Raw genomic sequence first — 57,671 nt, 5'->3', positions numbered from 1 at the left:
GGCTATACAATCGTCCCGGTCGGATTTTAACTTTAGCGCGTATACTTGCTCTATCAAAAAGGGCTTGAAAGTTTTTTGGCGCAATAAGTACCTGATAGAGTTTCTGCCTCATTACACCAAATAAAACCGAAAAATTTAAACGATACTCAGCAATTTGATCTGGATTCCAAGGCCCTTGTGCATCACACATATGAAGCGACAATATATTACACATGACTAAGTTTGCCCAAAATTCTTGTAATACAGCCTCTAAATTTACGCCAGAAAAATTCTCTAACTCTGCACCTATTTTGAGTCGTTTATAGCACTCCTCTATATGCCACCTTAATACATAAGCTTTGCTGATATCTTCCAAAGTAAATTTTTCTCGATCAAAAAGTGAAGTAACCAATACCTCTGTTTCTCCGTTGGCTAATGTCAGCACTATTACTCTTACTTTCTGTCCTTTCATTTTATTTTTTAGCTTTTCATTTTCTAATATAAAATCGAAATCTAATTCTCCAGATGCAATTCGTTCCCATAGCTTGCTATAATTTCTTTTTTGCAAGCGAAAAATAAAATCTACTTCCAAATCATAATGCTGCTGAATGAATTTTACTGAAGACGATCATAGATAAATAATAATTTCTTTTGATTTAATGAACGCATTTGAGTGATAACTTCGGGTAATTGCTCTTCCGCCAACGTTTGTTCACCTATATTCCAAGCCGCAAGACGAGCACTACAAATCAGCGAAGTACACAAATCAACAAACAAATTGCCAATGGTGGCATTATACCTGTTGTTCCATTTGGTTTAAAACGGCCAAACTCGGATACAATTTCTTCAGAGCTCGGTAATCGAATACCAGAACCATCTGCTGCAATAAGCCTATAGCCTCTCCAACTCAGGCTCATCTTGATAGGCTGTTTGGATGCTTAAATTCTTTAAAACCTGTATGACAAATCTTATATCTTGCTTTAGAAAAAGCTTGCTTTGAGGGTACATGTCAATGGCTCCATAAGTTCACATTCTATTCCCAAACTTTTTTTAACTAACTTTAAAATCATAGAAAATACTGTCGAAAAAGGAAGTTTTCTTGTTCGTGTAAAACTCAACACAATGGATTCTCTGAAAAGCTTTCGAGTATATTATATTTTTAATTTGTAGAATAAGATTTTCTCCTTTTTGTTTGGTAGAAGTCATAGTTTTAAATCCTCCTGATTAAGTTTTATCGCTATGACTCCCCCACCAGAACCGTGCTTGCAGCTTTCCCGCACACGGCTCCACAATGTAGTATTCACAGCATTTCCTATTTTGTATATAATGAGTAGCATATTCTTGGTTTTGGTAATGGATTAACTTGTAGATAGTGTATAAATTGCTTTGAATTCATACTCTTCTTCTGACTACGTCGGTTTATCCATTTATACGCTAGCTTGATTACCCGCCAGAAGAATTTATTCAACCACCGGTAATTTCCGCTAACTCCGAAGTAGTTATAGTGTCCTGTTAGTTTTGCTTTAAGTATTGACCACCAATCTTTAAGGCTTACTATTACCCACAAATAAAAACATAGTATTGTATTTACTCAAATAATTTAATTTTATTAACCTGAAAGCTTATTAGATTAAAATTATTAAACTAAGAGTTATAATTTTAGCAACTAAAAGCTGTAAATTGCACCATATAAACAGTTATTTCAAGCAAAAGTTATGCCATTAAGAGCTATGCAACAAACATTTATATTTGTGGGTAATAGTAAGTCTTTAAGGTGAACTTTATTTCGGATCTTTTTCACCCATTCTTTGATTTCTTTAAGTTTTCTAGATAGATTTTCTTTCGAGGTTTTATGACCTACCATTACTCTACCTTTACGACTCCTTGTACCATAATGGGTGAATCCTAGAAAGTTGAAACTTTCCGTTTTTCGTTTCTCCCTTATTCCTTGTTGCCACTCCTTTTTGCCAAACTTTACTATTCTTGTTTTGTCTTCAGATATTTCCAGTCCAAATTTTCCTAGCCTTTGTTTCAGTGACTCTAAGAGTTCTCTAGCATCTTTTTCTCTTTCGCAGCAAATCAGGTGATCGTCTGCATACCTAACTAGCTCCATATAACCTTTAGATCTTAGCTTGAATTTCTTTTCAAACCACAAATCCAGCACATAATGCAACTATATATTAGCTAGTATAGGACTTACTATTCCCCCCTGAGGTGTGCCTAGTTCAGTTGCTTCATAATGTCCTGCTTCGACTACTCCTGCCTTAAGAAATCGTTTTACTAACCACAGTATGTTTGGGTCTGTTATCCGTTCTCTCAAGCATCTCATTAGCCATTTGTGCTGGACATTATCAAAGAATTTCTTGATATCAACTTCTACTACATAGTTAGTTGGTCTGTACATAACTGCTTTATTTAGTGCATTTACCGCTTGATGACAGCTTCTACCAGGACGAAAACCATATGAGTTATCCAGAAAGTTAGCTTCATAAATATTTTCTAATATCTTCTTCAGCATTATCTGGACTAACTTATCTTCTGTAGACGGTACTCCAAGCCCGCGTTTCTCTTTGCTTCCAGCTTTTGGTATATATACTCTTTTCACTGGTTGCGGTTGATATCGCTTTCTTTTCATACTATCCACCAGAGTGTTGAGCTTCTCTTCAAGATTTTCTCCATAAGCTTCTACTGTCACCTGGTCTATACCGCATGCTTTGTTATGCTTTAGCTCTTTATAACATTCAGCAAGATTCTCTGCGTTTATCAGATGAATTAACGATTAAATTTCAATCGTTTATCTTGCCTGGCTCTTACTGCTATCTGATTTAGTTTTCTTTGCACGTTATTCCAACCTCCGTTGTATTGGCATAGCAATTCCTAAACCAGTCACTATATTGCTGACCGCTTCCCCTTGTATGTGGCTTTCCCACACTCTGAGTACTATCAATCAGTCCGACTTCCTTTATATCTTCCGTCAGTACTCGCCTTTGTTGACTTGTTCCAACGTACCTTAATAGGAATACAAAGGATCTCCCAAGTTTACGTAAACTCCATCTCAACACGTGATACGGCCTCAGATCCCGATAGAGTGAGTGATAACTTGCCCTATTGTTACCCTTCTTGCTGTCTTCCACTATATGCAACGTGTCGACCTCTATGACATCGAGAATTTCGGGACTCAATACCTTCACTTTCGTTGTACCCTGTGTTGTCCATTCCACTAGCTTTACTACGCTCGTTACCTTACGCAGCATAGTGGTTTGTTCCAGCCTGCTGGCTAGGCTTTGCCTGGGTTGGATTTTCACCAACTGGACTTTACGCACTTTGCTTGGCGCACGCATGTTTCACCTAAAAAGGACACATTTTAGACTTCTTTGTTGAAATAAAACAGAAACAAAAGTGCTGTTTATTGCATTCTTTGGATAATTTAATGATAAAAAATTTAGAGAGAAATTTTATACACTATCGCTGATATTTTTCCTTAAGTTGACGCCATTGTAAGTTCAGGACCTGAGATGCTTATGAAATTCATATTTGATTCACCTGCAATTGCACGAGCGATAAGTGTTTTACCATTTCCAGGAGGGCCATATAATATGTAACCTCTTAGTGAATTAATACTTTTATTTCCAAACAGCTTGCGCATTTCTTCTGTCATTTGGTCACAGCAAATCATCTGCAACCGTTGTCTTAAGGAGTCATCAATTATAGCATCAGCAAATGTTATTCTTTTATCATCTGAATTAGCTAATTCTATTGATATAGGCAGCTCTACTTCCTTTAGTTTGCTGAATACTTGATCATATACAAACCAAACAATAAAAAGGAGAACGACAAGTAACACACAAGGCATAGCTTCACTAACATAATGTGCAGCTAACTCATACCCTTTACTAAGCAACATCGTATGCATATAGGCAAACAAAAAAGCGATAGAGATAATAGTTGCCACGCATAGTAAACAGATTGAAATTCTTTTTAGTAATTCTGAAATTTCAATTTTTTTCATCTTAATACCTTATACCAATTTTAAACTAAGAATAATTTTATCTAGCTTACCTATTTTAGCTTGATTAGAGCGTTCAGAAAAATTATCAAGTACGTACTTTAATTTATTAAATACTAAAAACAATATATCACCATATCGTCACATACATCTTTAAAGTTTACCAAATTCATTTTCAAAAAACAAGATTTTATTATTAACCCGAATTCTGGATTAGATTTTAGGTAAATTATTGAAAGTCTTGAATTTTACTAAATTAGTAACTAGTCTTAAAATGCTTACTGCTTTATCGTAAATGCTAAAACAATAAGCTATTGATATTCTTGTTTTTTTTAATCTCCAATCCAGAATTCGGGTTAAAAACGCTAACTTGTATCTTCAAGAAGTAAGACATAATAGCTCTAAAATGTCTTGCAAGGAAAGGTAAAGCTGAACGCTAACTTATGCCAGAAAAATACCGTCTTGTTTGCCTTTTTGAGTAGTATCATCTTATTTTTCCTGTAAATTTTGTTTATAACGCCTAAGATTTACGATATTTTAATCCCGGTAGAATATCTTATAAAATCAGATTATATGTTATACCTATGGAAATAGATAACTTTCAGCAATATTACAACCAAGAAGAAATGAAGACAGTAACATTAGCTCAAATTTATAAAGACTTGGTAATAAAGATATTCGATATAGCCACAAGCAAAATGTAAGCTACTATTAATGGTATTATGGAAATAGCACCAACGATACCACCTACTATACCTACTACCAGAGGTGACGGAGTAGTAAGGCTTAATATAATAAGTGGGAGAGATATAATTGATAGTATTATAGAAATTACACCTACTGTTTTCAGAAGAGATAGAAATCCTTTTGAATCTAAGTGTTCTTTTTCCCTTAAATAATATAAAGAAAATGCTTATACACATTATAGCACAAAGTATTACTGCTGCTATTTTTATTATAGCTGCTGCTATAAGTGCTGCTAAATAAGCTATATTCATTGCAATTATCACACACCATAATAAAAAAGTCAACTCCATATGTTTAGGTTGTAAAATCCCAAAAAGCAGCCAGAATAGAATAAGCAAACATTTACGAATTGAATTTAGTGCAAACAAGGGTGTTGATATCAACCATACTCTGCAGAATCGCAATATGGTATGACTACATGCTTTTTATTGATTTGATTAACATAATCAGCAGAGAGTTTTGTTTTGCAAAAGATGTCTACAGTAACATACTGCAATTATTTGGAATTGTAGGGCTAGGTGCAATTGTAAGGCCACTTGGTGCATTCATATTTGGTCACGTTGGTGACAGGTATGGAAGGAGGATAGCATTAATAATTACTATCTTGCTAATATCGATACCATCAAGTCTCATTGCATTTATTCCAAGTCACAATCAAGTAGGTATAATTTCTACTATATTGCTTCTTGCAATCCATATAACACAAGGAATTGCACTTGGTGGTGAACAAGGAAGTTCTGTTTATCTTATAGAGCATTTATCCAGTAGGAAAGAGAACTTAGGGATGTATTTTGGAATGATGGGTTTTGGTCGCTCCATTGGCGTCTTGCTTTCTGCGGTGATAGTGATTATCTGCAAAAAAACTACTGATTTTTGTACCTGGGGTTGGAGATTGCCATTTATTTTCTCAGCTATTTTAGGATTAATTAGCGCGTATAGCATATACACATTGGGAGAAACTCCAGCATATGAAAAAAATCGAAAACAAAGAAATTTACCTGATTTGCCAATAATAGAGCTTATAAAACGCCACAAGAGAGCTCTTATACTTGCTATTTTAATATCTGTACCTGTTAATGTTGCTGTTGGATTTACCATATTTCTTCGAACTCTCGCAAAGGAAATAGCATCAGTGGATGTTTATGTAACAACATATATCAACGAAATTGTATTGATTATAACCAGTGTATTAATGCCGATATCTTCAATAGCGTTTGGAATGTTGGCTGATAAAGTTGGAAAAGAGCGCACTGCAATCTTATTTATAGCAATTACAATGGCACTGTGTTGTCCTGCGTTATCTATTTCATATTACTACAAAAATTATCTTGTGATTGCGTTGAGCGTAATGATTCTCTCTATAATAGAAAGAGGTATAGTTCCCATAGGAATAGTTGCATCTGAACTCTTTCCTACCAATGTTAGATTTAGTGGTGTGAGCTTATCACGCAATATCTCTTATGCGTTACATGGAGGATTTACTCCTATGGTTTGTATTTGGTTGACTGTAACATTTCCTCAAACAAACCTTGCTGCTGGGCTTTATATAGTCTTCTGCTTGTTGGTCAGTGTGGTAGCAATATTGCAAATAAAACCGCAAGATAAGAAATTTGATTGGTCTTAGTTTTCTCTTAAGTGTGTATTCTCCTAAGTTGAAAACTTACTTTTACCCACAAATGTAAAAAGTGAGTAAGCTAAATAATTTAGGATCAAAATGATAGAAACAAGTACAAGCGTGCAATATACAGATGGCTTAGGGGATAAATGGCTGGAAAGAGAGTTAAAACACATTAATTTGGGAGATAAAAGGCTTAATAAAAGGCTTATAAAAACAAGTTATTGCATAGAGGGTAAGGCATCTGGTTCAATTAATCAAAGCTGTAGTGGGTGGAAAGAAGCTAAGGGTGCATATAGATTATTTAGCAATGAAAAGCTTGAAGATAAGGAAATTTATTCTTCCCATTATAAAGAAACTAAGGAAAGAATAAAAGGAAACCAGTTGGTCTTTTCAGTTCAAGATACAAGTTATTTGGATTTTGACTCTCATATAAAGACCAAGAGACTAGGCAGTATTTCTAAAGCTTATACAAAGCATAAAATGGGTTTACTGTTGCATAGTGCCTTAATAGTCAGCAGAGACGGATTACCTTTAGGTCTATCTTCCCAACAATGTTGGGCGCGTTCTATTAGGGAAGAAGAAACGGCACAAGAAAAAGCAAACAGAAAATACCGTACCTCCATAGAAGAAAAAGAAAGTTATAAGTGGATAACAGCTCTTAAAGAAACTATAAACAACCTTCCTCCAAATGTACAACTTGTTACCCTTGGTGATAGGGAAGCAGACATCTTCAAATTTTTATGGGTGGCTGAGACGTTAGGTAGTTTTTATGTAATCCGCAATCGAGCTAATAGAAGATTTATCTGTACTGAAGTCGGAAAAACAGATTTGCAAACACGCATCACTCAACTGCCAGTAAAAAAGAAAATTTCTCTAGAAGTTACTAAAGGTGGAAACCAGAGATCAAGGAAAGCTAATATTGAAGTTAAGTATATGAAAGGCTATATACCTATCAGATCTTCTTCCATTTATGGGTCAAAAGATACAATACATAAAATAAGTGATAAAATCCCTGTATATGTGGTAAGTGCAAAAGAAACAAATCCTCCTGATGGATTGGAAGCTATCGACTGGACTCTACTAACTAATGTACCGATTAATAATACTTTAGATGCCATAGAAAAGATAAATTGGTATAAGCTAAGGTGGAAAATTGAAGAGTATTTTAGGATTTTAAAATCAGGATGTAAGATAGAAAGCTCCCGCTTAGCTACAAAAGAAAGATTACAGAAGTTAATTGCTATAAAAAGTATAATCGCGTTTAAAATTTTATATTTGACAAAAGTGGCTTTATCAAATCCCATGGAAATTTGTACTAAAATTTTAAGCAACGAAGAGTGGAAGGTCCTTTACATGCGTGAGTATCGGGTAGCAACATTACCCGAAGAACCTCCAAACATAAAACAAGCTATTATTTGGTTAGGAAAATTGGGTGATTTATGAATAGAAAAAGTGATAATTTACCAGGGTCTATGACTCTATGGCGGGGCTATGAAAACCTTAAGGAGAGCATTGTTATGCTTCACATCATAACCTCTCAAAATTGTGGGTAAAAGTAAGACTACAGCTTTGATTAATTGAACCAGATGCCTTACCCTCTATGCAATAACTTGTTTTTATAAGCCTTTTATCTCCCAAATTAATGTGTTTTAACTCTCTTTCCAGCCATTTATCCCCTAAGCCATCTGTATATTGCACGCTTGTACTTGTTTCTATCATTTTGATCCTAAATTATTTAGCTTACTCACTTTTTACATTTGTGGGTAAAAGTAAGGGTATTGTGTAGCAGATTATCCAATCTGGTGCTTCTCTGCCATTTTCCCACTTAGCAAATCTCATCTTTTCCTTGAGATAATATCTCCTATAAGCTTCCACAGCACTGCTGCATTTATACTGATCCGGCAGTGCTTGTATAAAAGCTTGCATATCAGTTGATCGAAAAATGAGTAAATCCTTATTACTATCACACCAATTTATTATTTCCTCTGATTTATGCTTCCTTTTGTATCGCCAAGTGTACTCTTTACATAATTCTCTTCCGTACTCTATCAACCAACAAAAGTTCCCTTTCGATTGCCTAGCCCATAAAGAACAAGGATGATTGCTGTGAGTGAGTTTATATGGAACTGCTATATTCTGATCTGTGGTACTGACAAAAGGATTTGGCGCTTTTAATGCTATTGAAAAAACATTACTTAATAATTGAGCAGTTTCTAATGGCATTTTTACTATATGCTTATCACATAACATTTGCGCCGCAATTGCTGGGTTTTCATCTAGTACAAAGATGTTCATCACACCCAAAGATAGAATTAGCTTAAGTCTTTAACTTCGTTAACTGTAAGACCAGTAGTTTGAGCTATAATATCAATAGAAACACCTGCTTTTAGTAGATTCTTTGCGACCTCAATTTTCTCTGCTTTTCTGCCTTTTTCATGTCCGATAAGGATGCCTTTTTCAGTAGCATCATCAAGTTTTTGAGCGAGGATGCCTTCTTCTTTCCGCAAATCCATTATCCTTTCTTCGTACGCTATCAGATCTTTCTCATTCCAGCGAAACTTGTCTAACTCATCGTATGCTAGCTTTATTATTGGCGATTTTTCTGCAATATCTTTTAGGTCTTCATCTGTAGTATCTTCTGCATACTGTTGTCTAAGTGAAGAAGGTCGCCCTTCCTCACTCGACTGCAAAACCGTACGTGAGACTTTGCGCCTCATACGGCTTCTCTCTAATTTGGTGCTTTTCATGCACACCTCCTGTGTAATTCATCGTGACAATGTCCATGTAACAAAGATAAGTTTGTGATCATATTGTTTCGTCTATTCCGGTCTTTGTGATGTATTTCTATTGTATCATCACTTTTAAACCATAGTCTACAATTATCGCATTTACTTTGTTGCAACCTCAATAATTTTATTACTCCTAGTGGCTTATCTGGTATTTTTCTCAGACGTTTACCCCAATATACCCAATCACCATCATATGGGGATCTGGTTTTTTGCACTTTGATATGTCGTTTAATAACATGATCGCTGTGTATAGTAAGACGTACCTTGTTACTTGTCATAAAGCGCCAGTTTTCGTTATTATACTTCTTAAAGTACTTTCTTTTTATCCAGCATCTCCCTTTGTTTGGGTGCCTAAAAACTGCCCACTTCCAGAGTTTTCTATGCATAATATTATCCAATGAGCTAAAGATTTTACATGAAACTACCGAGGAGTAATATTGACTCCATCCTCTGTTTATTGGATTGAGATCCTTTATCACACGTTCTTGTGGTGCTCCACGCATTTCTCTGAGTTTATGTTTAATAGCTAGTGTATGCTGTTTTATAGAATTACGACTTGGTTTGATTAATAACTTGTAACCTTTCTTACTTTCTTTTATTGGATATTGTCTTATTGAAAATCCAAGAAAATCAAATCCTGGTTTTGTTTCGTCAATGGTTCTTAATGTATGAGAAACTCTTGTTTTAGAGGGCTTTAATTTTAGTCCAATGGTTTCTAACCATTCTTCAACTAAAATTTTTGCTTTAAGAATAATCTCTTCGTTTTCATGTATGATGACAAAATCATCACAGTAGAAAATTACACTAATAGACTTTTGCGCGTTTCTATGCGATATCCTACCATATTTTCTTTTCATGCATTGAAAGAGTTCGTTTGTTAATGCTTTTTTGACATGTTGCTCTAATCCGTGTAATGCAACACAAGCTAGCAACGGTGAGATCGTCCCTCCTTGAATTGTACCACGTTTTGTGGATTGAAGCTTTCCATCTTCCATAACACCAGCTCCTAACCATCCTTTTATGATTTTCTTTAATGTTGGTGTGGTATTGAGCTTTTCAAGCAATTTATTATGGTTAATATTGTCAAAGCATCCAGAAATATCAGCATCTAATACATATGCTGTTTTCTGTTTTAGCACATCAAATATGGCTTCAATTGCATCATGACATGATCTACCAGGTCTAAAACCATAAGTGTTTGGCTCAAGTTTTGCCTCCCATTCTGGTTCTAAAGCCATTTTTACAAGTGTTTGTTTTGCTCGACACGATATAGTGGGTATACCAAGTGGGCGATGCTCCGATGGCTTACCAGATTTTGGAATCCAGACACGTCTTGATGGCTTTGCTTTTTCTTTTATATCTAAAGAATATGATAGTTGTAATCTTTCTTTTTGATTAAGGTTAGCTTTTCCATCAATACCTGCAGTCTTCTTCCCCCTATTGTCCTGTGTTACTTTCTTAACAGCGAGTGTTTTTGCACTTGTTGATTTGAGTAATAATCTCTGAAGATTATGCATCTTTTTGATATCATTACATTTAGAAGCTTGGTAAATTCGTTTTTGTAGCTTAAATGAAGATTTCTTTAGCTTGCGCCAAGGAATTCCATTCCATTCATACCTAACTTTTTGCTGGTCCATAACATATTCACTACTATTCACCACTTTACCTTCCAAATTAAAGTGTTTACGTCTGCATATCCCAGATATTACTTTGGGCATTAGCTTCTTAAACAATCCTTCCACATAGTAGCTTGTGGCTGGCTACTTACTTATATTTTAATGAATATAAGAGCTTCTATGTGGTTACTCTGTTCCATGGCTTCGTTTCACGTTAAACTTAGATTCCTACTATTTGCCGGAAGCTTGGAACATCAATAACTAAAGTCTTCAATCTTTAGTTCCCTTTTTGCTTCGTACCATTTTGGTCTATGCGTAGTTCAATCTCTTTTCGCATATTATGCTTTGACGACAATTCAAACATAGGTTTCTCTCGTAATCATATCTAACTCTGTTTGCAGGGATTCACCACGAGATTTAGTGTTACCTGCTTTTATCTCATGCTTGCATCCCAGAGGTTGCCACTCTTTGAAATGTGAGATATACATTATCCCTGATGTCTGGGAAGATGGAATTTAACCACCACAAAACCATGACCTTCCAGGTCGCACTGAAGACGAGCAGCTATGATTTTAATCTTACTATTACCCACAAATAAAAACATAGTATTGTATTTACTCAAATAATTTAATTTTATTAACCTGAAAGCTTATTAGATTAAAATTATTAAACTAAGAGTTATAATTTTAGCAACTAAAAGCTGTAAATTGCACCATATAAACAGTTATTTCAAGCAAAAGTTATGCCATTAAGAGCTATGCAACAAACATTTATATTTGTGGGTAATAGTAAGGATTTTAATCCATGGCTTATATTCTTTTTAAGGTCACTACAAAAGCAAAAATTTCATCTTGAACAAAAGGTGTCACATGAAAAAGTGTTAAATCTCTATTTACCACTACTTTCTGCTAAAGTATTAGCACTACTCAGCAAACATGGACGTCTTACAATTAAGGATTTGGAAAATATTACTAAAGCAAACTGCAATACCTTAAAGAAGCACGTATCTAATCTCGTAAAGAGTAATCACATCACTCAGCATGGAAAAGGCAAAGCAACCTGGTATGTAATATAGAGCTCAATAGGATATGTATTCATTTTGAATTGTTAAATTATTCAGCTATAGAATATAGATCACAGCTGTACAAACATTGTAGTTTGAGCCCACTAGATCCCAGTGCCCTATTCTTGTCATCCCAGTGCCTTCTCCTGTCATCCCAGTGCCCAGACACTGGGATGGCTTTGTTGCATCACACTTTATGAGATGGTGATTTATGGTAAATTCATGTAACTATCTCAAATTTAGCCATACCAATATCAGTGAATTTATTAAGCAAATAGCATTTGATTAGCAGTTCTTTTTCTCGATTTATCTCAGATTTATTCCTAAAACTAAATCCGAATATTTGCTTTAATCTTGAGAAAAACCCTTCAATATAAGATCTTTTCCCATAATTTACTTCTTTTTTCCATTCTTTCATGCCATCTTCACCGTATAATTTTATTAACCTAATAGCAGCATTCCTGTCAGACATATAATCTATTTCTGGATGTTCTGCCGCATTGTTTATTGGTGGAATTTTTGTCTTTATATCATATTTGTTACACAACTTATAAAACTTGTGCCTATCACATGCTCTATCTGCATATAGTGCTTTTATGGCATGCTGAAAATCAACTTCTTTTAGCAAATCACAAGCTCCATAGTGATCAGAGTAGACACCGTTACTGTATTTTACAGCTATGGCTTTTTTGTTGTTTATATTCAACATTACGTGCAATTTTCTCGTTTGCTCATAGCCACGATATTTTCTGTCAGTGCTATTTTCCTTGCTGTGACCAGGAGTGTTGTTGTATATACTAATTCCTGTACTGTCTATAGCAATTTCGATATCTTCCATATTATTTTTATCAATTCTGCAATCATTTATCTTAATATTAAGTTTCTTAAACCTTCTTGATGCTTGTGAATAGCTGATAACTGCCAAATCTCTTCCTATTTGTTGCAAATACCCTTTTATAAACCCGACTGTTTGTCTTAAACCAATTCTAAAGAAACTGACGATTATATGCACCAAAATCACAACTTTATCACTATAAATATAGTTGCCGCCCTGCATTTTTGGACAATTCTCGTACCAATTTTCTATGGCGTCATTGATATAACAAAAAATGCTTCCTCTTTCTTGGAGAAATTTGTTATATTCATGGCAGTTACTGACTCTCATTTTTTGTGGCATATTTTTTCTTCAACAGTTAAATGGCTATTTATAATGAATTTTGTCAGTAACTGCCAGTTCTTTTCACTTGAGCGATGCAACAAAGCCCACTGGGATCCAGGAATTTTATTAAGTTGGTAAGCATAAAAGTAGCCGTTTTATGTTAAAATACAACGTTTTAATGATTAAAAAAAGGCTGGATTCCAGTGTCAAGCACTGGAATGACACCATTTGCTGTGCAATTTACCTTCAAAAATGAATGTTCGTATAGCTGTGCGCCCGGCACTGCCCTACATTATTGGTAATTATATTATAAGGTGCAAAAGTTGTATAATTCATTTGACTTAAAACGGCTCATTGTATAAAATTGTGGCTAATATATGAATAAAGGTTAACATGGCAGTTAAAATAAGGTTGGCGAGGTTTGGCGCAAAGAAACGCCCTTTTTATAGGATAGTTGTAGCTGATTCACGAGCACCAAGAGATGGGCGTTTTATTGAGAAAATAGGACAATATGATCCAATGTTACCAAAAGACAATAAAAATCGTGTTGTGGTGAAAGCTGATAGATTAAAACATTGGCTAAGTGTAGGCGCGCAGGCAACTGAAAGAGTACTGTGGTTTATCAAAAAAGGCATAGTAACTTTAGAAACAGAACCAAAGAAAACAGAAAAGAAGAAAGTAGAGAACGAGAAAGCACAAGGGCAAGAAGCATAAGTCTTTTAAAATGCTAATAACAAACAGCGATAAATTAGACGATATTGTATCTTCTGATTTGTCAGCTATGAATGACTTTGTCTTCAAAAATGTCAATGATGAAGATGCTAAGCTTGCTACTGATATTATATCTCATCTTGTTAGGTCAGGTGGAAAAAAAATAAGGCCTAAACTAGTTTTTATTATATGTAAAATGCTAAACTATTCTGGGAAGAATAGGATCAACGTTGCTGCATCGGTAGAGTTTATACACAATGCTACTTTACTTCATGATGATGTGCTCGATGAAAGTGAGGCACGCCATGGAGTTAAAACAGCGAATAAGATTTGGGGGAATAAATCAAGCATTTTAGTTGGTGATCTATTGTTGACTCTAGCATTTAGATGGCTTATAGAGTGTGGAAATTTAAATATTCTCTCTATTTTATCTAAAGCATCGCATTTACTTGTGAAGGGTGAAATAAAGCAGATGACAGCACGCTTTGACCCCCACACAGTCAGGGAAAATTATTTTGATATCATTGGAGAAAAGACAGCATCTTTATTTTCTGCATGCTGTGAAGCTGCATCAACAGTATCTGGTGCAACAAATGACGAAACAGAGAGGCTAAAGAATTTTGGTTTTAATTTTGGTATGGCATTTCAAATAGTTGATGATATGCTCGATTATACTGCTAATCAAGGCACTTCTGGAAAACAAGTCGGAAAAGACTTTTTCGAAGGTAAAGTCACCTTACCTGCTATTATAGCATACGAAAAGGGCAGTCCAGCAGAGCAAACATTCTGGGAAAAATGCTTTTCTTCAGCTAGACACAATTTTGACCAAGCATTACACTATATTAATCACCATAATGCCATTCAGCTTTCTATGGAAAAAGCTAGACACTACATTAATATGGCACAAAATGATATTAGTACTTTTTCTGATTCTTTTTATAAAACTACTTTAATTAACTTTTTAAATGCGAGCATAGAAAGACGAATGTAGCTGGCGCTTGATATTTTCAGATTAATTGTTATATATTTATTAGATTCTTAAGGGTAATGATATGTCAGATAGCAGTAAGGAGAAAAAGAAGAAGTTTGCTGATATGGTAAGTAGGCAGAAAGGTGACGGCCAACAAAGTGATAACCATAAGCAAACTGATGATTTAAATGAAGATCTCAATACATTAAAAGAACGTGCAGTTCAGCTTGAAGATCATTTACGCCGTGCTGTTGCAGATAATGAAAACGTCAAACGTATAATGCAAAAGCAAATTAGCGATGCAAGTGACTACGCAGTCACAAAACTTGCACGTGATATGATCGACTCGTGCGACAATTTAAAAAGAGTAATGGAAATTTTGAAAGACGGTGATCCTGTTCATGAGGGGATTAAAGTAGCTTATCAAAAAATTATAAATGATCTAAAAAAACATGGAATAGAGGAAGTAGATCCACTTGGTGAGCTTTTTGATAGTAATTTACACCAAGCTGTTGTGGAAAGAGAAGACAATGAAAAAAAGCCTGGCACCATTGTAGAAGTACTACAAACTGGTTATACTATCAAAAATAGGTTGCTCCGTCCTGCAATGGTTATTCTTTCTAAGAAATCTGCTGATTGTGGAAGCGATTAGCATGAGGTAAATGTATAATGACAAGTATTGTCTTTTCAGGTATCCAGCCAAGTGGCGTACTACATTTAGGTAATTATCTTGGTGCAATCAAACAGTGGATAGACTTACAGGATAAATACAAATCTCTTTTTTGTATTGTCGACCTACACGCAATCACAGCAAATAAGCTTCCCGCAAGTGAATTAAAAAGTAATATTTTCAAAACAGCAGCAGCTTATATTGCATGCGGAATAGATACAGAAAAGTCCATTATTTTTAGTCAGTCCACAGTTAGTGGTCATGCAGAACTGGGCTGGCTGCTTGGATGCTATACACCAATTGGTTGGCTTAATCGCATGACTCAATTTAAAGATAAAGCTGGCAGCGATAAACAAAAAGCCTCTCTTGGATTATATAGTTATCCAGTACTTATGGCTGCAGATATATTGTTGTATCAAACTAAATACGTTCCTGTTGGTGATGATCAAAAACAGCATTTGGAGCTTGCACGTGATATTGCATCAGCTTTTAACAATCATTATAAGCTGGATTATTTCATCGTACCTGAAATCTTAACTTTGGATTGCACATCAAGGATAATGAGCTTAAGGGATGGCACAAGCAAGATGAGTAAATCTGATCCTTCAGAACATTCGTGCATTAACCTTGATGATACGGATGACTTAATTGTCAAAAAAATAGAAAAAGCAAAAACAGATTCAATTCTAGGCTTTGCTACTTTAAAGTGCCGACCAGAAATAAGCAATTTGATAAACATTTATTCAGTGCTTAGTAATGTAAATGCGGAAAAAGTATGTGAAGAAGTGAACAAACATGACATGAAGCACTTCAAAAAAGAGTTAGCTGATTTAATTATCAGTGTTATATCACCCATACGTGAGAAAATGAATGATCTTTTAAAAGACCAATTCCATTTACATGAAATATTAAAAAAAGGCACAAAGAAAGCAGCAGAAATTGCAACCCATAATATAAAAGAAATCAAGGATATTATTGGATTTGCTCAATATCTGTAAGGTTCCAAAGTGTGATGGTGCGAACCGTCATACCGCCGCGGTATCTCAGCCGCTAACACGTAGCGGGATGACGGTTTTTCAAATTGTCGGTAAATCTAAGTCAGTTTAGCTATAGGCAGCAATTTTCTGTATTTATTTTAAGTTGAAGAAAGCTCAAATGAAAAATCGTGTTTTGCTAAAAATCACAGAATGCAGTCTGGTTACAAAATTCTCTAATGGTCTTAAATAAAACTTCCAGTGAATGATTGTCAGACATATTGTGCTCTGCTGATTTTATTAAGTGTACTTCAACATCGGTTGACTTAATTTTTTCAGCTAAATTCAATGAAGTTTGATAAGGAACATCTTTATCATTAATGCTATGCAGCAAGCGCACAGGACAGTTTATATCTATTGTCTTTTTGTTTAAAAGAAGGTTCTTTCTGCCATCTTCGATCAAATTTTTAGTTATTTTGTATGTACAATGCTCTGAAGTAAAATCTATTACACCTTTAGAATCTAGTTCTTCTTTTTGCTTGCCTGACAATTGCTTGAATATCAAATCTTCAGTAAAATCGGGAGCAGACGATATACCAATTAGTGCTGCAATTTTTTCTGGAAATTGAAGGGCAGTGAGCAACATCAGCCATCCTCCCATACTTGAACCTATAATTATTTGTTTATCGCTAGTTAATTCACTCATTACTTTAGCACAATTTTTTTGCCAATCACTTATCGTGTAATCAATAAAATTACCACTTGAATGACCGTGACCAAAATAATCAAATAGCACAAGTGCTACGTCATTTTCTTGGCAAAATTTGTAAATAGCAGTTGCTTTAGTTCCATCCATATTGGATGCAAATCCACCGAAAAAAACTACAGAAGCTTTCTTTCCTTGTAGCTTTCGATATGCTATGTGACCATTATTTCCATCAAACAATTTACAATAATCCATACTACTTTGGCAAAGCAACCGGGCTATCACTCAATTGATGCAAATAACTAACTAGATCTGCAATTTCTTGTGGATTGGAAATACCTGCAAATGCCATACGTGTACCTTTTATATAGGCTTTTGGGTTCTTTAAAAAGGCAAATAGCTCCTCATACCCCCATTTTCCACCTCTTTCAAGCACTGCTTTTGAGTAATTGAATGAGTTACCAAGATGGGCCTTTTTATTTCCAACTATGTTCCATAAGTTTGGTCCTACTTTATTCATTCCACCTTTCTCAAAACTATGGCAGGCTATACATTTTTTTGCTGCTGATTTACCTTTCTCAAAGCTAGCATTCTGCATGAGCGCTCCAATATCAAGCGCCACTTGCTCGATTTTTTGCTGGAACTCATTGCTGCCAGCAGCTACTATCGTTTGGTGTTCAATCTTATATTCTTCTGGACTGTAAAGCATATCAACTACATTACTAACTATCATAATGATTAGCCCAGAAAGTAAAATCGATGCTGCAATCTTATTAAGCTCCATAGTTAATTTTTATTAAGTAATGTTACTTAAATTATGCGAATATTTTCGCAAATAGCAACCAATTACCTTGAAGCTCGCTAAAGATGAGAGTCTCTATAGCTGACCCAAGAAAGGTTTTCCTACGTCCATACCGCCGCGAACCGTCATACCGCGATTCATTCGCGGTATCTCAGCCGCTAACAAGAGATCCCGCTAACAAGTAGCGGGATGACGAGGTTCACTGCCATTAAGTTAAGGAAAGAATGGTTAAAAACTGAACTAAAAAGTCAGAAATAATTAAGGATTTATGACAAATATTGAAACAGAATAGAGTAAACTTTAAAGCAGATAAACTCTGAAGTGTAAATTACTTAAGAAATAGTTTGTTTAGAAGTCATTTTACAGGAGCTATAGCAATAAGCTACCCAGTTATTATCAGAAGATATGAATACTACCTCTAGTCAAAATATGTGTTTTCTAACCCTTTTTTGGTAATTGAACGAACGAAGATAAGGTACCTTATGACGATCAACTTTCCTTCCCTTTCTTACCGCCAAAGTGTTCATCAAAAATAGCTTTGATAATTGATCCATAATGCAGTAAGTATCTGATTCCGTAGCAAAAATGTCGAAAGCCAAGTTTTTGATCGCGTTAAATGAGACAGATTTGTTAATGCTCCTCTTAAGCTTATCATCGGTTAAGTCCATATTCAACGCTTCTTCTACATCTTCTGTCATAACACTTTCTAGGTTGCTAATAAAGATAGCTGACCAAAAATCCTGTTTAACAGACTCAACACTTTTTCCTGTAAAATTTTCTAGACTTAGTCTTCCTTTGAGTTTTGCAAAAAATGTCTCAACTCCCCAGCGTAAAAAATATAACTCCTTAAATCCTCCAGTTTGAAACTTTTGTTCATCCATTAATGATGTAGCTAACACTTCAATTTCACCAGATGGCAGTACCACTTTGAAGCGTTATTCCACTATTTTCTTGTTTTATCTTACGCTGAGCACATATGGTAACCTCAACACTAGATGGGCTTTTTTCTTCAGTGCGACCTGGAAGGTCATGGTTTTGTGGTGGTTAAATTCCATCTTCCCAGACATCAGGGATAATGTATATCTCACATTTCAAAGAGTGGCAACCTCTGGGATGCAAGCATGAGATAAAAGCAGGTAACACTAAATCTCGTGGTGAATCCCTGCAAACAGAGTTAGATATGATTACGAGAGAAACCTATGTTTGAATTGTCGTCAAAGCATAATATGCGAAAAGAGATTGAACTACGCATAGACCAAAATGGTACGAAGCAAAAAGGGAACTAAAGATTGAAGACTTTAGTTATTGATGTTCCAAGCTTCCGGCAAATAGTAGGAATCTAAGTTTAACGTGAAACGAAGCCATGGAACAGAGTAACCACATAGAAGCTCTTATATTCATTAAAATATAAGTAAGTAGCCAGCCACAAGCTACTATGTGGAAGGATTGTTTAAGAAGCTAATGCCCAAAGTAATATCTGGGATATGCAGACGTAAACACTTTAATTTGGAAGGTAAAGTGGTGAATAGTAGTGAATATGTTATGGACCAGCAAAAAGTTAGGTATGAATGGAATGGAATTCCTTGGCGCAAGCTAAAGAAATCTTCATTTAAGCTACAAAAACGAATTTACCAAGCTTCTAAATGTAATGATATCAAAAAGATGCATAATCTTCAGAGATTATTACTCAAATCAACAAGTGCAAAAACACTCGCTGTTAAGAAAGTAACACAGGACAATAGGGGGAAGAAGACTGCAGGTATTGATGGAAAAGCTAACCTTAATCAAAAAGAAAGATTACAACTATCATATTCTTTAGATATAAAAGAAAAAGCAAAGCCATCAAGACGTGTCTGGATTCCAAAATCTGGTAAGCCATCGGAGCATCGCCCACTTGGTATACCCACTATATCGTGTCGAGCAAAACAAACACTTGTAAAAATGGCTTTAGAACCAGAATGGGAGGCAAAACTTGAGCCAAACACTTATGGTTTTAGACCTGGTAGATCATGTCATGATGCAATTGAAGCCATATTTGATGTGCTAAAACAGAAAACAGCATATGTATTAGATGCTGATATTTCTGGATGCTTTGACAATATTAACCATAATAAATTGCTTGAAAAGCTCAATACCACACCAACATTAAAGAAAATCATAAAAGGATGGTTAGGAGCTGGTGTTATGGAAGATGGAAAGCTTCAATCCACAAAACGTGGTACAATTCAAGGAGGGACGATCTCACCGTTGCTAGCTTGTGTTGCATTACACGGATTAGAGCAACATGTCAAAAAAGCATTAACAAACGAACTCTTTCAATGCATGAAAAGAAAATATGGTAGGATATCGCATAGAAACGCGCAAAAGTCTATTAGTGTAATTTTCTACTGTGATGATTTTGTCATCATACATGAAAACGAAGAGATTATTCTTAAAGCAAAAATTTTAGTTGAAGAATGGTTAGAAACCATTGGACTAAAATTAAAGCCCTCTAAAACAAGAGTTTCTCATACATTAAGAACCATTGACGAAACAAAACCAGGATTTGATTTTCTTGGATTTTCAATAAGACAATATCCAATAAAAGAAAGTAAGAAAGGTTACAAGTTATTAATCAAACCAAGTCGTAATTCTATAAAACAGCATACACTAGCTATTAAACATAAACTCAGAGAAATGCGTGGAGCACCACAAGAACGTGTGATAAAGGATCTCAATCCAATAAACAGAGGATGGAGTCAATATTACTCCTCGGTAGTTTCATGTAAAATCTTTAGCTCATTGGATAATATTATGCATAGAAAACTCTGGAAGTGGGCAGTTTTTAGGCACCCAAACAAAGGGAGATGCTGGATAAAAAGAAAGTACTTTAAGAAGTATAATAACGAAAACTGGCGCTTTATGACAAGTAACAAGGTACGTCTTACTATACACAGCGATCATGTTATTAAACGACATATCAAAGTGCAAAAAACCAGATCCCCATATGATGGTGATTGGGTATATTGGGGTAAACGTCTGAGAAAAATACCAGATAAGCCACTAGGAGTAATAAAATTATTGAGGTTGCAACAAAGTAAATGCGATAATTGTAGACTATGGTTTAAAAGTGATGATACAATAGAAATACATCACAAAGACCGGAATAGACGAAACAATATGATCACAAACTTATCTTTGTTACATGGACATTGTCACGATGAATTACACAGGAGGTGTGCATGAAAAGCACCAAATTAGAGAGAAGCCGTATGAGGCGCAAAGTCTCACGTACGGTTTTGCAGTCGAGTGAGGAAGGGCGACCTTCTTCACTTAGACAACAGGATTGTTGAGTACAACGCAAAGCTAAGTAGTAACTCTCCTTATTACTTTCAAGGGAACTGTAAGGTACATAGATATACCCTAACTTTAGTAACAAGAAAGTTATGAGAATGCGTGATAATCTGCCATTTCCATCCTGGAAGGGATGAATAGCTAAAAAAGTAACTATAAAAATGCCAATAATTAATAGAGGGTGTAACGATTTCACCTCTAATTGCTGGCTAGTCCAATAAATAAGTTCTTGCATTTGTGTTGCTGTCTCAAATGGAGAGGCTGTTTCAAAAACTATGCCCAAGCTTTTTCCAGATTCATCAAACGCTTCAACATGATTGGGGAATTTTTTATATTCTCCCATGTGCCTTTGATCTTTATATGAAAATTGTAAAAGCCAGATGTGAAACTGTTTTATAGTGTTTTCTGTAAATGGCATCTTGTTAAAGTTTTGAAATACTTCTTCACACACATACGCATATCCGGCTATTTCTCGTTCATCTAGAGAACGAAATGAGCGTGTATCAAGTTTGGATAGTAATTGCTCAACTTCACGGTCTGATAATCTTGCCCCTTCAATACGAGTAGAAGAACCAATACTTTCAATTGTTGCAATTTTCTTGAGCATTTGTAAACGTTCTGGAGCTAAATTACCAAACAATTGCCATGCTCCTTTAAATTCATCAATTTCAGCAACTAATTTTAACATTTCAGGTGTTATTACAATTTTTGAAATGTCAAACATATCTGTATTTTTATCTAATTATATTCAATTATATTCGAAAATATCCTATTAGCAAAGAATACTTGTGAGACACACACTAAAGAATGAATTTTGGTAGGCATAAAAGCAGCTATTTTATGTTAAAATACAACATTTTGATGAAATTATAAGAAAGGCTGGATCCGAGTAGTCAGCTACCCGTCAGTGCATGTTGAAAAATCATTTTATGATCTAAATCAGTTTTTTTACAGGTAACTTCTAAGCTTATCAATTTTTCCAAGATCTTCTTAAGTTCTGAAAGTTGCAAACTTTTCAAATGAGATTTAAAACTCTGCAATTGTTTAAAAAACAATGGAGGGCTTAGCTGATCAATCGCAGCCTGCTCACTCATTCCACCTTGCACTGACAGCAAAACGTTTTCAAGGCGTAGGAAATAATTTGATATAATGCGAATTAGCGCTATCGGTGAAAAATTTTCTTGCGATATCAATACATCAGAAATTCTAATGAAGCGCGACATATCTTTACTTGCTATGGCAGAGCATAGATCATCAAGTGTAGCATAGTCGTTGCCGGAAGTTGAAAAGCATAATTCTATATCAGTAAGTTTTAGGTCTTTTCTCTCCCCTAAGTATAAAACTAACTTCTCAAGTTCTGAACATATAGGCAGCTTGCTATGATTAAAGTAAGATTGCAAATGGTAGATTATCTCATTTGTGCATTTTATATCATTTTGTTTTAAGTAACTTGATATAATGTCATAAAGATTGCTGTTGCTGTCCTTATAGCAAGCAATCACACCAAAATTTTTTGAACTCTCCATATAACTTTTAGTCGCAGAATTATATGGAAGATCACTTGCTACCATCATTACATAGTGACCACTTGCGTTATAATCCAATACGTTTTTTAACTCTTTGGATATACCTCCACTCACATTTATCAGCTTAATTAATTTTTTGCTGGTAAACATCGAAATGTTTGCCAATTCAGAAAATAGTAAACCGGGTGACTTATTCACTATTGCAAAATCTATCACCTGAACTGAATACTCATCCAAACTGGCAATTATTTCTTGTACATAAAAATCAACCCTACTGTTATCACTTCCATGAATTAACACACCACGTAAAGCATCAGGTTTCTCTAGGAATCTTTTAACTTTGGATGGTGTAACCCTCATGCCACCTATATGATATCATTCTCATTTGATTGTACATGAGTGTCCAAAGACTCTGAGCTTTCTTGTACAATATCATCTGCCGTACTCTGCACATTATCCGACTCTTCTGTTTTTCCTGTAATATAATTATAAAATTTTTTCACAGGTTGAGATATATATTTGGAAAAAAATCCTTCTTCGCTCATATTGCTTACTCCATAAAATTAACAACTTATCATTAGCATATAAATAATAGTATAGCAAAAACTATTTTGTGCTAAGATAGTGATGTTTTATAATGAGTATATTACAAAATTATTAACATTCGAGATTAAAATTAAGCCAACCTGCTTAATACTAGCCTTATAAAATAAGCGATAATTAAATATACGGCTGCAACAAGTATAATTGCAGGTCCAGTTAACAAATCAAAACTTGCAGATAACATGAGACCTGATATCCCAGAGATCACAGAAAAAACTGTTGCAACAATAATCATCTGCATCGGAGTTTTCGAAATGAGCCTTGCAGATGCTGCTGGTATTAGCAAAAATGCAGCAATAAGTAATATTCCTATTAATTGGGCAGCAATTGCTATAAATATAGCAAGAGTGATTAAAAATTCTAGTCTAACAAAATTAACATTAATCTTCTCAACTACTGCTAAATCTTGATTAATTGAAATCATTAACCAATAACGCCATCTAAATATTAATATCAAAGTAACTATTAGAGAGGTTAAAAAAATCGATATTATATCACTTTGATCGAGCGTTAATATATCACCAAACAGTGAGCTAATAATACTATTATTGCCAGATGGAAGAAAAGACATAAGTATTAAACTCGATGATAAAACTACATTGGTAACAATGTTCAATATCGTATCAGCAGAATATAATCTGTTAAAATTAAGAGAAAGTAGTATAGCAAATGTAATTGCAATGAGCATTATGCTAAGCGATGGGCTAATCTTAAAGATCAAAGCAAGTGCAATACCAAGCAATGAAGAATGGGACAAACTATCACCAAGATAAGATAACCTTTGCCATATCATAAACGATCCTAAAGCGCCTGTTACTAGGCTAATTACGACTACTGCAACTAGACTGTTGATGAAAAAATCCTGGGTAAACATTTCAAACATGCTATATGGCTATTAGATAACTGACAACAAATCTATCTTCGGATATCAGAATATTATGGGTTCTGCATGCAGAACCTGTTGTCATAAATTCAAAATTTAAACCTTTTTGTTCCATAAGATAGGACTTCACTGAAGAACTTAGTATATTGCGTGTTTTACCAGTACCTATTAACAAAATTTCTATTTCCTCTGTTAAAAAAGATTCAAAATACTCCTTGCTGTTTATATCACTTTCTTTCAATTTTATCACCTTTTCAGGAAAAATTATAATTGAGCCGCAATATTCTCTATTATTCACCAAAAATTTTCCTTCCCTGTAACCATTTATAAGATTTTTATTCTCGGAAATTAAGGGCATAAGTCAAACTATTAATTGAGTGTCACATACCCACCATTCTGGTTGCTTTTTTCCGATATTAACTGCAGCAGCTTTTGCATTTTCCTCACTATCGAATATTCCAAAGCATGATACACCACTGCCTGACATGCGAGAAAGTATAGAGCCTTCTTGTGACTCAAGTGTTGATATCACATCCTTAATTTCAGGTACAAAGCTTATTGCTATTTCTTGAAGATCGTTTCTCGTCTCTTTAAGAAGCTTCAACAAATCCTTTTCAGCGTCATCGCTCCACTCAATTGGCTCAGAAAATTTTCCTTCATGTTTGGAAAATACCTCTGGTGTACTCAAAAACTTTTTTTTCGGTTTCACAAGCACCACATTCGTGGGTAAAGAGAACTTTTTAATGTGGCATAATTCTTCGCCAATACCCCTAACAAAGACAGGCTTGCTATCTACACTTGCGGGAACATCAGCGCCAACGCTTAGGGCTATTTCATTTAAAATCGTCCTATCAATCTCCCACAGCTTCCCTAGCGTGCGTATCACAGCTCCAGCATCTGAGGATCCGCTACCAAGTCCTGCAGCAATTGGTATGTTCTTTACAACTCTAATAGAAACTTTAGTACGCACTGGAGCATGTCTAAGCAGCAGATTAACCGCTTTCATTACAGTGTTATATTGGTTATTTATTTTAGACTCGGAGTTTATAAATTCAACTGTAGAGTTATCGTATCTAGAATCCTTCTCACCTACTTTTATTTCCAAAAAATTAGAGAGATTAGCAAAGACAAATAAACCTTCAATCAAGTGATACCCTGTTTCTTTTTTGTCTACAACATGCAAAAAAAGATTGATTTTTGCAGGCGCCTTTACACAAAAACTTTTCATTATATATCTTCACTAACACTATTTTTACATTATATGTATAATGCTATTCTAGTCAACTTTTATAAGGTTCTCGCACTTCTGATGAGATCAAATGCCATAAATCCTAATTTCTCTGTGTGGGTAAATGCGTCCGCTGGTACAGGCAAAACAAAAATCTTAATAGACAGAGTATTGAGACTTTTATTAGAAAACAAAAGAAATATTCTTTGCTTAACATTCACCAATGCTGCAGCAAACGAAATGGAGAATCGCATTCACAGCATACTCAGTAAGTGGGCAATATGCTCAGAGAGTGAATTAATAATGGATCTGGAACAACTAGACCTCTTGCATTTAAGTGAGGAATCGGTGTCATTCCAGCGCGTGACGCTGGAATCCAGAAAAAAGGAAGAATGGATCCCAGTGCCAAGCACTGGGATGACAAAGGAGAGTGCTGGGATAACGGAGGGATCCAGAAAAAATGAAGCACTTGATCGTCACTTAACAAGAGCAAGAAGGCTTTTCTCTGAACTGGAAAATCTTGGTCTAACTATACAAACCATACACGCTTTCTGTTACAAATTAATCTCCAGCTTTCCTATAGAAGCTGGCATTGCTCCAAATTGCACGCTGAGCGAATGCAAAGAATTACATTCCATCATATTCAATAAAGTGCTTCATAACGAAACTGTGCAGGATGATATCAACCTTATTGCAACTGAAATTGATGAAAATAAACTACGCGATTTGCTTTATACTTTATGTATAAAAAGATCGATATCAGCAAATGATTCGAAATATATCAAAGATAAATTGAGCGCCCCAGATGAAATTCATGACTTACAGAGTGAAACAATCGAGCACGTGGAAAGACTAGCCGAGATATTAAGTGAAGGCAGTAAAAGAGATCAGAGTTATAGTGAAATACTTTATTCTACTGTCATCCCAGCTGGGATCCAGAAAAAAAGAACCAGTGTCAGCTACTCGGATGACACCGGAATAAAGTGGAATGACACCAAAATAGAAAACCTAGCCAAGGTATTTCTCAAATCAGAATCGCACGAAAAAAAGAGCATATCATCCATTGCAACAAAAAGTATTTTGGAGAAATTCAAAGATGCAGAGCAAATAATAGAGAGCGTTCAGAATGTAGTATTTACCCATATAAGAGACATGAACTCTTATCAAATATTCAAGAGAACCAGTAGCTTACTTGGTGTATTTAAAGTATATGTTGATTTATATAATAGTGAAAAATCAAAAAATGCACTGCTTGACTACAATGATATAATTGACTTAGCAACAAATCTTCTCAGCAATCCAAACTATAAAGATTGGATATTGTTTAACTTGGATCAAAAAATAGATCACATCCTTGTTGACGAGGCACAAGACAATAGCATCAGCCAGTGGAAAATTATAACAAATCTCTGCGATGAATTTTTTGCCGGTAATGATGAAAAGCGAACCTTATTTGTAGTTGGTGACGTAAAACAATCCATATACAGATTTCAAGGAGCAAATCCCCATCTATTCAACTATATACAACAATACTTTCATACGAAAACTGGTGGTAGAGATTGGATATCATGCCAACTTGAAAAGTCATTTCGTTCAACTCCAGAAGTTTTGATGCTTGTAGATAGAATATTTAATAACTTCCGCGCAGAAATATCTTTTAATGATAATGAAATAAAACATGTTCCACATAGAGAAAATGACCAAGGATATATTGAAATTTGGCCAGCGTTACCAAAGCGCAAAGAGAAAGAACAGCAAGCTTTACAAATTCCTCTGACATGCAGGGAAAATTATATAATAGCAGACCGATTACTTGCTCAAACAATAGCCAACAGAATTCACAATTGGTTAAATGAAGGGCGAATTTTAGTCGCTAAAGATCGCCATATAGAGCCAAGAGACATTATGATTTTGGTGCGACAACGAAACGTGTTAGTTGATTACATAATAAGCGAACTTAAAAAAGCAAATGTGCCAGTTGTAGGCCGGGATTATTTTAGAATTATGGACTATATAGCCGTGCAGGACTTAATAGCTTTGGCCGAATTTTTACTCCTCCAGGCAAATGATTTAGCTCTTGCAAATGCTTTAAAATCACCGCTATTTAATTTCACCGAGGATGATTTATTTAACATTGCATACGACCGTAAAGAGCATTCACTATGGGAAAGAATTCAGGATTATTCTGTGGTTATCTATAGTGAATTAAACTATCTCATTAACTTATCTCGCACAGAGTCTCCTCTTGCACTATTTACGCATATATTACGTACAGGTAAGAAGAAATTTGCTGCAAGGCTAGGTCTTGAGTGCTTCGAGGTTCTAGACGAATTTATGAACCTTGTGTTGCAATTTGAGAACCCATCTCTTCAAGCGTTTGTTCAGTGGATCAAGGAGAATAACCCGGAGATTAAGAATGATATGCAATCAGAACGCAATGCTGTGCGAATAATGACAATTCATAAATCAAAAGGTCTGCAAGCTCCCATAGTATTTTTGGTTGATACAAACACAGTGCCAAGAAACAGTGAAAGCATTATCTTTGATGGAACAGAAGTGCCATTTTGGTGTGGAAAAAACAACAACGCTTATTGCGATCAAGTAAAAAGAGAGAAAAAACTAGAGGATTATAATGAATATTTGCGTTTATTATACGTAGCACTCACGCGTGCTGAAGATGAGTTATACATCTTAAGTAAAGAGCCAGTGCAAAAGGGCTCTTGGTATGATCTAATCACTAAGTATGGAGAACCATATGAAAAGAAACAAAGGGGTTTACGGCCAATATTTAAAGAAAAAGTTGAAGTATTATGCGTGAATGCAAACTACCCTTACATTTATAAAAAACGTGATTACTTTGACGTTCCGGTCATTTCCCTTCCACCAGCTTTAGCCCACTCTTCGGTGTCATCCCAGCGCGTGACGCTGGAATCCAGTGAAAAAGAAGGAGCAGAATGGATCCCAGTGTCAGCTACTTGGATGACAGATGGTTATGCAAGAGGCCTGATTATTCACAGCATATTGCAGTATATGCCCAAGATAGAAAAAGAAAGGAGAAAAAATTGGGTCAGAAAATACCTTGATAACATCAGCGAAGATAAGGATGAAATTTACAGTAAAATATTAGCCTTTAATGAAAAATATGGCTATTTGTTTGACTTGGAAGGCAAATCAGAGATTACACTGAGTGGAACAATTGATGGCAAGTCAGTATTAGTACGACTAGATAGGCTATGCATAACGCAAGATAAAGCAATCATAATTGACTACAAATCACACCGTAACGTTTCTGTTTCCTTATTAAATGAAATAAAAAAACAGATGTTAATCTATAAAACCTTAGTACAAGAAATATATCCAAACAAGCAAGTAGAGTGCGTGGTTATTTGGGTGGAAGATTTAACCATTCAATCTGACTTTTAACGAAACTTGATTGCAAGAAATAGCTACTACGTCATACCACCGCGAACCGTCATCCCGCGATTCATTCCACAACTGTACGAACATTGCGATTTGGGCCTACCAGTAGCTGACACTGGTTCCTTTATGACGGTGTCATCCCAGTGCCCAGACACTGGGATCCAGGAAACTTAATTGCAAGTAATGCATTGGGTTTGGTGAGTATGGGTTTTGCGTTATAGAATGAAGCACTTTTGGTGAATTTGTAAAGAAAACTGGATTCCAGTGTCAAGCACTGGAATGACAAGTTCTCGGCAACCCCTACGTCATCCCGTCACGGTATCTCTTAGCCGCTAACACGTAGCGAAATGACGATTGTCGGTAAATCTAAGTTACTGTAGCTATAAAGGCTTTCACAACAACCTATTTTCCTTGAAACTAAAATAGCTACTGAATGTAATAATAATGTGGTCTATTAATTCTATTCCTATACTTTGGCAAGCTTCTGCTAGTTGTCTAGTGAGAGATATATCGCTATTTGAAGGTTGTGTATCTCCGCTTGGATGATTGTGAGATATTACAATGGATGTTGAACCAATCAAAAGTGCGCGCTTGATGATCTCTCTGACATAAAGAGGAGTTTGATCTACTGTACCAATATTTTGCAGGTCTTCCGCTATTAGACGATACTTTTTATTCATATAGATGACACGAAAATTTTCCTTATTGAGGCTTCCTATACTTATTCTTAAATAATCAAGCAATTTTTCCCAGTTATCGATTACAGGCAGGTTTTTTATTTCTTCTCTTGCAGAACGAACAAAGGCTTGTTTTACACAAAAGATGGCAGATATCGCTGCATTGCTGACATCATCAACGTTTTGCAGCGCTTCCAGGTCAGCATTAAAAACTTTATTTAAGCTGCCAAAACTTTCTATCAAACTCTTTGCCACCGGTTTTACATCAATTCTACTATATGCTGAATATAAAATGTGCTCTAAAACTTCATAATCAAGTAATGATTGTCCATTATCTAAAATAATTTTCTCTCTTAGGCGCTTTCTATGCCCCTTTTTGTAATTTTTCATCATCAATGAATTGCTTATCTCTTGTATAATAAGAAATTAGATTTTTAAGTAAAATATTTAATAAAGCGCATGACGCACAATTGTAAGAACATTCATTTTTAAAGACAGCAAATGGTGTCATGAAAGTAGCTGAGACACTGTCCTCCTTTGTCATACGAGTAGCTGACACTGGTTCCTTTACGACGGCAGTGCCCAGAGGTGTCATCCCAGTGCATGCACATAGTGCAAAAAATTAAAAATAAGACGCCAATACGTAATACTGTTGTCGTTTAATCTGCACAGATTGAAGATAAATGAATACCTTCAGTATCATGATAAAGGGGCTGGCGAAGGGTGTCAAATAGTTTTTAGCTCTGCCTTCTAAGGCTTTTACTCGTGACAACCACTGTGCCTGCGATCTTATCGTGCCAAGTTTGACAGCGTTTGTTGAAATTTGACCATAAAAAGCCCAAGAACAATGGTGCAACTGACAATATAAAGGAAAAAAATCTCTTTGTTGCTTGTCTTAAAGTTATCTTTTCGAAAGTTTGTGCATCCACAACTCTAAGCCCAAGTAATAGTTTTCCAGGTGTAGCAGCAAACCTTACCCACATGTATGCTACATAGCAAAAGAGCATAATGCATTGGACTATTTGATTTAGGATCCACAGTTTACCAAGTCTACTCTGCGTTGTCTTTTCTTCTGCAGACAGTGGCGCTTGCATTGGGGATTTTGCATCAATTTGACTTAATATTTTGCTATCCTCTGAGTTTGTAAAGAGCTGATTAAAGGCTTGGCCGCAAAACTGCAAGAACAAAGCGATAATAATTAAATCAAGCAATACTGATATATAGCGCCTGAGGCCCGTTACATAACATATCCCATTTTCATCTTTCTTTACCTTTTGAATAACATTTATAGAAGAAAAAATAGAAAATAAACGATCAAAAAATTTATGTAACATATATACACTTTCCAATATTTAACGTGCCCCTGGCCGGACTTGAACCAGCATGCTTTTGCAAGCAACAGATTTTGAGTCTGCCGTGTCTACCATTCCACCACAGGGGCATTAAGTTTTAATGCTATAGGCAACACGGAATTAGTCAAATTTTTTTGCCTTTACATCTTTCAAATGAGGACTAAATATTCTACAATAATCAACAGTTACTCTCAAAACTTAAAATGAATGAATTAGCTAGTCTCTTGGGTTCAAGAAGTGTAGACAAGGAAATATGTAAATTACCGCATAATCTAGAAGCTGAACAGATGCTTATTGGTGCAATGATTCGTGATAATAGAATCTGTGATGCAGTTGAAGACACAATTACAGCAGAAAATTTCTATGATCCACTGCATCAAAGTATTTTTACGCAAATATCTAAAACCAGGAAACACGGTATAGTTGCCAATGAACTGAGCCTCAAAATGTTTTTTGAGAACGACCAAGCGTTTACCGAATGTGGTGGGGTAGAGTACTTAGCAAAGCTTGCAGCGAAGGCAAGTATTGCACTTGATATTTATAGTTTAACTAGAATAATCCGTGATACTTACTTAAGGAGATGTTTAATCAAGCTCGGGCAAGAAATAGTTGGTGATAGCTACAACTACGATATTGAAAATCCTGCACAGGCGCAAATTGAACAAGCAATGACAAAATTGTTCAATTTGGCAGTAAAAAAACAAGGTGAGAAAACATATATAAAACTTGCAAGTTCAATTAAAGATGTAGTTGAGAAGATCAGCACACTGAAAAATAATCCAGAAGCGCTAGGCGTTACAACCGGACTTCAAGATCTAAATCAGCTTCTTGGTGGTCTACAAAAATCTGATTTATTAATTTTAGCTGCAAGGCCTTCTATGGGTAAAACAGCATTGGCGCTAAACATCGCACTTAATGCTTGTAAGATGTTGCAAAAAAGAGCAGATAAGCAACACTATGTAGCGTTTTTCTCGCTTGAAATGTCAGCAGAGCAATTAACTGCAAGGCTGATCACTATAGATTCAGGGATTAGTTATTATAAGGCATTAACCGGGAGAATTAGTGATTTTGAATTGCATGAATTTATCAATACTAGTACAGAATTATCTGAACTGCCTTTCATCATAGATGACACCCCTGCGCTATCAATTAGTGCCCTTCGCACCAGAATACGCTTGCTGTATCAATTATATAATGTAGAAGTGGTATTCATTGATTATTTGCAGCTAATCAGAGGAACAACAAAAAGGAGTAATGAAAATAGAGTGCAAGAAATCTCGGAAGTGACGCAGGGTTTGAAAGCAATTGCAAAGGAGCTAAATATTCCCATTGTTGCACTATCTCAGCTCTCTCGTTCTGTTGAGCAGAGGGATGATAAAAAACCACAACTTTCTGATTTACGTGATTCAGGGAGCATAGAGCAAGACGCAGATATAGTAATGTTTCTCTATAGAGAAGAGTATTATGAACTAAGAAAACAGCCAAATGAAGGAAACAATAAACATCGGGAATGGCAAGAGAAAATGGAAAAAATTAGAAACATTGCAGAGCTCATTATTGCAAAGCAGAGAAATGGACCAATTGGCAGTGTGAAGCTATATTTTGACTCTAACAGAGGTGCATTTAAAGATTACACGGAAAGGCATAGTTCATAGCTTGGCAGCAATCTTCTTGTTCCCAAGTTTATCAATTATTTTTTTTTATGTAAAGATAGCTTGACAACTTCTTAAAAATCCTTTTATAATGGTATTATACTTTATGATACGTGAGGAATAATCATGATAAGTAAAGACAATGTACCCTATTATATAGCTGGAACTCTGGCTACTTTCACTTTATTAGCATCTGGAGTGTTTGCTGCAGCTCCTTATATTGGTTTCTTAGCTCCAGTTGCAGCATTAAGTGTTGGCTTGCCATTTATTATTGGTTATGCTGTGTTTTCTGTTGTAACTATTGCACTTTCGTATAAAGCAATTAGTAAGAACAAAACAATTTCTGAGAAGGAAGCTCAGCTTGCTGATGAAAAAAGTAAAGTAGAAGCTAAAGGTAAAATAATTTCTGAGAAAGAAGCTGTAGTACAGGCAATGGCGTCAACTTAAGAACTTTCATTAGCAAACTCTCCTAAAGACATGATGGCGTTTGGGCTTATCTACCTTATCGCGGCTATACAATCGTCCCGGTCGGATTTTAACTTTAGCGCGTATACTTGCTCTATCAAAAAGGGCTTGAAAGTTTTTTGGCGCAATAAGTACCTGATAGAGTTTCTGCCTCATTACACCAAATAAAACCGAAAAATTTAAACGATACTCAGCAATTTGATCTGGATTCCAAGGCCCTTGTGCATCACACATATGAAGCGACAATATATTACACATGACTAAGTTTGCCCAAAATTCTTGTAATACAGCCTCTAAATTTACGCCAGAAAAATTCTCTAATTCTGCACCTATTTTGAGTCGTTTATAGCACTCCTCTATATGCCACCTTAACACATAAGCTTTGCTGATATCTTCCAAAATAAATTTTACTCGGTCAAAAAGTGAAGTAATCAATACCTCTGTTTCTCAGTTGGCTAATGTCAGCACTATAACTCTTACTTTCTGTCCTTTCATTTTATTTTTTAGCTTTTCATTTTCTAATATAAAATCGAAATCTAATTCGCCAGCGTTCCCATAGCTTGCTATAATTTCTTTTTTGCAAGCGAAAAATAAAATCTACTTCCAAATCATAATGCTGCTGAATGAATTTTACTGAAGACGATCATAGATAAATAATAATTTCTTTTGATTTAATGAACGCATTTGAGTGATAACTTCGGGTAATTGCTCTTCCGCCAACGTTTGTTCACCTATATTCCAAGCCGCAAGACGAGCACTACAAATCAGCGAAGTACACAAATCAACAAACAAATTGCCAATGGTGGCATTGTGCCTGTTGTTCCATTTGGTTTAAAGCGGCCAAACTCGGATACAATTTCCTCAGAGCTGGGTAATCTCATACCAGAACCATCTGCTGCAATAAGTCTATAGCCTCTCCAACTCAGGTTCATCCTGATAGGCTGTTTGGATGCTTAAATTCTTTAAAACCTGTATGATAAATCTTATATCTTGCTTTAGAAAAAGCTTGCTTTGAGGGTACATGTCAATGGCTCCATAAGTTCACATTCTATTCCCAAACTTTTTTTAACTAACTTTAAAATCATAGAAAATACTGCCGAAAAAGGAAGTTTTCTTGTTCGTGTAAAACTCAACACAATGGATTCTCTGAAAAGCTTTCGAGTATATTATATTTTTAATTTGTAGAATAAAATTTTTTCCTTTTTGTTTGGTAGAAGTCATAGTTTTAAATCCTCCTGATTAAGTTTTATCGCTATGACTCCCCCACCAGAACCGTGCTTGCAGCTTTCCCGCACACGGCTCCACAATGTAGTATTCACAGCATTTCCTATTTTGTATATAATGAGTAGCATATTCTTGGTTTTGGTAATGGATTAACTTGTAGATAGTGTGTAAAAGACAAGACTTAATCTGACAGACAAGAATTAACTGACAGAAGAATTGAGGTAGTCAAAACTAATATCAGTCTCTTGTGTAATGCTACTAATATTTTTCTGAAAAGCAACATGTTTGCTATCAAGAAAAGTCTGCATAGGCGTCTTACCATAGCAATATTTACCTGAATGCGGTCTTGTTTCATTGTAAGAACGCAACCAATAATCAACATCAATCTGTAGACCTTCCAAAGAATTGTAGATTTTCTTTCTGAAGATAATATTGTAACACTCATCTTGCATAGTTCTATGAAACCTTTCACATATGCCATTAGTCTGTGGAGAATTGGCTTTGGTCCTAGAATGATCGATATTTTCGATTCCCAAATAAAGCTGATAAGCGTGATTTTCAGGCTTACCACAATACTCTGTTCCTCGGTCTGTAAGGATACGCAATAATGGCACATTTTGCTCATCAAAAAATGGTATCACTCTATCATTCAGCAAGTCAGCAGCAGTAATAGCCGTTTTGTCTGTATAAAGCTTGGCAAATGCTACTCGAGAATAAGTATCAATGAAGGTCTGCTGGTAGATTCTTCCTATACCTTTTATATTACCTACATAATAGGTATCTTGAGAACCCAAATAACCTGAATGTTCGGTGTCAATTTCACCATGTGCTTCTCTTTGTTCTTTAACTTTTTCTAAAGCTGCAAGTTGCTCTTCGGTTAATATAATTCCATCTTGAGCTACTTTTGCTTCCAGTGCTTTAAGTCTTTTCTTGAAAGTTTCAAGATCATTTCTCAGCCATATAGATCTCACTCCTCCCTGAGAAATTATTATACCTCTTTTTCTCAGTTCATTTGCAGCTCTTTCTTGCCCATATGCTGGAAATTCTGTTGCTATACCAATCGCTGCTCTTTCTATATCGTCGGAAACTCTATTCGCTAATAGAGGTTTTTTCTTACTTATCTCATGTAATGCTTCTTCTCCTCCATTTTCGTACAACTCTTTGAATCGATAAAATGTATCTCTTGAGTATCCCATCACTTTGCATGCTTGAGATACATTTCCTAGTTGTTTTGCTAGTTCTAATAACCCTAGCTTTGGTTTTAGTATTTTTGTTTGTATTGTACTCATTTCTAACACTCCTTTCTTTTATTATTTTATAACTTACTTTTTTAAAGTGTCAGATCAAGTCTTGTTTAATACAGATAGTGTATAAATTGCTTTGAATTCATACTCTTCTTCTGACTACGTCGGTTTATCCATTTATACGCTAGCTTGATTACCCGCCAGAAGAATTTATTCAACCACCGGTAATTTCCGCTAACTCCGAAGTAGTTATAGTGTCCTGTTAGTTTTGCTTTAAGTATTGACCACCAATCTTTAAGGTGAACTTTATTTCGGATCTTTTTCACCCATTCTTTGATTTCTTTAAGTTTTCTAGATAGATTTTCTTTCGAGGTTTTATGACCTACCATTACTCTACCTTTACGACTCCTTGTACCATAATGGGTGAATCCTAGAAAGTTGAAACTTTCCGTTTTTCGTTTCTCCCTTATTCCTTGTTGCCACTCCTTTTTGCCAAACTTTACTATTCTTGTTTTGTCTTCAGATATTTCCAGTCCAAATTTTCCTAGCCTTTGTTTCAGTGACTCTAAGAGTTCTCTAGCATCTTTTTCTCTTTCGCAGCAAATCAGGTGATCGTCTGCATACCTAACTAGCTCCATATAACCTTTAGATCTTAGCTTGAATTTCTTTTCAAACCACAAATCCAGCACATAATGCAACTATATATTAGCTAGTATAGGACTTACTATTCCCCCCTGAGGTGTGCCTAGTTCAGTTGCTTCATAATGTCCTGCTTCGACTACTCCTGCCTTAAGAAATCGTTTTACTAACCACAGTATGTTTGGGTCTGTTATCCGTTCTCTCAAGCATCTCATTAGCCATTTGTGCTGGACATTATCAAAGAATTTCTTGATATCAACTTCTACTACATAGTTAGTTGGTCTGTACATAACTGCTTTATTTAGTGCATTTACCGCTTGATGACAGCTTCTACCAGGACGAAAACCATATGAGTTATCCAGAAAGTTAGCTTCATAAATATTTTCTAATATCTTCTTCAGCATTATCTGGACTAACTTATCTTCTGTAGACGGTACTCCAAGCCCGCGTTTCTCTTTGCTTCCAGCTTTTGGTATATATACTCTTTTCACTGGTTGCGGTTGATATCGCTTTCTTTTCATACTATCCACCAGAGTGTTGAGCTTCTCTTCAAGATTTTCTCCATAAGCTTCTACTGTCACCTGGTCTATACCGCATGCTTTGTTATGCTTTAGCTCTTTATAACATTCAGCAAGATTCTCTGCGTTTATCAGATGAATTAACGATTAAATTTCAATCGTTTATCTTGCCTGGCTCTTACTGCTATCTGATTTAGTTTTCTTTGCACGTTATTCCAACCTCCGTTGTATTGGCATAGCAATTCCTAAACCAGTCACTATATTGCTGACCGCTTCCCCTTGTATGTGGCTTTCCCACACTCTGAGTACTATCAATCAGTCCGACTTCCTTTATATCTTCCGTCAGTACTCGCCTTTGTTGACTTGTTCCAACGTACCTTAATAGGAATACAAAGGATCTCCCAAGTTTACGTAAACTCCATCTCAACACGTGATACGGCCTCAGATCCCGATAGAGTGAGTGATAACTTGCCCTATTGTTACCCTTCTTGCTGTCTTCCACTATATGCAACGTGTCGACCTCTATGACATCGAGAATTTCGGGACTCAATACCTTCACTTTCGTTGTACCCTGTGTTGTCCATTCCACTAGCTTTACTACGCTCGTTACCTTACGCAGCATAGTGGTTTGTTCCAGCCTGCTGGCTAGGCTTTGCCTGGGTTGGATTTTCACCAACTGGACTTTACGCACTTTGCTTGGCGCACGCATGTTTCACCTAAAAAGGACACATTTTAGACTTCTTTGTTGAAATAAAATAGAAACAAAAGTGCTGTTTCCTGCGGCTTCTGGATAATTTAATGGTAAAAGTTTTAGAGAGAAATTTTATACACTATCGCTGATATTTTTCCTTAAGTTGACGCCATTGTCCGTCCAGCCTCTACTTTTGAGAAGGGAACTCTTTTCTTTCCCACAGATTTTATATCTAAGGTATTGCCCAGAGTTTTTCCCTTCTCCATCTAATGCTTAAGCTTAAAGCATTAGATGCTTTTTTCAAGATACAAGATATTTCTTCTTTTGGCTGGAGAAAAGTATTGGATTCTGCTGGAAGCAGACACATTACGATAAAAATTAATGGAATTTTAGACTCTGTATTAGCTGATGAATTATTACGTAATTCTGCTATGCTAAACTCTAATAATGATTATGAAATTAGTTTTAATGCTAAGGAAAAGATAAGGCTTAGGTGTTCAGTTGAATTGTATGAGAGGTATTATGATCCTGTTACTTTTGACAGCTTTACTGTCGTTTTAGCTAGCGCTGAAGTTGTAAACGCTTTTCATTAATGTTAATTTAATCTTTTCATATACAATAGTAACTGGTGAGAATTTTAACTAAATTAAAAAAAATCATGAACGACAAAGACCTTTTCGAGGAAGACAGTGATGATATTGAAGAAAATAACGATGATAAAAGAGAGAAAAGTTTAGAAAATGAAAATCAGCAAAATCAAGAAGAACAACACAAAGAGGAAGATAAGCAATACATAATACAGTATATTCAAGACTATTTGAAAGTTTTTGAGGATATTCTAAATCAGATCGACGAAGGAATTGATAATTCGGATAGTTACGAAAGGACTATGCAAATAAAGCGAAGCATAGACAGGCTCATAGAGACTTTATATAGTCAGGCTGCGTCCGAAGATATTGATGCAGAATTTGAAACCACAAAGCATACTCGTGATAAATCAGAATCTATGAAAAGAGTTAGAGAGAAGAGAAGAAAGCAAGTGATAGAAGAAGTATTAAGTAGCATGTTTGCCCAGCAACAAAAGGAGCTAATGAACGCTAAACACTTAAGTCATGGACATGAAACAGCAAAAGATGGGGATGTCCACGAAGCAAAGGAAAAAGTGAAGTCTTCAATCAGGGGAGTGTTGTTTTCGGTGATTGCTCATAGGATGGATCCAAGAAGGAGAGCAGGGGAAACTGCTGACGATAACGAAAAGCAAGCTCATATACATGGCAGGGAAGCAGTTGGTGGAGCTTTAGGTGCATTGTTAAAAACGTTTTTAACAGCAGTTATTGCCGTTGTGCGTGAAATTGCTAAGCCACTTCAGAAACCGGAAACATCTTTTGCAAAACAAGTTGAAGAAAGCAGAAACGCAGATTCACAAAAGGGTCGATCTGTGTAGATTTCTCCTTGTAATAATCTTTCGATTCTACTGTCTGTTAATTCAAATTAGGGTTATAAAATTTTAGAAGCCAGCTCTTATATAACCAATTTATAGCAAGAAATTACGATACAAAAATCAGCGTCCGTTAGAAAATAAACATAACACAGGGTGATAGAGTTGCCCCTATCCATAAGCGTCAGTTAAGCTCAAAATTGTAAGCTTAAAATATGATTGAATAATTATTAATAATAGTATATAATTATTAACGTTTTTCAGGCATTTTTGTTATGGGTGCGCCAAGTAAGCATTTAGAATACAGTTGGTGAAAATCCAACTGACCTTACCCAGAAAAAGTGGAGAGAAAGTGTGGAATGTTTTTTACAAAAAGAATGATGCATCAAATTGTTCTGGAATGCAATAGTTAATAGTGACGTTGTTTGTTATAAAAAATTTCTAAGTATTCAAATATTGCAGTTCTAGTTTGTTGAGCAGAGTGTTGTGAAGTATCAATAAGTATTTCTCTTTTCAATGAGCTAAAGAAGCTTTCTGCAACAGAATTGTCGTAACAACAGCCTTTATTACTCATCTATATTCTTTACAGCTAAGAGATATTGATACCCTTGCGCAGTATATTGTGAACCTTGGTCACTGTGCAGCAGTAGATTTTTAACAGGTTTACGCCTATTAATGGCCATTAATAAAGAGTTCATAACCAATTGTTTATTTATTGCACTACTCATTAACTACCATACGTGAGAATTATTGCTGCCAAATATAGCCATCCCTCCTTGGTTTTGATGTAAGTAATCCCATACTTTATTCTTACTATTACCCACAAATATAAATGTTTGTTGCATAGCTCTTAATGGCATAACTTTTGCTTGAAATAACTGTTTATATGGTGCAATTTACAGCTTTTAGTTGCTAAAATTATAACTCTTAGTTTAATAATTTTAATCTAATAAGCTTTCAGGTTAATAAAATTAAATTATTTGAGTAAATACAATACTATGTTTTTATTTGTGGGTAATAGTAAGTACTTTATTTGGTTGATCAACAATAAAGTTTTGATCTAGTATATTGGGAGCTACAGCTCTATTATCTGTTTGTTGTTTTTTAATTTTAAACTTTCTTCTCAGTATAGCCCTTACTATTACCCACAAATAAAAACATAGTATTGTATTTACTCAAATAATTTAATTTTATTAACCTGAAAGCTTATTAGATTAAAATTATTAAACTAAGAGTTATAATTTTAGCAACTAAAAGCTGTAAATTGCACCATATAAACAGTTATTTCAAGCAAAAGTTATGCCATTAAGAGCTATGCAACAAACATTTATATTTGTGGGTAATAGTAAGAGTATAGCCCTGATGTCATTTTTCTGCATAATACTTTGCACCGTTTTCAAATTGCAACTTTTACCCAAAGCCTTCAATTCAGCATGAATTTTAGGAGCTCCATATCTACATTTAGAAACTTGATATATTTTTTGAATAGCTGCGAGTAGCTCTTTATTTGCTGATTCTCTACTGCTTATTTTTCTTGTGGTCCACTTATAGTAGCCACTAGCAGAAAATCCTACATAATTCCTGTACTTTATAGCAGTTACTATATAAAAAAATATTTTACTCTTTTTGACTGGCCAGGGCTTTTTTTTAAATGTCTCTTTCCCTTGTTACTCTTGCTTTGTAAATCAAACCTCTCTTTGTCGTAAGGAGCCATGTTACCTCTACCTGGAAATGCTTCTGCTGCCGACTTTTTTTCGTTGTGTTTCTTTATCCATTTTCCTAATAAACCACCCTTTATTCCTAAATCCTTTGCTGTTTTTGTAATTGTTTGACCTGCCTTTCTTTGTTCATTTGCCAGTTTAACAGCTTCCAATTTGAATTCTGCTGTATATTCTCTTACCATTTCTAATCCTCCAAAATTTTATTTTACCCAAAAAAACTCTTTTCTTTCTCTCCACTTTTTCTAGGTAAGGTCAGTCTTTAGGCACCCAAACAAAGGGAAATGCTGGATAAAAAGAAAATACTTTAAAAAGTATAATAACGATAACTGGCGTTTTATGATAAGTAACAAGATACATCTTATTATACACAGCGATCATGTTATTAAACGACATATCAAAGTGCAAAAAACCAGATCTCCATATGATGGTGATTGGGTATATTGGGGTAAACGTCTGAGAAAAATACCAGATAAGCCATTAAGAGTAATAAAACTATTGAAGTTACAACAAAGTAAATGTGATAATTGTAGACTATGGTTTAAAAGTGATGATACAATAGAAATACATCACAAAGACCGGAATAGACGAAACAATATGATCAAAAACTTATCTTTGTTACATGAACATTGTCACGATGAATTACACAGGAGGTGTGCATGAAAAGCACCAAATTGGAGAGAAGCCGTATGAGGCGCAAAGTCTCACGCAATGGCGTCAACTTAAGGAAAAATATCAGCGATAGTGTATAAAATTTCTCTCTAAATTTTTTATCATTAAATTATCCAAAGAGTGCAATAAACAGCACTTTTGTTTCTGTTTTATTTCAATAAAGAAGTCTAAAATGTGTCCTTTTTAGGTGAAACATGCGTGCGCCAAGCAAAGTGCGTAAAGTCCAGTTGGTGAAAATCCAACCCAGGCAAAGCCTAGCCAGCAGGCTGGAACAAACCACTATGCTGCGTAAGGTAACGAGCGTAGTAAAGCTAGTGGAATGGACAACACAGGGTACAACGAAAGTGAAGGTATTGAGTCCCGAAATTCTCGATGTCATAGAGGTCGACACGTTGCATATAGTGGAAGACAGCAAGAAGGGTAACAATAGGGCAAGTTATCACTCACTCTATCGGGATCTGAGGCCGTATCACGTGTTGAGATGGAGTTTACGTAAACTTGGGAGATCCTTTGTATTCCTATTAAGGTACGTTGGAACAAGTCAACAAAGGCGAGTACTGACGGAAGATATAAAGGAAGTCGGACTGATTGATAGTACTCAGAGTGTGGGAAAGCCACATACAAGGGGAAGCGGTCAGCAATATAGTGACTGGTTTAGGAATTGCTATGCCAATACAACGGAGGTTGGAATAACGTGCAAAGAAAACTAAATCAGATAGCAGTAAGAGCCAGGCAAGATAAACGATTGAAATTTAATCGTTAATTCATCTGATAAACGCAGAGAATCTTGCTGAATGTTATAAAGAGCTAAAGCATAACAAAGCATGCGGTATAGACCAGGTGACAGTAGAAGCTTATGGAGAAAATCTTGAAGAGAAGCTCAACACTCTGGTGGATAGTATGAAAAGAAAGCGATATCAACCGCAACCAGTGAAAAGAGTATATATACCAAAAGCTGGAAGCAAAGAGAAACGCGGGCTTGGAGTACCGTCTACAGAAGATAAGTTAGTCCAGATAATGCTGAAGAAGATATTAGAAAATATTTATGAAGCTAACTTTCTGGATAACTCATATGGTTTTCGTCCTGGTAGAAGCTGTCATCAAGCGGTAAATGCACTAAATAAAGCAGTTATGTACAGACCAACTAACTATGTAGTAGAAGTTGATATCAAGAAATTCTTTGATAATGTCCAGCACAAATGGCTAATGAGATGCTTGAGAGAACGGATAACAGACCCAAACATACTGTGGTTAGTAAAACGATTTCTTAAGGCAGGAGTAGTCGAAGCAGGACATTATGAAGCAACTGAACTAGGCACACCTCAGGGGGGAATAGTAAGTCCTATACTAGCTAATATATAGTTGCATTATGTGCTGGATTTGTGGTTTGAAAAGAAATTCAAGCTAAGATCTAAAGGTTATATGGAGCTAGTTAGGTATGCAGACGATCACCTGATTTGCTGCGAAAGAGAAAAAGATGCTAGAGAACTCTTAGAGTCACTGAAACAAAGGCTAGGAAAATTTGGACTGGAAATATCTGAAGACAAAACAAGAATAGTAAAGTTTGGCAAAAAGGAGTGGCAACAAGGAATAAGGGAGAAACGAAAAACGGAAAGTTTCAACTTTCTAGGATTCACCCATTATGGTACAAGGAGTCGTAAAGGTAGAGTAATGGTAGGTCATAAAACCTCGAAAGAAAATCTATCTAGAAAACTTAAAGAAATCAAAGAATGGGTGAAAAAGATCCGAAATAAAGTTCACCTTAAAGATTGGTGGTCAATACTTAAAGCAAAACTAACAGGACACTATAACTACTTCGGAGTTAGCGGAAATTACCGGTGGTTGAATAAATTCTTCTGGCGGGTAATCAAGCTAGCGTATAAATGGATAAACCGACGTAGTCAGAAGAAGAGTATGAATTCAAAGCAATTTATACACTATCTACAAGTTAATCCATTACCAAAACCAAGAATATGCTACTCATTATATACAAAATAGGAAATGCTGTGAATACTACATTGTGGAGCCGTGTGCGGGAAAGCTGCAAGCACGGTTCTGGTGGGGGAGTCATAGCGATAAAACTTAATCAGGAGGATTTAAAACTATGACTTCTACCAAACAAAAAGGAAAAAATTTTATTCTACAAATTAAAAATATAATATACTCGAAAGCTTTTCAGAGAATCCATTGTGTTGAGTTTTACACGAACAAGAAAACTTCCTTTTTCGGCAGTATTTTCTATGATTTTAAAGTTAGTTAAAAAAAGTTTGGGAATAGAATGTGAACTTATGGAGCCATTGACATGTACCCTCAAAGCAAGCTTTTTCTAAAGCAAGGTATAAGATTTGCCATACAGGCTTTCAAGAATTTAAGCATCCAAACAGCCTATCAGGATGAACCTGAGTTGGAGAGGCTATAGACTTATTGCAGCAGATGGTTCTGGTATGAGATTACCCAGCTCTGAGGAAATTGTATCCGAGTTTGGCCGCTTTAAACCAAATGGAACAACAGGCACAATGCCACCATTGGCAATTTGTTTGTTGATTTATGTACTTCGCTGATTTGCAGTGCTCGCCTTGCGGCTTGGAATGTGGGTGAGCAAACGTTAGCAGAAGAACAATTACCTGAAGTCGTTACTCAAATGCGTTCATTAAATCAAGATAGATTATTATTTATCTACGACCGTCTTCATTAAAATTCATTCAGCAGCATTATGAATTGAAAGTAGACTTTATTTTTCGCTTGCAAAAAAGAAATTATAGCAAGCTATGGGAACGAATTTCATCTGGTGAATTAGATTTTGATTTTGTGCTAGAAAATAAAACGAAAAGCCAAAAAGTAAGAGTAATAGTGCTGACATTAGCCAACGGAGAAACAGAGGTATTGGTTACTTCACTTTTTGATCGAGAAAAATTTACTTTGGAAGATATCAGCAAAGCTTATGTATTAAGGTGGCATATAGAGGAGTGCTATAAACGACTCAAAATAGGTGCAGAGTTAGAGAATTTTTCTGGCGTAAATTTAGAGGCTGTATTACAAGAATTTTGGGCAAACTTAGTCATGTGTAATATATTGTCGCTTCATATGTGTGATGCACAAGGGCCTTGGAATCCAGATCAAATTGCTGAGTATCGTTTAAATTTTTCGGTTTTATTTGGTGTAATGAGGCAGAAACTCTATCAGGTACTTATTGCGCCAAAAAACTTTCAAGCCCTTTTTGATAGAGCAAGTATACGCGCTAAAGTTAAAATCCGACCGGGACGATTGTATAGCCGCGATAAGGTAGATAAGCCCAAACGCCATCATGTCTTTAGGAGAGTTTGCTAATGAAAGTTCTTAAGTTGACGCCATTGCCTGAACGGATACAATTTACTAAACAGAAAAAAAGGCAAAAGAAACCCTAGGGTAGCTAGTTATTCACTATCCATTTTTTAAGTTGGCGTTTTTTAATGTTTTAAATAGCGCGTTTCAGCTTGTGTAGGTAAAAACCTAGAAATATTGTGAAGACATAAGGTGCACATAGTGCAAAAAATTAAAAATAAGACGCCAACTACGTTGTTTTCTTGCTGTTTAATCTGCACAGATGAAGATAACTGAATACCTTCAGTTTTATGATAAGGGGGCTGGCGAAGGGTGTCAAGCAAGTTTTTTCGTTTCTATTTCCAATAAAAGTTTGTTATATGGTTATGCAAGAAGTCTATTATAAATGAAATGAATGTGAAAAATATCTTATTAGCGTTTTTAGTACAAATGGTATTCAGTTTGCCGCTATTTGCAGCTGATCCTGTTTTGCTCAACTGCATTGAAACTCCAGAAATATATGACCTTGATGCAAGGCCAAAAAATTTTAGCTCTTCAAACAATTTAAGAAGGAAACCTGGTTCTCCAAATAGTGCAACAGGAGAATTAATACACATAGTGGGTAGAATTACTGATATAAACTGTTTACCAATACAAAATGCTGTAGTTTCTATATGGCACGCGAATTCACGCGGCGTGAACCATTACGATAAGAATATAGAGGATGATCCGAATTTTGCTGGATCAGGAAGGTTTGTAGTGAATAATCTTGGCTATTATAATTTTATTACGATAGCACCTGGTAAAATTGGTGATAGAGCTCCACATATCAACTTTCTAGTTCAACATCCGGATTTTCCGGAATTCACAACGCAAATGTTTTTTGTTGACCATAATTGCGATAATTGTGCTGATCCTGTTCTTGGAGATTTTGTTAGTAATGGGCTTGCAAGCCTTCTCATAACACCATTTACTTACAGTGATCAGGTCATAAAAACCTATACGTTTAACATTACCTTGGGCGGATATAATAAGTTCTCTAATAAAAGATAAAAACCCTTGCATGTAAGGGAGTCCATAGTAAACTTAAGTGTTATTGTACTTAGGATGTATATGAAAAATATCTTACTGATGTTTTTGCTATGTTTTATGTACAATTTACAATTATTTGCAACGGAGATACCAGCAATGAAAATAACAATTTCTAAAATTTCGCCCGATTTTAAAACAATAGTAATGGGTTTATTTGAAGACAACGAAACTGTAAATGATAGCGGAGTTTTGCAAAGAAAACAGGTCATAGATAATATAAAGCAATTTAGCGATTTCAATGGAAGTTTTGGTGAATTTTTCTCTACTGCTTTGCCAGAAGAAAAAAATGTTATAGTTGTTGGACTGGGTAAGAAGGATGAATGGAATGAAAATAAAGAATTAAATATTGGTGGTAAAATATATTGTGAGCTAAGCAGATTAAAAATTAAAAAAGCAGCGGTTTTAATCGAAGGTAGTGCAGCAAATGTTGCATATGGTGCGTTTCTGCGTAGTTTTAAGTTTGATAAGTATAAAACTAAAAAGGATGAGAAAATTACAGAGGTAGAGGAGATTACCGTATTAGTAAAAGATAAGCAATTAAGTAATGCTGAAAGATCATTTGAGCACTTAAGGCAAGAAGGTGAGAGTATATTCCTTGCGCGCTCTTTTATAACAGAGCCTCCTAACATTCTATATCCAGAATCCTATGCTGATCATATAAAAAAAGAACTTACTAAGCTTGGCCTTGAAATCGAGGTGCTTGATAAAAAGCAGATGGAAGAGAAAAAAATGGGAGCCTTGCTTGGAGTTGCACAAGGAAGTAGTAAAGAACCAAAATTAGTAGTGATAAAATGGAATGGAGCTTCTAAAGAACAAAAGCCTATAGCTTTTGTTGGTAAAGGTATAACGTTTGACACTGGTGGAGTATCACTCAAACCTTCACGTGGTATGGAGTCAATGAAATATGACATGGCAGGCTCTGCTACTGTGGTTGGGGTGATGCATGCTTTAGCAGGACGAAAAGCAAAAGTAAATGCGATCGGTGTGGTCGCACTTGCAGAAAATGCAGTGGGTGGTAATGCTCAAAGACCAAGTGATGTAGTAACTTCAATGTCTGGACAAACAATAGAAGTGTTGAACACCGATGCAGAAGGAAGGCTCATACTTGCAGATGCTTTATGGTATACGCAAGATAGATTCTCACCAAAATTTATGATTGATCTTGCAACTTTAACTGGTGCTATAGTGGTTGCACTTGGAAATAACGAATATGCTGGTCTTTTTTCAAATAATGATGAATTAGCAAACCGTCTGATTGATGCAGGAAATGAAGTAAATGAGAAGTTATGGCGTTTTCCTATGAATGAAACTTATGACAAAATTATTGATTCACCGATTGCTGATGTTCAAAACATCGCTCCTGCAGGCTCTGGTGGAGATAGCATAATGGCTGCACAGTTTTTACAGCGTTTTGTGAATGAAACTTGCTGGGCACATTTAGATATCGCAGGCACTGCTTGGCACGAGAAAGGTACTGACATTTGTCCAAGAGGAGCAGTAGGTTTTGGTGTAAGGTTACTTAATAAGTTGGTTGAGAAGTACTACGAAGCCAATGATTAAAGGTCTTTATACTGGATTTATGGCTTAGCTACATGAACGTTTATTTTTGAGGCGCAGCAAATGAAAGTAGCTGATACATATTTCTTTTTTTCTGGATTCCAGTGGGCTTTGTTGCATCGCTAGCTATGATGGATTAAAGATAAAAAAGGTGGAGAATATCAGTAGCTTATTATTCTGGTATTTATAACAAGAACGGTCAGTGAATACCTAAATTTGAGTAAAAGAAATTTCACTACCACTCACTAATCCGGCTAAAATTCAAGAATTTCAATGCTTTAGCTATTTTCAATAGAATTAAATTTATTAATGTAAATAATAAATTACTATTCTTAAATTTGATCAGATTGATTGCAAAAAAACAAGATTTTCAATAGGTTACTTATAATCCTAACTATAGTTAGCCTTTCATAAGTAGCGATGCAACAAAGCCCACTGGGATCCAGGAATTTTATTAAGTTGGTAAGCATAAAAGTAGCCGTTTTATGTTAAAACACAACGTTCTTGATGAGATTACGGCAAGGCTGGATTCCAGTGTCAAGCACTGGAATGACACCATAGGGGCACTGCCATCATAAAGGAACCAGTGTCGGCTACTCGGATGACATCATAGGGGCGCTGGGCATAAGTGTTGAAAGTATCAAAAATAACGTGATATGAGATGATCAACGGCATGTAAATTACCTCCCGACAGTAAAACAATCGAACGTATAAAAGAGTCATTTAGATCCAATGTGAATTGCAGTAATGCTATTTTGAACCCATGTAGATTATTTTTGATTTTATAAACAAGAAATAACAAAGCCGTAATAATAATCATGTAAATATACACCTTCATGCCATTCATAGTATGGCTTAAAAAGTGCTTATATCCAAGATTTTGCTTTATAAATTTAAAGAACACTTCTATATCCCATCTGCGCCTATATAGCTCTGTTACTTCATAAGCTGGCATTTCAAACAAGTTTGTCAAAAACCATATTTCATCTCCAATTTTATTTCTGATTTTTATTAGCCGTAGATCATGCTTTTCTGCCACTTTACCTCGTGCACGATAAAGATTAACTATTATATCTTCTAAAATCTCTGATCCATCCGATTTTTGTTCTCTTATAACTTTGTTCCTGCTTATAACATCATGTTTTCTTCCTACTTTAACTCTTGTGATAAATTTGTACTCCTTTTCATCAAATTCGGCAAAAGTTCCAACTTTTCTGATTCCTCTATCAAATAATAAAATATCCTCTTTTTCAACTTTAGCTTCATTAATTGCTCTCACTAATGCTATATCTTCACTACTTTCTTCTTGTCCTTTACAAAATCTTATACTTGTCGGCAATTGATCCTTTAATCCTACACTCACTTTAACTTGACTGTCGTTACTTTTACCGCCTATTTTTAGCCCATCTTTTATGAGATATCCCGATAAATTTATGATCGTCGAATCAAACTTATGTAAGTTATTTAATGTTTTTTGGGGTAATAGCTTTTTAATCTTGCTCATCAAATCAATATATACTCCCTTAAAATATTCTGGATTTATAACTTTTAACCTTTTTGACAAACCACTGTATGTTACTGTACTTTTATCGCTATTCTTATCCATTATACACCTGTTTATTACCATTTCTAGCGCTCTTAGGCTTGTTTTTTGCCCCATTAATATTAACTTCATTAGACCTTTAAATATAATCTTGCCCAACAATTTAGTATTACATTTATCTACTTCACTTAATTTTCCTAGCCTTTCTAAATCCTCATCTTTTATTAAATTTAGTACTCTTTCTATTTGATCCATTATTGCCTCCATTTTCTTGCAATAATAGTTCTTTATGTCTTTTTTGTGTTACTTTCAACACTTATGGATGACACCCTGACAATCGTCATCCCGCTACTTGTTAGCGGGATCTGGAGATACCGTGACGGTATGATGCTTACTATTACCCACAAATATAAATGTTTGTTGCATAGCTCTTAATGGCATAACTTTTGCTTGAAATAACTGTTTATATGGTGCAATTTACAGCTTTTAGTTGCTAAAATTATAACTCTTAGTTTAATAATTTTAATCTAATAAGCTTTCAGGTTAATAAAATTAAATTATTTGAGTAAATACAATACTATGTTTTTATTTGTGGGTAATAGTGAGGGTATGATGAGGGAGAACAGGCAATGGCGTCAACTTAAGAACTTTCATTAGCAAACTCTCCTAAAGACATGATGGCGTTTGGGCTTATCTACCTTATCGCGGCTATACAATCGTCCCGGTCGGATTTTAACTTTAGCGCGTATACTTGCTCTATCAAAAAGGGCTTGAAAGTTTTTTGGCGCAATAAGTACCTGATAGAGTTTCTGCCTCATTACACCAAATAAAACCGAAAAATTTAAACGATACTCAGCAATTTGATCTGGATTCCAAGGCCCTTGTGCATCACACATATGAAGCGACAATATATTACACATGACTAAGTTTGCCCAAAATTCTTGTAATACAGCCTCTAAATTTACGCCAGAAAAATTCTCTAACTCTGCACCTATTTTGAGTCGTTTATAGCACTCCTCTATATGCCACCTTAATACATAAGCTTTGCTGATATCTTCCAAAGTAAATTTTTCTCGATCAAAAAGTGAAGTAACCAATACCTCTGTTTCTCCGTTGGCTAATGTCAGCACTATTACTCTTACTTTTTGGCTTTTCGTTTTATTTTCTAGCACAAAATCAAAATCTAATTCACCAGATGAAATTCGTTCCCATAGCTTGCTATAATTTCTTTTTTGCAAGCGAAAAATAAAGTCTACTTTCAATTCATAATGCTGCTGAATGAATTTTACTGAAGACGATCATAGATAAATAATAATTTCTTTTGATTTAATGAACGCATTTGAGTGATAACTTCGGGTAATTGCTCTTCCGCCAACGTTTGTTCACCTATATTCCAAGCCGCAAGACGAGCACTACAAATCAGCGAAGTACACAAATCAACAAACAAATTGCCAATGGTGGCATTGTGCCTGTTGTTCCATTTGGTTTAAAGCGGCCAAACTCGGATACAATTTCCTCAGAGCTGGGTAATCTCATACCAGAACCATCTGCTGCAATAAGCCTATAGCCTCTCCAACTCAGGCTCATCTTGATAGGCTGTTTGGATGCTTAAATTCTTTAAAACCTGTATGACAAATCTTATATCTTGCTTTAGAAAAAGCTTGCTTTGAGGGTACATGTCAATGGCTCCATAAGTTCACATTCTATTCCCAAACTTTTTTTAACTAACTTTAAAATCATAGAAAATACTGCCGAAAAAGGAAGTTTTCTTGTTCGTGTAAAACTCAACACAATGGATTCTCTGAAAAGCTTTCGAGTATATTATATTTTTAATTTGTAGAATAAAATTTTTTCCTTTTTGTTTGGTAGAAGTCATAGTTTTAAATCCTCCTGATTAAGTTTTATCGCTATGACTCCCCCACCAGAACCGTGCTTGCAGCTTTCCCGCACACGGCTCCACAATGTAGTATTCACAGCATTTCCTATTTTGTATATAATGAGTAGCATATTCTTGGTTTTGGTAATGGATTAACTTGTAGATAGTGTATAAATTGCTTTGAATTCATACTCTTCTTCTGACTACGTCGGTTTATCCATTTATACGCTAGCTTGATTACCCGCCAGAAGAATTTATTCAACCACCGGTAATTTCCGCTAACTCCGAAGTAGTTATAGTGTCCTGTTAGTTTTGCTTTAAGTATTGACCACCAATCTTTAAGGTGAACTTTATTTCGGATCTTTTTCACCCATTCTTTGATTTCTTTAAGTTTTCTAGATAGATTTTCTTTCGAGGTTTTATGACCTACCATTACTCTACCTTTACGACTCCTTGTACCATAATGGGTGAATCCTAGAAAGTTGAAACTTTCCGTTTTTCGTTTCTCCCTTATTCCTTGTTGCCACTCCTTTTTGCCAAACTTTACTATTCTTGTTTTGTCTTCAGATATTTCCAGTCCAAATTTTCCTAGCCTTTGTTTCAGTGACTCTAAGAGTTCTCTAGCATCTTTTTCTCTTTCGCAGCAAATCAGGTGATCGTCTGCATACCTAACTAGCTCCATATAACCTTTAGATCTTAGCTTGAATTTCTTTTCAAACCACAAATCCAGCACATAATGCAACTATATATTAGCTAGTATAGGACTTACTATTCCCCCCTGAGGTGTGCCTAGTTCAGTTGCTTCATAATGTCCTGCTTCGACTACTCCTGCCTTAAGAAATCGTTTTACTAACCACAGTATGTTTGGGTCTGTTATCCGTTCTCTCAAGCATCTCATTAGCCATTTGTGCTGGACATTATCAAAGAATTTCTTGATATCAACTTCTACTACATAGTTAGTTGGTCTGTACATAACTGCTTTATTTAGTGCATTTACCGCTTGATGACAGCTTCTACCAGGACGAAAACCATATGAGTTATCCAGAAAGTTAGCTTCATAAATATTTTCTAATATCTTCTTCAGCATTATCTGGACTAACTTATCTTCTGTAGACGGTACTCCAAGCCCGCGTTTCTCTTTGCTTCCAGCTTTTGGTATATATACTCTTTTCACTGGTTGCGGTTGATATCGCTTTCTTTTCATACTATCCACCAGAGTGTTGAGCTTCTCTTCAAGATTTTCTCCATAAGCTTCTACTGTCACCTGGTCTATACCGCATGCTTTGTTATGCTTTAGCTCTTTATAACATTCAGCAAGATTCTCTGCGTTTATCAGATGAATTAACGATTAAATTTCAATCGTTTATCTTGCCTGGCTCTTACTGCTATCTGATTTAGTTTTCTTTGCACGTTATTCCAACCTCCGTTGTATTGGCATAGCAATTCCTAAACCAGTCACTATATTGCTGACCGCTTCCCCTTGTATGTGGCTTTCCCACACTCTGAGTACTATCAATCAGTCCGACTTCCTTTATATCTTCCGTCAGTACTCGCCTTTGTTGACTTGTTCCAACGTACCTTAATAGGAATACAAAGGATCTCCCAAGTTTACGTAAACTCCATCTCAACACGTGATACGGCCTCAGATCCCGATAGAGTGAGTGATAACTTGCCCTATTGTTACCCTTCTTGCTGTCTTCCACTATATGCAACGTGTCGACCTCTATGACATCGAGAATTTCGGGACTCAATACCTTCACTTTCGTTGTACCCTGTGTTGTCCATTCCACTAGCTTTACTACGCTCGTTACCTTACGCAGCATAGTGGTTTGTTCCAGCCTGCTGGCTAGGCTTTGCCTGGGTTGGATTTTCACCAACTGGACTTTACGCACTTTGCTTGGCGCACGCATGTTTCACCTAAAAAGGACACATTTTAAACTTCTTTGTTGAAATAAAATAGAAACAAAAGTGCTGTTTATTGCACTCTTTGGATAATTTAATGATAAAAAATTTAGAGAGAAATTTTATACACTATCGCTGATATTTTTCCTTAAGTTGACGCCATTGGGTGTTCTCATGCTCAATACTTTTAAAATAATCAAAAATCTCTTTCATACCTGAATTATCATAGCCAGATTCATCAAGATACCTTAAAGCATAGCTATCTGCTACACTTTCTTGCTCTTGAGAATAGTTAAAAAATAGCCTTGAACTAAACGCTACACCACTAAGCAAAATTGCACCAGCAACCTGAGGGTTAATGATAATACTAGAAACTAATCCTACCATATAACTAATCATTGCTATCGATTGAAAATAACCCATAGCACTACTCATTTGCAATATATGACCAGCAGATATGTGAGCAATCTCATGTGCTAATATACCAAGCAGGACATAAGGTTTAGCCAAATATTGTAAAAGTCCTAAATGAATGAAAATACTGTTATTGTTAATTACAAAAGCATTAATCGAATTGTCATTAATTATAAAAACTTTTATTTGCTCATGATCAATATCCGCAGCAGAAAATAAAGGTTGCGCTAGCTCTTTCACTATTGCTTCCACTTCACTATCTCTAATAATGTTAATAGAGTAAGCATTATTATAATATGCAAAAAAGAACAATAAGGTCAAAAACTTAGCAACTCTAAACATGAAAATTCTGTGCTTGTATAATTTATAGAAATTCTATATTTTAACACTTAAATTATACAAATTTATAAACGCTAGTTTAAATTTTTAACGTAACTGATAAGTTTGTCGATGGTAGTTAACTTAATTTTATGTTGTTCAGCAAATTTAAGTAACTGAGGTAAGCGCATCATAGAGCCATCATCATTCACTAATTCACAAATAACTGCTGAATGATCAAACCCTACTAACTTCGCCATTTCAACACTCGCTTCAGTATGACCAGCACGTTGTGCCACCCCACCTTTATGTGCAATTACAGGAAAAACATGACCTGGAGTTATGATGTCATCCTGAGTACCATCCTTGTTGATAGCAGCATGTATAGTTTTCGTTCTATCCTCTGCTGAAACACCGGTTGTAATGCCATAACGTGCATCAATTGATGTAGTAAATGCGGTATGATTTTCACCAATATTTTTCTTTTCCATGAAATTAAGGCCCAACCTTTTCATGTGAAATTTAGTCATTGCTAAGCAAACAACCCCTGTACCGTACCTAACCATAAAAGCCATATGTTCCGGCTTTATTTTCTCAGCTAAGACAATCAAATCGCCTTCATTTTCTCTATTTTCATCATCAACTAAAATGAATAATTTACCGGAACGAGCATCCTCTAATACATCTTCCACAGAAGAAATACCTGGTAGACTCATTGAAGCATAAGTGGCCTGTACCATAATAATTTACTTAAATTCAATCTTAACTATTTTATACAATTTCTCTCCATTTGGCACTGTCACTTCCACATATTCACCGACTTTTTTGCCGATTAAGGCACTCCCAAGTGGTGAACTAGTAGATATTAACTGCTTTGAAACATCAGCTTCATATTCGCCTACAACCTTATAAACATATTCCACTTCACCGTTATTATCACTTAACATGCTTAATGTCACAGTTGCACCAAACATTACTGAATCACCAGACAAATTTTTTACTTCTATTACTTCCGCATGTGAGAGCTTACTTTCTATCTCCATTATACGGCCTTCAATAAAACCTAACCTTTCCCGTGCTGCATGATACTCTGCGTTTTCAGACAAATCACCTTGATCACGAGCATCAGAAATAGCCTGTATCACAGAAGGTTTTTCTTCCTTTAATTTTTCAAGTTCGGCTTGCATATTCTCAAAACCTTCACTCGTTATAGGAAATTTATTAATAATGGATGAAGCCATAATCACCACCTAAACGCAATTAAATTGAGTAACGAAATTACTCACAATGTTAAAAATATCACCTTTTATATCATCACTCATGTCATTTGACAACTTTTTTAAAACCCCAGGATGCACAGTATGAAAATAATTAATAAGATCATGTTCAAATTTATTAATGTAACTTATTTGTATTTTACTTAACTGATTATATAGGTTAGAAAAAATATACATCAGCACTACTTGTTCTTCTATTGACATAGGTAAATGTTGTTTTTGCTTTAATAACTCGACAAGATATTTACCCTTATTCAAGGATAATTGAACACTAGCATCAAGATCAGAACCAAATTTTGCGAAATCTTCTAATTCTCTATACTGAGCTAAGCTTAGCTTTATAGAACCAGCAACTTTCTTCACAGACTTTAGTTGTGCAGCAGAACCAACCCGTGAAACTGACAAACCTATATTTACTGCAGGTCGAAATCCTTTATAAAATAATTCAGACTCAAGAAAGATCTGCCCATCGGTAATTGAAATAACATTTGTTGGCACATATGCAGATACATCACCAGCTTGAGTTTCGACAATTGGCAAAGCAGTTAAAGAACCCTGCCCTTTTTTATCAGACATTTTAGCAGCTCTTTCAAGCAAGCGAGAATGTACATAGAATATATCTCCAGGGTAAGCTTCACGACCAGGAGGACGTCTGAGCAATAAAGACATCTGCCTATATGCCACAGCATGCTTAGATAAATCATCATATATAATCAAACAATGCATTCCATTGTCACGGAAAAATTCCCCAATAGTGCAACCAGCATAAGGTGCTAAAAATTGCATAGGCGCGCAGTCAGATGCACTAGCCACAACTACAGTTGTATACTCTAATGCTCCGCTTTCTTTCAGCTTATTTACCACTTTTGCTACTGTTGAAATTTTTTGCCCAATAGCAACATAAACACAGTAAACTTTTTGATTTTCGTTTACCTCATCGTTAATCTTCTTCTGATTGATAATAGTATCAAGCGCAATAGTAGTTTTACCAATTTGTCTATCACCAATAATTAATTCACGCTGCCCTCTACCTATTGGAATTAGCAAATCTATAATTTTAATTCCTGTTTGCAGTGGCTCATGCACAGACTTACGATCAATAATGCCTGGCGCTTTAGATTCTATATCCATTCTGTTTTTGGCTCTAATTTCCCCACCGTCGTCCATAGGATGGCCCAACGCATTTACAACTCTCCCTAACAATTCATGCCCTACAGGCACCTGCACAACATCACCACTACATTTTACAACGTCCCCTTCTTTCACATCACGGTCATTACCAAGCACAACTATTCCAGCCGTATTATGATCTAAATCGAGAACTATTCCTTCTACACCACTTGCAAAAAATACCTTTTCACCGAATTTTGCTTTTTCCAGCCCATAAACCAATGCGATACCATCTGTTACTGAAATTACTTCACCTATATTTTCCCGCTTTATAGGATTATCAAACGTCTCAACCTTTTCTCTTATTATACTTGCTATCTCAGAAACATTCATACTGTTCTTCATACAAAATTCCTTACTTTTAATATTTCCATTTTACTTAAGTCAACTAACCTATCCAAGTAACTTTTTAGCGAAGCATCGATCAAATTAAAACCATACCTAACTACGAAGCCACCTAGTATAGAAGGGTCAACCACATTGCTTACTTTTATTATTTTACCAAGAAAGCTCAAAGATTCAGTAATTATTTTTATATCAGATTCCTTTAAAGTTTCTGCTGACTTTATAGTAATTTCGAATTCATTTTCATTTTCTCTTGCAAGACTTAAGAATTTTTCTAATATAAGGATCAATAAACTAGAGCGTTTATTTGCAAATATAACCATAATAAATTTTACTAAATTCTCACTCAAGTGCTCATTTATAGAAAGCATCACTTCTTTTTTGTGTGCAAAAGAAATCATAGGATGAGATAGGTACACAAAAACATCACGTTGATCCTTAAAAAAAGCCAACAAAAATTCTACTTCTTTCCTTATAATACCTAACCTGCTTCCTGAGACATGAAATAGCACTCTAGCGTAAGATGAAACTAAATTATTGTATTGGGTCTTTTTCATATTAAATCCAGTAAATCTAAATTAATTCAGCTACAAATCTTTCATTCTTCAATCCAAGCATTTTTTATATAAACAGGTCTTCTCTTTAAGGAAAGAAAATATAAATCATATCTGACTGAATAATCTAAAAAACTAAGGTTTTTACTTAAGAAATACTTAGAAGAATTTATAATAGACTGACATTGAAGATGAGATATCGGTATTTCTTTTCCAAGTAAACTTGTTTTAACTTCTATAAAAATCAGCTCCTTTTTTTTAGATACAATTAAGTCAATTTCACCGAACTTACAACGGTAACGGCGTTTTATAACATTATACCATTTCAGTTTTAAATATACTAAAACTAATAACTCGCCAAAGTAACCTACAAAGTAGCGTAACCTACTTACCACAAGAAGAACAATTATGATAACAATTAACTTTGTGTAACTACTTTGCCTCCTTCTTTATTTTTACTATAAACCTTACCTCTTGCTGCAATATCCCTATCAACCAGTTCTATCACTGCCATTGAAGCGCAATCACCCTTTCGAGTGCTAAATTTTATTATTCTAGAATACCCACCTTTACGATCTTGATAACGGCTGGCTAAGACGTTTAATAACTTATCAACTGCTAACTTACTATTATGAAGGCGTGAAAGCAAAAGTCTTCTACCATGTAAAGTATTCTTATTCTTAGCAATTGTAATAAACTTTTCGACATATGGACGAAGTTCCTTAGCTTTTGGTAAAGTAGTTACAATCTGCTCATGGTTAATTAATGAGATAGATAGATTCTTTAACGTCGATAATCTATGTTCAGTACAACGAGATAGTTTACGTTTTTTTATTCCATGTTTCATATATCACCTAATCTTCATCAGTATGTTGTTTAGCCAACTCATCTATATCCTTAGGTGGCCAGTTTAGCACATTCATACCCAAAGACAAGCCAAAATTAGTCAAAACTGCCTTAATCTCATTCAAAGACTTTCTGCCAAAATTAGCAGTTCTTAACATTTCACCTTCTGTCTTTTGCACAAGATCACCTATATAAGTGATGTTTTCGTTTTTCAGACAGTTATGAGACCTGACAGATAATTCCATTTCATCTACCTTACGCAATAAGACAGGGTCATAACCCAAATCTTTAGCACCACTAGACGAAGAAACCTGCGATTTTTTATAACTTACATCAGAACTAATAAAGGGCTGAAGTTGCTCCTGTAATATTCTTGCAGCAGAG

General features: G+C 35.3%; 47 protein-coding genes, 1 tRNA gene and 13 pseudogenes (2 of these 61 only partly in view). 20 read left to right on the top strand and 41 right to left on the bottom strand.

Translation table 11 applies throughout. The annotated features are described in order from the left end of the window. From NL281_RS06450 to NL281_RS08555, 4 genes and pseudogenes are all read right to left on the bottom strand, one after another. Positions 1 to 1,185: pseudogene (locus tag NL281_RS06450) on the bottom strand (IS4 family transposase); it reaches 53 nt to the left of the window's first position. Positions 1,186 to 1,291: 106 nt separating this feature from the next. Beyond that, a complete protein-coding gene (locus NL281_RS09290) occupies positions 1,292 to 1,546 on the bottom strand; it encodes a hypothetical protein (protein WP_253303193.1) in 255 nt (84 codons plus the stop codon). Positions 1,547 to 1,681: 135 nt separating this feature from the next. After that, a pseudogene (gene ltrA, locus NL281_RS06440) lies at positions 1,682 to 2,614 on the bottom strand (group II intron reverse transcriptase/maturase). A gap of 846 nt (positions 2,615 to 3,460) precedes the next feature. Beyond that, the gene (locus NL281_RS08555) at positions 3,461 to 3,988 is read right to left on the bottom strand and encodes an ATP-binding protein (protein WP_305879713.1); all 528 of its coding nucleotides are present in this window, start codon (positions 3,986 to 3,988) and stop codon (positions 3,461 to 3,463) included. Between the two features lie 719 nt (positions 3,989 to 4,707). Here NL281_RS08555 and NL281_RS06430 point away from each other — a divergent pair. From NL281_RS06430 to NL281_RS06420, 3 genes are all read left to right on the top strand, one after another. Further along, complete coding sequence (locus NL281_RS06430) at positions 4,708 to 4,884, top strand: hypothetical protein (RefSeq protein WP_174930852.1); 177 nt, start codon at positions 4,708 to 4,710, stop codon at positions 4,882 to 4,884. Between the two features lie 206 nt (positions 4,885 to 5,090). After that, positions 5,091 to 6,356, top strand: a complete 1,266-nt coding sequence (locus NL281_RS06425) for an MFS transporter (RefSeq protein ID WP_370273933.1) — start codon at positions 5,091 to 5,093, stop codon at positions 6,354 to 6,356. A gap of 90 nt (positions 6,357 to 6,446) precedes the next feature. Then, positions 6,447 to 7,793 carry an IS4 family transposase gene (locus NL281_RS06420; protein WP_253303192.1) on the top strand — a complete coding sequence of 449 codons (1,347 nt, stop codon included), beginning with the start codon at positions 6,447 to 6,449 and terminating at the stop codon, positions 7,791 to 7,793. Positions 7,794 to 7,877: 84 nt separating this feature from the next. Here NL281_RS06420 and NL281_RS06415 read toward each other — a convergent pair whose 3' ends face one another. From NL281_RS06415 to NL281_RS08500, 5 genes and pseudogenes are all read right to left on the bottom strand, one after another. Then, on the bottom strand, positions 7,878 to 8,069 hold the full coding sequence (locus tag NL281_RS06415; RefSeq protein ID WP_253303191.1) for a transposase: 192 nt from the start codon (positions 8,067 to 8,069) through the stop codon (positions 7,878 to 7,880). 21 nt (positions 8,070 to 8,090) lie between these two features. Beyond that, the gene (locus tag NL281_RS06410; RefSeq protein ID WP_253303190.1) at positions 8,091 to 8,645 is read right to left on the bottom strand and encodes a pyrimidine dimer DNA glycosylase/endonuclease V; all 555 of its coding nucleotides are present in this window, start codon (positions 8,643 to 8,645) and stop codon (positions 8,091 to 8,093) included. A gap of 17 nt (positions 8,646 to 8,662) precedes the next feature. After that, positions 8,663 to 8,998, bottom strand: a pseudogene (locus NL281_RS06405) (nuclease/transposase family protein); the annotation flags it as partial. A gap of 95 nt (positions 8,999 to 9,093) precedes the next feature. Then, a complete protein-coding gene (gene ltrA / locus NL281_RS06400) occupies positions 9,094 to 10,881 on the bottom strand; it encodes a group II intron reverse transcriptase/maturase (RefSeq protein ID WP_253302976.1) in 1,788 nt (595 codons plus the stop codon). Positions 10,882 to 11,111: 230 nt separating this feature from the next. Continuing rightward, positions 11,112 to 11,243: a hypothetical protein gene (locus tag NL281_RS08500; RefSeq protein WP_256469361.1), complete on the bottom strand. Its 132-nt coding sequence runs from the start codon at positions 11,241 to 11,243 to the stop codon at positions 11,112 to 11,114. Positions 11,244 to 11,497: 254 nt separating this feature from the next. Between NL281_RS08500 and NL281_RS06395 the strand changes: the two genes are divergently transcribed. Beyond that, the gene (locus NL281_RS06395; protein WP_253303188.1) at positions 11,498 to 11,830 is read left to right on the top strand and encodes a DUF977 family protein; all 333 of its coding nucleotides are present in this window, start codon (positions 11,498 to 11,500) and stop codon (positions 11,828 to 11,830) included. 208 nt (positions 11,831 to 12,038) lie between these two features. On the opposite strand, the gene NL281_RS06390 is transcribed toward NL281_RS06395, so the two are convergent. Then, entirely contained in the window at positions 12,039 to 12,995 is a 957-nt protein-coding gene (locus tag NL281_RS06390; protein WP_253303014.1) for an IS5 family transposase, read from the bottom strand. A gap of 375 nt (positions 12,996 to 13,370) precedes the next feature. Here NL281_RS06390 and rpsP point away from each other — a divergent pair, with 375 nt between their 5' ends. The 4 genes from rpsP to trpS all read left to right on the top strand — a co-directional run bounded on the left by rpsP (position 13,371) and on the right by trpS (position 16,326). Then, positions 13,371 to 13,691 (top strand): 30S ribosomal protein S16, encoded by a 321-nt coding sequence (rpsP, locus tag NL281_RS06385; RefSeq protein WP_006279266.1) that lies wholly within the window; start codon positions 13,371 to 13,373, stop codon positions 13,689 to 13,691. Positions 13,692 to 13,701: 10 nt separating this feature from the next. After that, positions 13,702 to 14,679 carry a polyprenyl synthetase family protein gene (locus tag NL281_RS06380; RefSeq protein ID WP_253303187.1) on the top strand — a complete coding sequence of 326 codons (978 nt, stop codon included), beginning with the start codon at positions 13,702 to 13,704 and terminating at the stop codon, positions 14,677 to 14,679. Positions 14,680 to 14,740: 61 nt separating this feature from the next. Next, on the top strand, positions 14,741 to 15,310 hold the full coding sequence (locus NL281_RS06375) for a nucleotide exchange factor GrpE (RefSeq protein ID WP_253303186.1): 570 nt from the start codon (positions 14,741 to 14,743) through the stop codon (positions 15,308 to 15,310). Positions 15,311 to 15,327: 17 nt separating this feature from the next. After that, complete coding sequence (gene trpS, locus NL281_RS06370) at positions 15,328 to 16,326, top strand: tryptophan--tRNA ligase (RefSeq protein ID WP_006280207.1); 999 nt, start codon at positions 15,328 to 15,330, stop codon at positions 16,324 to 16,326. Between the two features lie 175 nt (positions 16,327 to 16,501). On the opposite strand, the gene NL281_RS06365 is transcribed toward trpS, so the two are convergent. From NL281_RS06365 to NL281_RS06355, 3 genes and pseudogenes are all read right to left on the bottom strand, one after another. Further along, positions 16,502 to 17,263 (bottom strand): alpha/beta hydrolase, encoded by a 762-nt coding sequence (locus tag NL281_RS06365; protein ID WP_012673268.1) that lies wholly within the window; start codon positions 17,261 to 17,263, stop codon positions 16,502 to 16,504. Position 17,264: 1 nt separating this feature from the next. Continuing rightward, positions 17,265 to 17,792: a c-type cytochrome gene (locus tag NL281_RS06360; protein ID WP_010082469.1), complete on the bottom strand. Its 528-nt coding sequence runs from the start codon at positions 17,790 to 17,792 to the stop codon at positions 17,265 to 17,267. Positions 17,793 to 18,232: 440 nt separating this feature from the next. Further along, positions 18,233 to 18,739: pseudogene (locus tag NL281_RS06355) on the bottom strand (transposase); the annotation flags it as partial. Positions 18,740 to 18,885: 146 nt separating this feature from the next. Between NL281_RS06355 and NL281_RS08495 the strand changes: the two are divergent. Then, complete coding sequence (locus NL281_RS08495; RefSeq protein ID WP_256469361.1) at positions 18,886 to 19,017, top strand: hypothetical protein; 132 nt, start codon at positions 18,886 to 18,888, stop codon at positions 19,015 to 19,017. Between the two features lie 230 nt (positions 19,018 to 19,247). Then, complete coding sequence (ltrA, locus tag NL281_RS06350) at positions 19,248 to 21,035, top strand: group II intron reverse transcriptase/maturase (RefSeq protein WP_253302976.1); 1,788 nt, start codon at positions 19,248 to 19,250, stop codon at positions 21,033 to 21,035. Here the strand turns inward: ltrA (NL281_RS06350) and NL281_RS06345 are convergent. The 6 genes from NL281_RS06345 to NL281_RS06320 all read right to left on the bottom strand — a co-directional run bounded on the left by NL281_RS06345 (position 20,974) and on the right by NL281_RS06320 (position 25,383). After that, positions 20,974 to 21,867: a Fic family protein gene (locus NL281_RS06345; protein WP_253303185.1), complete on the bottom strand. Its 894-nt coding sequence runs from the start codon at positions 21,865 to 21,867 to the stop codon at positions 20,974 to 20,976. The two genes, ltrA (NL281_RS06350) and NL281_RS06345, sit on opposite strands and share 62 nt — an antisense overlap. Before the next feature lie 169 nt (positions 21,868 to 22,036). Continuing rightward, positions 22,037 to 23,029 (bottom strand): DNA polymerase III subunit delta, encoded by a 993-nt coding sequence (gene holA / locus NL281_RS06340; protein WP_253303184.1) that lies wholly within the window; start codon positions 23,027 to 23,029, stop codon positions 22,037 to 22,039. Positions 23,030 to 23,034: 5 nt separating this feature from the next. Then, entirely contained in the window at positions 23,035 to 23,214 is a 180-nt protein-coding gene (locus NL281_RS06335; protein WP_007548716.1) for a hypothetical protein, read from the bottom strand. A gap of 131 nt (positions 23,215 to 23,345) precedes the next feature. Then, positions 23,346 to 24,155: a metal ABC transporter permease gene (locus tag NL281_RS06330; RefSeq protein ID WP_253303183.1), complete on the bottom strand. Its 810-nt coding sequence runs from the start codon at positions 24,153 to 24,155 to the stop codon at positions 23,346 to 23,348. 1 nt (position 24,156) lies between these two features. Then, complete coding sequence (locus NL281_RS06325; RefSeq protein ID WP_209472851.1) at positions 24,157 to 24,513, bottom strand: Mth938-like domain-containing protein; 357 nt, start codon at positions 24,511 to 24,513, stop codon at positions 24,157 to 24,159. A gap of 3 nt (positions 24,514 to 24,516) precedes the next feature. Further along, a complete protein-coding gene (locus tag NL281_RS06320; RefSeq protein WP_253303182.1) occupies positions 24,517 to 25,383 on the bottom strand; it encodes a 4-(cytidine 5'-diphospho)-2-C-methyl-D-erythritol kinase in 867 nt (288 codons plus the stop codon). An 81-nt stretch (positions 25,384 to 25,464) separates the two neighbouring features. Here NL281_RS06320 and NL281_RS06315 point away from each other — a divergent pair, with 81 nt between their 5' ends. Beyond that, positions 25,465 to 28,806, top strand: a complete 3,342-nt coding sequence (locus tag NL281_RS06315) for a UvrD-helicase domain-containing protein (RefSeq protein WP_253303181.1) — start codon at positions 25,465 to 25,467, stop codon at positions 28,804 to 28,806. A 389-nt stretch (positions 28,807 to 29,195) separates the two neighbouring features. Here NL281_RS06315 and radC read toward each other — a convergent pair whose 3' ends face one another. From radC to NL281_RS06295, 4 genes are all read right to left on the bottom strand, one after another. Further along, positions 29,196 to 29,870 carry a RadC family protein gene (gene radC / locus NL281_RS06310; protein WP_010962534.1) on the bottom strand — a complete coding sequence of 225 codons (675 nt, stop codon included), beginning with the start codon at positions 29,868 to 29,870 and terminating at the stop codon, positions 29,196 to 29,198. Continuing rightward, a complete protein-coding gene (locus NL281_RS06305) occupies positions 29,845 to 29,991 on the bottom strand; it encodes a hypothetical protein (protein ID WP_007549158.1) in 147 nt (48 codons plus the stop codon). The genes radC and NL281_RS06305 overlap by 26 nt, the downstream gene beginning before the upstream one ends. 226 nt (positions 29,992 to 30,217) lie before the next feature. Then, positions 30,218 to 30,814, bottom strand: coding sequence for an RDD family protein (locus NL281_RS06300; RefSeq protein ID WP_253303739.1), 597 nt, complete (start codon positions 30,812 to 30,814; stop codon positions 30,218 to 30,220). A 24-nt stretch (positions 30,815 to 30,838) separates the two neighbouring features. Next, a tRNA-Leu gene (locus NL281_RS06295) sits at positions 30,839 to 30,921 on the bottom strand. Between the two features lie 114 nt (positions 30,922 to 31,035). Between NL281_RS06295 and NL281_RS06290 the strand changes: the two genes are divergently transcribed. Further along, complete coding sequence (locus tag NL281_RS06290) at positions 31,036 to 32,487, top strand: replicative DNA helicase (RefSeq protein WP_182320382.1); 1,452 nt, start codon at positions 31,036 to 31,038, stop codon at positions 32,485 to 32,487. A gap of 195 nt (positions 32,488 to 32,682) precedes the next feature. Continuing rightward, entirely contained in the window at positions 32,683 to 32,931 is a 249-nt protein-coding gene (locus tag NL281_RS06285; protein WP_253303180.1) for a hypothetical protein, read from the top strand. 9 nt (positions 32,932 to 32,940) lie between these two features. Here NL281_RS06285 and NL281_RS06280 read toward each other — a convergent pair. The 3 genes and pseudogenes from NL281_RS06280 to ltrA (NL281_RS09285) all read right to left on the bottom strand — a co-directional run bounded on the left by NL281_RS06280 (position 32,941) and on the right by ltrA (NL281_RS09285) (position 36,577). Next, a pseudogene (locus tag NL281_RS06280) lies at positions 32,941 to 34,170 on the bottom strand (IS4 family transposase). Positions 34,171 to 34,373: 203 nt separating this feature from the next. Then, complete coding sequence (locus NL281_RS06275; RefSeq protein ID WP_253303703.1) at positions 34,374 to 35,462, bottom strand: IS481 family transposase; 1,089 nt, start codon at positions 35,460 to 35,462, stop codon at positions 34,374 to 34,376. 65 nt (positions 35,463 to 35,527) lie between these two features. Further along, positions 35,528 to 36,577 (bottom strand): annotated as a pseudogene (gene ltrA, locus NL281_RS09285) (group II intron reverse transcriptase/maturase). A 990-nt stretch (positions 36,578 to 37,567) separates the two neighbouring features. On the opposite strand from ltrA (NL281_RS09285), the pseudogene NL281_RS06265 reads away from it, so the two are divergent. Next, positions 37,568 to 37,858, top strand: a pseudogene (locus NL281_RS06265) (phage tail tube protein); the annotation flags it as partial. 65 nt (positions 37,859 to 37,923) lie between these two features. After that, positions 37,924 to 38,709 (top strand): hypothetical protein, encoded by a 786-nt coding sequence (locus tag NL281_RS06260; protein WP_370274071.1) that lies wholly within the window; start codon positions 37,924 to 37,926, stop codon positions 38,707 to 38,709. A 360-nt stretch (positions 38,710 to 39,069) separates the two neighbouring features. On the opposite strand, the pseudogene NL281_RS09280 reads toward NL281_RS06260, so the two are convergent. From NL281_RS09280 to NL281_RS06245, 4 genes and pseudogenes are all read right to left on the bottom strand, one after another. Then, positions 39,070 to 39,499 (bottom strand): annotated as a pseudogene (locus NL281_RS09280) (transposase); the annotation flags it as partial. Positions 39,500 to 39,707: 208 nt separating this feature from the next. Further along, positions 39,708 to 39,854, bottom strand: a complete 147-nt coding sequence (locus NL281_RS06255) for a hypothetical protein (RefSeq protein ID WP_253303177.1) — start codon at positions 39,852 to 39,854, stop codon at positions 39,708 to 39,710. A 135-nt stretch (positions 39,855 to 39,989) separates the two neighbouring features. Next, on the bottom strand, positions 39,990 to 40,232 hold the full coding sequence (locus tag NL281_RS08850) for a transposase (protein ID WP_370274070.1): 243 nt from the start codon (positions 40,230 to 40,232) through the stop codon (positions 39,990 to 39,992). A gap of 71 nt (positions 40,233 to 40,303) precedes the next feature. Further along, positions 40,304 to 40,606 carry a transposase gene (locus NL281_RS06245; RefSeq protein ID WP_253303176.1) on the bottom strand — a complete coding sequence of 101 codons (303 nt, stop codon included), beginning with the start codon at positions 40,604 to 40,606 and terminating at the stop codon, positions 40,304 to 40,306. A gap of 154 nt (positions 40,607 to 40,760) precedes the next feature. On the opposite strand from NL281_RS06245, the gene NL281_RS06240 reads away from it, so the two are divergent. The 5 genes and pseudogenes from NL281_RS06240 to NL281_RS06215 all read left to right on the top strand — a co-directional run bounded on the left by NL281_RS06240 (position 40,761) and on the right by NL281_RS06215 (position 47,045). Beyond that, positions 40,761 to 41,084, top strand: coding sequence for a hypothetical protein (locus NL281_RS06240; RefSeq protein ID WP_253303175.1), 324 nt, complete (start codon positions 40,761 to 40,763; stop codon positions 41,082 to 41,084). Between the two features lie 909 nt (positions 41,085 to 41,993). Continuing rightward, a pseudogene (ltrA, locus tag NL281_RS09275) lies at positions 41,994 to 43,091 on the top strand (group II intron reverse transcriptase/maturase). Positions 43,092 to 43,197: 106 nt separating this feature from the next. Continuing rightward, positions 43,198 to 44,420, top strand: a pseudogene (locus tag NL281_RS06225) (IS4 family transposase). A gap of 384 nt (positions 44,421 to 44,804) precedes the next feature. Then, the gene (locus NL281_RS06220; RefSeq protein WP_253303174.1) at positions 44,805 to 45,446 is read left to right on the top strand and encodes a protocatechuate 3,4-dioxygenase; all 642 of its coding nucleotides are present in this window, start codon (positions 44,805 to 44,807) and stop codon (positions 45,444 to 45,446) included. A 96-nt stretch (positions 45,447 to 45,542) separates the two neighbouring features. Then, positions 45,543 to 47,045 (top strand): leucyl aminopeptidase, encoded by a 1,503-nt coding sequence (locus tag NL281_RS06215; RefSeq protein ID WP_253303173.1) that lies wholly within the window; start codon positions 45,543 to 45,545, stop codon positions 47,043 to 47,045. Positions 47,046 to 47,682: 637 nt separating this feature from the next. On the opposite strand, the gene NL281_RS06210 is transcribed toward NL281_RS06215, so the two are convergent. The 11 genes and pseudogenes from NL281_RS06210 to NL281_RS06160 all read right to left on the bottom strand — a co-directional run. Further along, positions 47,683 to 48,852, bottom strand: a complete 1,170-nt coding sequence (locus NL281_RS06210) for an IS4 family transposase (protein WP_253302993.1) — start codon at positions 48,850 to 48,852, stop codon at positions 47,683 to 47,685. 386 nt (positions 48,853 to 49,238) lie between these two features. After that, a pseudogene (locus tag NL281_RS06205) lies at positions 49,239 to 50,461 on the bottom strand (IS4 family transposase). Between the two features lie 106 nt (positions 50,462 to 50,567). Beyond that, positions 50,568 to 51,665: pseudogene (gene ltrA / locus NL281_RS09270) on the bottom strand (group II intron reverse transcriptase/maturase). 860 nt (positions 51,666 to 52,525) lie between these two features. Beyond that, a pseudogene (locus tag NL281_RS06195) lies at positions 52,526 to 53,119 on the bottom strand (M48 family metallopeptidase); the annotation flags it as partial. A 71-nt stretch (positions 53,120 to 53,190) separates the two neighbouring features. Further along, entirely contained in the window at positions 53,191 to 53,835 is a 645-nt protein-coding gene (gene ribB / locus NL281_RS06190; protein ID WP_007549343.1) for a 3,4-dihydroxy-2-butanone-4-phosphate synthase, read from the bottom strand. Positions 53,836 to 53,841: 6 nt separating this feature from the next. Continuing rightward, positions 53,842 to 54,336, bottom strand: a complete 495-nt coding sequence (gene greA, locus NL281_RS06185) for a transcription elongation factor GreA (protein WP_077190318.1) — start codon at positions 54,334 to 54,336, stop codon at positions 53,842 to 53,844. A 9-nt stretch (positions 54,337 to 54,345) separates the two neighbouring features. After that, positions 54,346 to 55,887, bottom strand: coding sequence for a F0F1 ATP synthase subunit alpha (gene atpA, locus NL281_RS06180; protein ID WP_182320407.1), 1,542 nt, complete (start codon positions 55,885 to 55,887; stop codon positions 54,346 to 54,348). Beyond that, on the bottom strand, positions 55,884 to 56,444 hold the full coding sequence (atpH, locus tag NL281_RS06175; protein ID WP_010962742.1) for an ATP synthase F1 subunit delta: 561 nt from the start codon (positions 56,442 to 56,444) through the stop codon (positions 55,884 to 55,886). Before atpH ends, atpA begins: the two co-directional genes overlap by 4 nt. A gap of 41 nt (positions 56,445 to 56,485) precedes the next feature. After that, positions 56,486 to 56,836, bottom strand: a complete 351-nt coding sequence (locus tag NL281_RS06170) for a YraN family protein (protein ID WP_012673177.1) — start codon at positions 56,834 to 56,836, stop codon at positions 56,486 to 56,488. A 23-nt stretch (positions 56,837 to 56,859) separates the two neighbouring features. Next, positions 56,860 to 57,288, bottom strand: a complete 429-nt coding sequence (gene rplQ, locus NL281_RS06165) for a 50S ribosomal protein L17 (RefSeq protein ID WP_007550873.1) — start codon at positions 57,286 to 57,288, stop codon at positions 56,860 to 56,862. A 7-nt stretch (positions 57,289 to 57,295) separates the two neighbouring features. Next, positions 57,296 to 57,671, bottom strand: partial view of a DNA-directed RNA polymerase subunit alpha gene (locus NL281_RS06160; RefSeq protein ID WP_253303172.1) — the 3' end only. Its footprint extends 692 nt past the window's final position; 376 of the gene's 1,068 nt are visible here — the last part of the coding sequence; the start codon falls outside the window, past its right edge — the gene reads right to left on this strand; it ends in the stop codon at positions 57,296 to 57,298.

It is taken from the genome of Wolbachia endosymbiont of Phyllotreta cruciferae (assembly GCF_918697765.1).
GTDB classification, from domain to species: Bacteria; Pseudomonadota; Alphaproteobacteria; order Rickettsiales; family Anaplasmataceae; genus Wolbachia; species Wolbachia pipientis.
Note: the sequence above shows the minus strand (reverse complement) of the source record. Positions and strands in the feature narration are given on the sequence as shown.

Coding starts and splice junctions, on each gene's coding strand:
- rpsP (WP_006279266.1), top strand. CDS start 13,371: ATGGCAGTTAAAATAAGGTTGGCGAGGTTTGGCGCAAAGAAACGCCCT.
- NL281_RS06380 (WP_253303187.1), top strand. CDS start 13,702: ATGCTAATAACAAACAGCGATAAATTAGACGATATTGTATCTTCTGAT.
- NL281_RS06345 (WP_253303185.1), bottom strand. CDS start 21,867: ATGTTTGACATTTCAAAAATTGTAATAACACCTGAAATGTTAAAATTA.
- NL281_RS06415 (WP_253303191.1), bottom strand. CDS start 8,069: ATGATAGAAACAAGTACAAGCGTGCAATATACAGATGGCTTAGGGGAT.
- NL281_RS06430 (WP_174930852.1), top strand. CDS start 4,708: ATGGAAATAGCACCAACGATACCACCTACTATACCTACTACCAGAGGT.
- NL281_RS06240 (WP_253303175.1), top strand. CDS start 40,761: ATGATAAGTAACAAGATACATCTTATTATACACAGCGATCATGTTATT.
- NL281_RS06245 (WP_253303176.1), bottom strand. CDS start 40,606: ATGGTAAGAGAATATACAGCAGAATTCAAATTGGAAGCTGTTAAACTG.
- trpS (WP_006280207.1), top strand. CDS start 15,328: ATGACAAGTATTGTCTTTTCAGGTATCCAGCCAAGTGGCGTACTACAT.
- NL281_RS06220 (WP_253303174.1), top strand. CDS start 44,805: ATGAATGTGAAAAATATCTTATTAGCGTTTTTAGTACAAATGGTATTC.
- NL281_RS06420 (WP_253303192.1), top strand. CDS start 6,447: ATGATAGAAACAAGTACAAGCGTGCAATATACAGATGGCTTAGGGGAT.
- holA (WP_253303184.1), bottom strand. CDS start 23,029: ATGAGGGTTACACCATCCAAAGTTAAAAGATTCCTAGAGAAACCTGAT.
- ribB (WP_007549343.1), bottom strand. CDS start 53,835: ATGGTACAGGCCACTTATGCTTCAATGAGTCTACCAGGTATTTCTTCT.
- NL281_RS06260 (WP_370274071.1), top strand. CDS start 37,924: ATGAACGACAAAGACCTTTTCGAGGAAGACAGTGATGATATTGAAGAA.
- NL281_RS06335 (WP_007548716.1), bottom strand. CDS start 23,214: ATGAGCGAAGAAGGATTTTTTTCCAAATATATATCTCAACCTGTGAAA.
- NL281_RS06300 (WP_253303739.1), bottom strand. CDS start 30,814: ATGTTACATAAATTTTTTGATCGTTTATTTTCTATTTTTTCTTCTATA.
- NL281_RS06410 (WP_253303190.1), bottom strand. CDS start 8,645: ATGAACATCTTTGTACTAGATGAAAACCCAGCAATTGCGGCGCAAATG.
- NL281_RS08555 (WP_305879713.1), bottom strand. CDS start 3,988: ATGAAAAAAATTGAAATTTCAGAATTACTAAAAAGAATTTCAATCTGT.
- NL281_RS06315 (WP_253303181.1), top strand. CDS start 25,465: ATGAGATCAAATGCCATAAATCCTAATTTCTCTGTGTGGGTAAATGCG.
- atpA (WP_182320407.1), bottom strand. CDS start 55,887: ATGAAGAACAGTATGAATGTTTCTGAGATAGCAAGTATAATAAGAGAA.
- rplQ (WP_007550873.1), bottom strand. CDS start 57,288: ATGAAACATGGAATAAAAAAACGTAAACTATCTCGTTGTACTGAACAT.
- NL281_RS06375 (WP_253303186.1), top strand. CDS start 14,741: ATGTCAGATAGCAGTAAGGAGAAAAAGAAGAAGTTTGCTGATATGGTA.
- NL281_RS06365 (WP_012673268.1), bottom strand. CDS start 17,263: ATGGATTATTGTAAATTGTTTGATGGAAATAATGGTCACATAGCATAT.
- NL281_RS08495 (WP_256469361.1), top strand. CDS start 18,886: ATGTATATCTCACATTTCAAAGAGTGGCAACCTCTGGGATGCAAGCAT.
- NL281_RS06305 (WP_007549158.1), bottom strand. CDS start 29,991: ATGACACCATTTGCTGTCTTTAAAAATGAATGTTCTTACAATTGTGCG.
- NL281_RS06320 (WP_253303182.1), bottom strand. CDS start 25,383: ATGAAAAGTTTTTGTGTAAAGGCGCCTGCAAAAATCAATCTTTTTTTG.
- NL281_RS06275 (WP_253303703.1), bottom strand. CDS start 35,462: ATGAGTACAATACAAACAAAAATACTAAAACCAAAGCTAGGGTTATTA.
- NL281_RS06330 (WP_253303183.1), bottom strand. CDS start 24,155: ATGTTTGAAATGTTTACCCAGGATTTTTTCATCAACAGTCTAGTTGCA.
- greA (WP_077190318.1), bottom strand. CDS start 54,336: ATGGCTTCATCCATTATTAATAAATTTCCTATAACGAGTGAAGGTTTT.
- NL281_RS06325 (WP_209472851.1), bottom strand. CDS start 24,513: ATGCCCTTAATTTCCGAGAATAAAAATCTTATAAATGGTTACAGGGAA.
- NL281_RS08500 (WP_256469361.1), bottom strand. CDS start 11,243: ATGTATATCTCACATTTCAAAGAGTGGCAACCTCTGGGATGCAAGCAT.
- NL281_RS06395 (WP_253303188.1), top strand. CDS start 11,498: ATGCCATTAAGAGCTATGCAACAAACATTTATATTTGTGGGTAATAGT.
- atpH (WP_010962742.1), bottom strand. CDS start 56,444: ATGAAAAAGACCCAATACAATAATTTAGTTTCATCTTACGCTAGAGTG.
- NL281_RS06210 (WP_253302993.1), bottom strand. CDS start 48,852: ATGGAGGCAATAATGGATCAAATAGAAAGAGTACTAAATTTAATAAAA.
- NL281_RS06290 (WP_182320382.1), top strand. CDS start 31,036: ATGAATGAATTAGCTAGTCTCTTGGGTTCAAGAAGTGTAGACAAGGAA.
- radC (WP_010962534.1), bottom strand. CDS start 29,870: ATGAAAAATTACAAAAAGGGGCATAGAAAGCGCCTAAGAGAGAAAATT.
- NL281_RS06360 (WP_010082469.1), bottom strand. CDS start 17,792: ATGGAGCTTAATAAGATTGCAGCATCGATTTTACTTTCTGGGCTAATC.
- NL281_RS06390 (WP_253303014.1), bottom strand. CDS start 12,995: ATGCCACAAAAAATGAGAGTCAGTAACTGCCATGAATATAACAAATTT.
- NL281_RS06215 (WP_253303173.1), top strand. CDS start 45,543: ATGTACAATTTACAATTATTTGCAACGGAGATACCAGCAATGAAAATA.